We start from the raw sequence: 57,671 nt of genomic DNA on the forward strand, positions 1-57,671 counted from the left end.
AAACAATCCTTGATGGAGGTTATCATTCCCAAATGCCTTTCGTTTTTCTTCGCGTTGTTTTATGATAAGACAATTGAGAACTTAATTTCCTTGAATTGGAGTGACGTAAGGGTGTCAAAAGGTATTCATGAATTCAATGATATGATTCGTAAGCTGCGCAAGGAACTCTTCGGTAAAGGGCCAGACCGCATACACACGGTTTTCGTCGATAATATGGCCGTTACTACACTATATGGGAATTTGACTCCTACGGAAATGTTCATATCAAGATCAGAGGAAGGAAGGGACATGGTCCATTCAGCACGAACCAAAATGATACAGGATGTGTATTCAGAGAGTCCTCCTGATGGAATGGAAGAACTGGTTGGAGCTAAACTGGTCCATTTGTTTTCAGACATCAAAATCAAAGAGAACATAGCGATTTCCGTATTTGTATTTGATAAGAATATTGCTGACAAACTCAACGGGCATTGACCATGTTCCTTACATATTGGTCAATTGGCTCCTGGATATTAAAAGGAGTGGGAACATGAAAGCGATTGAAATGAAGAGGGACATCATCCGGATAACCAAAGGTAACATGGAGCGAATGGAAGATACGGTCGTAACGGAGTTTCCCGTTACTGTGAAAATAAATGGCCAGGAATTTGTCACGATGGTTTGTACACCTGAATACATCGAAGATATGGTGATTGGTTATTTGGCTTCGGAAGGCATCATCAAAAAATATGAAGAGATAACAGAAATCTGGGTCCAGGAAAAAGAAGGCTTTGTCCATGTGAAGACTGATAAAGTGAACCCTTACTACCAGGACTTTCAAAATAAGCGGTATATCACATCTTGCTGCGGGATGAGCAGACAGGGATTCGTCTTTGTGAATGATGCATTGACTGCCAAGAAAATGGATCATGTTTCGGTAAAATTGACTCCTGATGACTGCTTCCGCTTGATGAAGGATTTACAAAATTCTGCTGTCACCTTCCAGAATACAGGCGGAGTTCACAATGCCGCATTATGTGATGTCGATGGCCTCGTATTAAGCAGGATGGACATTGGAAGGCATAACGCCTTGGACAAAATATACGGCCATTGCTTGAAAAATGGTATTTCGATAGAAGGGAAAGCCATCGTGTTCAGCGGCCGGATTTCATCGGAAATTCTCTTGAAAGTGGCGAAGATCGGCTGTGAACTGATACTCTCGAAATCCGCTCCAACCGAATTGGCTTTGGAGTTGGCTGAAGGATTGGGGATCACCACGGTCGGGTTCATTCGTAATGATTCACTGAATATCTATACCTGCCCTGAAAGAATTCAATTGAATGACTGATTATCCTCCGCTGAAAGATGCTGCTCCTAAGGCGGGTTGGAGAATGCGCTTTACTTGCCGGCATGGCTTGGGCTTTTTTGTCTTTGTAAAAGGATATATCCATCAGGCCTTTTGTGATACAGTTTGGATAAAGCATTCAAGGAAAAGCGTATCGGGGGAAGGGTTATGAACGAAAGGGATTGGCATATTTTAAAGGTGTTGCATGAACACAAGAATATTACTAAAACGGCGCAAAGTTTATATATCTCGCAACCCTCTCTAACGAAACGAATTCAACAAATAGAGAAGGAATTCAATTTAAAGATTGTAGAGCGGGGAACAAGAGGAGTGCAGTTCACCCCTCAAGGGGAGTATCTGGCCATCTGTGCAGATGAGATGCTGATCCGGCTCCGTCAGATAAAAGAGACAGCGTTCAATATGGGTCAGGAGATCAGTGGAACATTACGGCTGGGTGTTTCCAACTATATTACGCTGCATAAATTGCCTGGCCTGTTAAAAATATTCCGTGAGCGATATCCTAAAGTGGATTTCCAGGTGACTACCGGATGGAGTAAAGAAGTACTGAACCTCATTTATAAGGAAGAAGTGCATGTCGGGATCGTTCGGGGGGACTATCAATGGTCCGGGTCAAGGCACCATCTTTTTGAGGAAACGATTTGTATTGCTTCTAAGGAAAAAATAGAGGTCCGGGACCTGCCTTCATTGCCGAGGATCGATTATGGGACCGACGCCCTTTTAAAAACAATGATCGATAATTGGTGGAGAGACAATTTTGCAGGACCTCCATTGGTGGGGATGGAAGTGGACAAAGGGGATACATGCAAAGAAATGGTAAGGAATGGGTTGGGGTATGGGATTCTTCCTAGCGTTTTATTGGAGAAAGACCAAAATCTCCGTCAATGGGACCTTTTGGATAAGCAAGGTAATCCCCTTATTAGGAATACGTGGATGTTATATCATGAAAAGTCGCTGGAATTAAAACTGGTCAAAGAGTTTGTCCAATTTGTCAAAGGTGTCGATTTCATGAGGGATATTTAAATGAAGCGCAGAAACTTCTGTGCTTTTTCATCATTCCATTTTTGAATGGTTAACGATAATTTATTAGTATTTTAATTATGGTTTTCCCGGCATTATGATAGATGGGAGATATAAATCATCAGGACCTTGCCTATGGAATGGAGAGGAAGTCAAATGAGTGTCCTATTTCTAATCGTATTGAATGTCATTGTGCCGGTCTTTTTCCTTATAGGGGCGGGGGCCATCCTTCATCGTAAATTCAAACTGGATATGAATACGCTGTCTAAATTGAATCACTTCCTGCTCATGCCGGCCATTAGCTTTGTCAATATCTATCAAAGCAACATGGGCGGGGGGATGATTGTCCAGATATTCAGCTTCCTTGCTCTTCAAGCATTAAGCCTCATCATCGTGAGTACAGTGATTGCTAAACTTGCCCGATTTGATCAAAGTCTTTCTGCCACGTTTAAAAATAGTGTGGTCCTGAATAACTCAGCCAATTTCGGGTTACCCGTCAGCCAGATGGTTTTTCATGGCAATCCTCTTGGCCTGTCGATCCAAGTCATCGTGATCATTTTTCAAAACCTGTTGACCTATACCTATGGATTGATGAATTCCGTTTCCGTCCATACAAAAAGTGCAAAGGGTGCCATTCGTGAGTTTTTGAAGAATCCAGTCATTTATGCTCTATTACTCGGTTTTCTTTTACAGGCTGCTTCTTTCGATATTCCTCTGTTCTTATGGACCCCGATCGATAATATCGCGAGTGCTTTCATAGCGATTGCCCTGATTACATTGGGTGCTCAGAGTGCCTACTTGAAAATTACGCATTTCCCGCTTCCGCTTATCCTTAGCTTGATTGGACGCTTAATACTCTCACCATCCATCGCATTCCTTATCATTCTCATGCTGGGATTGGAAGGGACTGTCGCTCAGGGATTATTCATCGCAAGCTCATTTCCAACATCAAGAAACAGCGCATTATTCGCTTTGGAATATGATAACCATCCGGAATATGCGGCACAGGCGGTCTTGATGTCGACTTTATTCAGCAGTATAACGGTAACGATGGTCGTATATCTATCAAAAATACTATTTTAGCAGGGCTGCTCTCATGGGCAGTCTTTTCCCAATGTCTCCCCATAAAACTTTATGAACAATATAGAGATTATGGAATTTATGTATTTTAGGTGGATAATTAAAGATGTGGAAGATATTTCTGTAGAATTAAGAAAACGCTTTCAAAAGGGGGATTCATATGTTTTCTCGTAAAAAGATTTCTGCAGTCATATTGGCAGGTTCGTTAGCTTTAAGTTTAGGTGCATGCAGCAGTTCGGATACATCGGGAGAAAAGAAAGAAAGTACAGGTTATCCGAAAAAGGCCATAACGATCGTTGCTCCGTCGGGTGCAGGTGGGGGATGGGATTTAACCGCCCGTTCATTTACTAAGGTCTTGGCTGAGACAAAACTGGTGGACCAGCCATTAACCGTCGAAAACAAACCCGGTGGCGGGGGTGCTGTCTTCATGGCGGATTATGCAACACAGCAAGCGGATAATAATGACATGCTGTTCGTGAATTCACCGCCTGTCATCATCAATAACCTTAAAAAAGAGGGCAACAGTCCTTATGGATATAAAAATACGACTCCTTTGGCGCAGCTGACAAAGGATTATGGAGCGATAGTGGTAAAGGCGGATTCTGAATTCAAGGATTTGAAATCAGTGCTGGAAGTGGTGAAGAAAGATCCGCGTAAGTTAACTTTTGCAGGAGGATCGGCTCCGGGATCCATGGATCATTTGATTTCCATTCTTCCAGCCTATGAATATGGTTTGAATCCAACAGAACTTAAGTACGTCTCGTACGACGGTGGCGGGGAAGCGATTACGGCATTGCTTGGTGGAAATGCGGATGTAATCGGAACGGATGCATCCAGTGTCAGGGAATTTTTAAAGGCAGGAAAGATTAGAGTGTTGGCCGTAACCTCGACTGAACGTTTGGGTGGAGATCTAAAAGACATACCGACTGCAAAGGAACAGGGTGTTGATGCGGAATTCACGATTTGGAGAGGCGTTTTTGGACCTCAGAATATGTCTGAGGAAGCGAAAACCTTTTGGGACGGATCCATTGCAAAGTTAGTGGAAACTTCTGAATGGAAAAAGGAAGTGGAAGTTCAAGGATGGGAACAAGAATATAAAAATAGTGAAGAATTCAGCAAGTTTTTAGAAGAACAGGAGAAACAGGTACAGCAATTATTGGAAGCTTTAGGCATGGAAAAATAATGGAGAAGAAGGAGGTGCTTTCACCTTCTTCTTATTTTCTGAAATGGAGGGATAAGGATGGACGTGAAATTTGATCGCTTTGCATCTGTAGCCTTTCTGGCTGTCGGAGTGCTGTTTATGATTGGAAGCAGGAAACTGGCCAGTTCTTCTTATGGAAGTTCGGTAGGACCGGACATTTTCCCTTTTGTACTGGGGCTCGTCCTTGCTGCTTTAAGCATTCGCTTGTTCTATGAGTCATATCGGGGCAAGAGGCAGGAATCGAGTAAGGAAAAGTTTGAATATAAGCCCTTTATCATCATTGTACTCTCCACATTGATTTATATTTTGACATTGGAAACGATAGGATATGTCATTACGACCTTCCTCTTTTTGTTTGTTTGCTTTCAAACGATGGAACGGAATAAGTGGGTGACATCGCTCATCATATCCGCAGGGTTTTCCGGAATCATCTATTTTTTATTCGTGAATGTTTTAAAGGGAACACTGCCGGGTTGGCCAATCTGGTTTTCATAAAAGGAAGGGGGATGGCAAGTGGGCACTTTTGATTATTTAATTCAAGGATTTGAAACGGCACTTACATGGTATAACATACTTTTTGCATTTGTCGGAGTATTGATTGGAACGGCAGTTGGCGTTTTGCCGGGAATCGGGCCGATGAGCGGTGTGGCTCTTTTAATTCCGGTAACTGCTTCCATTACAGGCGGACTTCCACCAGAGCAAGCAGCGACAAGCGCCATCATTTTACTTGCTGGTGTTTATTATGGAGCGATGTATGGAGGGTCGACAACTTCCATCTTATTGAATACACCGGGCGAATCTTCTTCTGTCGTCACCACATTGGATGGCTACCAAATGGCGAAGAAGGGCAGAGCGGGGAGTGCTTTATCCATATCGGCCATCGGTTCTTTCGTTGGAGGGATCGTCACCCTTATCGCCATGATTGCCTTAGCTCAGCCATTATCGACGATTGCCATCAAATTCGGTCCGGCTGAGTATTTTTCGCTCATGCTTCTAGGGCTGGCGGCTGTCAGTGGTCTCGCCGGAAAATCCGTAACCAAGGCACTGATCATGACGGTTTGCGGTTTGTTGATCGCGACGATAGGCATTGATAATGTATCAGGCATCGCCCGTTTTACATTCGATATACCATGGCTATATCAAGGGGTCGAATTCCTGACGATTGCAGTGGGACTATTCGCCCTTGGAGAAGTATTCAAGACAATCTTGGAAAAAGAAGAGGAAGATGGGGAAATCGCGAAAATCAATAATTTGATTCCTTCCAAAGAAGAATTCAAGGAGTCTGCGGGTCCCATTGCCCGGGGATCGCTCTTGGGTTTCTTTGTAGGAATCCTGCCTGGTGCAGGGGCCACTCTTGCTTCTTTCTTCTCATACCTTATGGAAAAACGGATTTCAAAAAAACCTGGGAAATTTGGTACGGGGACGATTGCTGGAGTGGCTGGACCTGAAACGGCCAATAACGCGGCATCCGGGGGGGCGATGATTCCATTATTGACGCTGGGAATTCCAGGTTCCGGTACAACGGCCATTTTAATGGGGGCGCTCATGATGTACAATGTTCAGCCTGGTCCATTATTATTCGAGGATCATCCTCAGGTGGCCTGGGGTCTCATCGCCAGTATGTTCATTGGGAATTTGATGCTCCTCATCCTTAATCTCCCGCTCGTTAAGGTTTTTGCGAAAATCATTGAAACGCCAAAGAAATATTTGATTCCGATCATTATCGCGATTTCCATTTTTGGCGTTTATGCGGTACAAGTATCGACTTATGATTTATTGCTATTATTAGGATGCGGGGTCTTGGGATATTTCTTAAGTAAAAATGATTATCCAATCGCCCCATTGGTATTAGGGCTGGTTTTAGGACCGATGATAGAAAATAATATGCGCAGGGCATTGACGATATCCGATGGGGATTACAGTTTGTTTTTCACTCGGCCGCTTTCCCTGACCTTCCTGATTGTAACGGCATTATGGCTGCTCATTCCGGTTTTACTTAAGAAGAGAGGGAAGGATGTTGTCATCAATATTGAAGGTTAATGCATATTTTCTGAATGTTATGAAAAAACCCCTTTTTTAAAGGGGTTTTTTTTTATATGATGTAGAAGAGGTGATTGAATGCGTTTACACACCAAGTTGATGCTGGGCATCTGTACGTTAATCATCTTAATGGGTGGAATCTTTGAAGTTATTTTTATAAATATCTTAGAAAATAACCTGAAACAGGAAACAGGGGAAAAAGCATTGTCGGTTGCCCAGACCATTTCTTTGCTGCCTGAAATTAAACAAGCTTTTCGAAATGATAATCCTTCTGTAATCATTCAGCCCATTGCGGAAAAGATTCGCAGGCAGATCGATGCGGAATTTATAGTAATAGGAGATGAGAATGAAAAACGGCTGTCCCATCCAGATCCTAACTTGATCGGGAAGAAAATGGTAGGGGGAGATAATGGCGAGGTTTGGAATGGGAAATCCATCATCACGGAGTCAACTGGGACATTGGGTCCTTCCATAAGGGGGAAATCCCCGATAATGGCAAATGGAAAAGTCATTGGTGTAGTCTCTGTTGGCTACCTTCAGGATGATATTGAAAAAGAAGTGTCCAGAATACAAAGAAAGATAGTATGGACCATCTCTTTTATCTTAATCGGTGGTCTTTTGATAGCCTTTTTCATTTCATTCAATATAAAAAAGGCGATATTGGGACTGGAGCCAAAAGAGATTGCCTGGATGTTCCAAGAGAAGCATGCCATTTTGGAATCGATTCATGAAGGTATCATTGCCATTGATGTTCATGGGAGAATCACCGTCGTCAATGAAACGGCGCATAAAATCCTACATATCCCTAAAGACATCATGCTTCGCGGGCAAAAAATTGAAGAAGTCATAACGCATACACATTTGCTTGATGTAGTCAGCACGGCACAGGCCGAGTATGATCAGGAATTCATGATTGACGGTGAAATTTTTTTGGCTAGCCGGATTCCCATTTTGAATGGACAGGGTGAAGTCATCGGTGCGGTTGCAAGTTTGAGGAATAAATCTGAACTATCCAATCTCCTTCAAGAACTATCACATGTTAAGGCTTATGCAGAAGGGCTGAGGGCCCAGACACATGAATATTCCAATCGGCTTTATACTTTACTAGGTTTGATTCAACTGGGATCCCATAAAGAAGCGATGGAGTTCATATCGAAGGAAGTCGATGTTACCCAAGGCTTCATTCACTTTCTCATGAAGGAAGTTCCTGATCCGATTATTGCTGGGTTCATCCTAGGGAAGGTAAGTTTAGCCAGCGAGCTGAAAATTGATTTTACAATTGATAGAGAGAGCAGTTTTAAGGATATTCCGTCCGAAATAGATCGGGATTTATTAGTTACGATCATCGGCAACCTTATCAATAATGCCTTCGAAGCTGTACGGGAAAACGAAAGGGAGGAAAAAAGGGTTTCGTTATTCGTCACGGACTTGGGTAAAGAGCTGATCATCGAAGTTGAAGATAATGGAAGAGGAATGAATTCGGATGTTACCGAACGGATTTTCCAGAACGGTTTTACGACGAAAAATCATCAAACAAATTCAGGTATAGGGTTGAGCCTAGTTCAGGAAGCGATTGATGGATTAGGAGGATCTATCACTTTTTCGACGAAAGAAGGGGAATATACGATCTTTACCGTAGCCATACCAAAAAACAGAGGGGTGATTAAATGAAGGCCAATCGCGATATAGAAGTTTTGATCGTAGAAGATGACTTACGGATTGCCGAGATACAAAAGCTATTCATCGAAAAAATCGAGGGGTTTCAAACGGTCGGGATCGCGTCAAGTTATGTCGAGGCTAAAAGCTTCATTGAAATCATGCAGCCGGATCTATTACTGCTCGATATGTACTTTCCGGATATGAATGGGCTCGATATCTTGAAAGAAATCAAGCAGCAAAGCAAACAAATGGATGTCATTATGATAACGGCAGCTAAAGAAATCGAAAAAGTCCAGGAAGCCATCAAAATCGGCATATTTGATTATATTATCAAGCCTGTCGCATTTGAGCGTTTCAAGCAGTCCTTGTGCCGATATCAAGAGTATTATATAAAATTGTCTGAAATGGAAAAGGGCAATTTCCCCGTAACGCAGCAACAGGTTGATAAGCTTTTACGGAAGGAAATGAATGAAAAGGAAAGGGAAATGACTTCACTGCCAAAAGGGATCGATCGGATGACCTTGGAGAAGGTGATGGTTGTGTTGGGGAAAGCCTCCCCTGGGTTAACTGCCGAGATAGTGGCAAAGGAAATCGGAGTGAGCAGGACAACGGCAAGACGTTATCTTGAACACTTGATATCCGAGGAAAAAATTGATGCCGATTTAACCTATGGCACGGTAGGCCGGCCAGAACGGGTTTACGCCATCAAGTTTTGAATGGGTTCGCCAGGTGGCGGATCTTTTTTTTGTGTTTAATCGAATAAATATTTGGCTGTATTTGAATCGGCATTCGGATATTGGAATTTGAATAAATGTGGTTTGGTTGAAGGGATTTTGTTTTTTGAGGGGTAAAAATGATGGAAAAGGAAAAAATACGTGTGAAAAGTCATGAAGTAGACAAGTATATGACATTTGTCATGCCAGTAAATTGACGTTTATGACTATAGAAGATCGGTTATTAATCCTATACTTAAGGAACAAATGCTGCCAAGGCATAACTAAGGTTTGCGAAATATGCAAGCTATTAAAACACTCCAAGTTCTATATAAAATATATGAGGAGGAAATCATGAGTAATCATAAACAATTGAGAAAAGATATTGCCCCTTTTGAAAAATCCAATACTAAATCAAGTGTGAAACAGCTTATAAATACATTTCCGCCATTTTTCCTGTTATGGTTTTTAGCTTATCAAAGCTTAACCATTTCATACTGGCTGACCCTTGCATTGGCCGTCCTGGCTTCAGGATTCGTAGTCAGGATTTTCATCATTTTCCATGATTGCTGTCATCAATCGTTTTTCAAAAGCAGGAAAGCGAATAGCATCCTGGGTACAATCAGTGGAATCGTTACATTATTTCCGTATGAGCAATGGAAGCATAGCCATTCCATACATCATGCCACAAGCAGTAATTTAAACAAACGCGGTACAGGAGATATTTGGATCATGACCGTTGATGAATATATAGCCGCTTCATTCTGGGGGCGTCTGGCTTACCGATTATATAGAAATCCGATCGTCATGTTTGGATTAGGTCCATTTTATCTATTTCTTGTATCGAATCGTCTGAATAAAAAAGGCGCTAAAAAGAAGGAACGGATGAATACGTATTTGACAAATGCCGCAATCGTGGCAATTTATGGTCTTTTATGCTTGGCTATCGGATGGCAGGCATTCCTGATGATCCAGGTACCGATGCTTTTTGTAACGGGATCACTGGGCATCTGGCTGTTTTATGTACAGCATCAGTTCGAAGATTCTTATTTCGAAGAGGAATCGGAATGGGATTACGTGAAGGCTGCCATTGATGGAAGTTCTTATTATAAGCTTCCAAAGGTTTTGCAATGGGTAACCGGTAATATCGGTTTCCACCACGTGCATCATCTTAGTCCAAGGGTGCCGAACTATAATCTGGAAAAAGTCCATGATTCCACCCTGCCTTTGCAGCAGGCAACGACAATCACCCTTAGTTCAAGTTTAAAATCGCTTCGCTTCCGCCTTTATGATGGAGAAAACAAGACGTTTGTAAGTTTTAAAGAGATTAAGGAACGTCTAAATGAAACAAAATCAAAGGTGGAAATCAATAATAAACGTCCAAGTCTTCAAGAAAAATAAATAGTTCATCAAAAAACCATTCAATTTCCATTGGGTGGTTTTTTGATGAAACTCCTTAGTATATACTAGGGTAAAAAGAAATAGAGGCGGCGCCATGCAAAGTTGGTATCATATCTTTCCCAAGAACACAGGGCTGAGCCCTTATGTCTGGATCATTTTTTGTATCCTACCTTTTTATTTCATTTTCAAATCTTCTTCGATGTTGGAGATTGTCTTTGGAATCGTCATGATCATTTTGTTTTTCATATCATATGGTCTCTCATTCGTTTCGAAGGGATGGCCCGTATATGTATGGACGGCGATACAAATAGTCATATCCATATCCATGACCATATTTTTCAGCTACATTTACTTTTCTCTTTTCTTAGCATTCTTTATTGGGAATGTTCAAAATAAGGTCGGATTTTTCGTATTGTATTCGATTCAGCTATTAGCTACCATCGTGTCTGTCAATATTGGATTCATCATGAAGGACCCTACCTTCTTTTCGCAATTTCCCTTTATGCTCATTTGTGTAGTGGGCGTGATCCTTCTCCCATTCAACACATATAATCGGAATAAACGGGATAGGCTTGAAGAACAATTGGAAGATGCTAATAAAAGAATATCCGAGCTTGGCAAAATGGAAGAACGTCAACGGATTGCCCGTGACTTACATGATACACTTGGACAAAAACTTTCTTTGATTGGCTTGAAAAGTGACCTTGCAGGGAAATTGATTGATTTAAATCCGGATTCGGCTAAGAAGGAGATCAAGGATATCCGTCAAACGGCGAGGACGGCACTCAAGGAAGTACGGGAAATGGTGTCGGAAATGCGTGGGGCCAAATTAAGTGATGAAATCATCCGGGTCAAGCAAATATTGAAAGCGGCCGAGATAGATTTCAATTTGGAAGGCACTGCGGAATTGCAAGATACCCCATTGCTTGTTGAAACGGTTTTAAGCATGTGCTTGAAAGAAGCTGTGACCAATATCGTCAAACATAGCCGGGCCGACTCCTGTAATATCGTCATCGAGGAATTACAGACTGGAGTGACGATCAAAGTCCAGGATAATGGAGTGGGGCTTTCACATAAATCAGAGTTTTATAAAGGCAATGGACTTCAAGGTATGAAAGAAAGGCTTGAATTCGTTAATGGCAGCCTGGATATTCAATCAACTGAGGGAACTACACTTTATATAAGGGTTCCGAATGCTATAAAAAATAATGGATAGGTGGGATTAACATTGATTCGAATCGTAATTGCTGAAGATCAGCGGATGCTGCTTGGTGCGCTAGGTTCCATCCTTGATTTGGAAGAGGATATGGAAGTTGTCGGAAAAGCGAGCAATGGGGAAGAAGCAATGAATCTTGTCAATCGTTTAAAGCCGGATATCTGCATTACGGATATTGAAATGCCAGTCAAAACCGGGCTCGATGTAGCGGAAGAGATCAAGGATCAGGGCCACCAATGCAAAGTCATCATTTTAACCACTTTTGCACGCCCTGGGTATTTTGAAAGAGCCAGAAAGGCCGAGGTAGGTGGATATCTGCTGAAGGATAGTCCAAGTGAGGAACTCGCAAACTCGATCCGTGTCATCATGGATGGTCGGCGAATTTATGCTCCTGAGCTGGTGGATATGGCTTTTGAAGAAGAAAACCCTTTGACTGAACGAGAGAGCCAAGTGCTTGAATTGATTGCAGATGGCAAGACAACAAAAGAAATCGCCAGCCAGCTTTATCTGACCAATGGAACGGTTCGTAATTATATTTCGGTCATTCTTGATAAATTGGAGGTAAGCAATCGCGTTGAAGCTATTGTAAGATTCAAGGAAAAGGGCTGGTCGAAAGATTGATCCAAGGGTAATCCCGTTTGGCGCGAATGGCGTATGGACTTCGCAAATCAAAAAAACACAGTGTTGGGATCAGGATATGGTATATTAATTTTTATTATATATAGGAAGGAGATGACCATTATGCAAAAAGCTACATTTGCTGGAGGCTGTTTTTGGTGCATGGTGACACCATTTGAAGAACAACCAGGGATTGGGGGAATCGTATCCGGTTATACAGGAGGACAGGTCGAAAACCCGACTTACGAGGAAGTGAAGACGGGAACTACGGGACATTATGAAGTCGTTGAAATCACTTTCAACCCTCTGTTATTTCCTTATGAAAGACTGCTGGAACTATATTGGCAGCAAATCGATCCAACCGACGATGGTGGTCAATTCCATGACAGGGGAAGCCAGTATCGAACAGCCATCTTCTATCATGATGAAGCTCAAGAGAAACTGGCTCTTGAGGCGAAAGAAAAGGTAGCAGCCAGCGGGAAGTTCCAGAAACCCATCGTAACGGAAATCCTTCCGGCCCAAACTTTTTATCCTGCCGAAGAATACCATCAAGGCTACCATAAAAAAAACAAAGAAGATTATAAAGCGGACCGTGCGAAATCAGGACGTGATGAATTCATTGATCAACATTGGATTGCTGAATAATCATTATTAAACGATCCAGTTGTTTTCAGAAATCCGCTCCCTTTCCGCCGATTTTCTGCCAAGCCACATCAAAGCAAGCGTCTGTGGGGTCTAGGCTAGCCAGTTATTCAGCAGGAGTGTCGCAAATTTCTTCAAACTAGTGAGAGGTTCATCCCATATAAAGCAAAACATTGACTATGGAAAGATTCCATAGTCTTTTTATTTTGGTTAACCATTGATATATAGGCTTTTATTATTTAAGTATAGGGAAACTCTTACGATTGTGAGGAATCTATCGGAATTTTCTTTTCACATCCGCTTCTTTTTGGTCTTTTATAGGCCTTGATTCCCTTAGTCCGGATATTTTAAATAAAGTCGTTTTTTCATGGGATTTTTTTGTGGACGGCTCAATTTCTCATGATATTTTCATTTTTCTTCAGTACACTAAGGGGTAGGTGGTGGTAAACATGAATAAAAGGATTTTAATAATAGAAGATGAAGAAAAAATCGCGAGGGTCCTCCAGCTGGAACTTAATCATGAGGGTTATCTAACCGAATCGGCTTTTACCGGAAAGACAGGTCTGGAAAGGGCAGAAGCCGAAGAGTGGGATTTAATCTTATTGGATGTGATGCTGCCCGAGTTGAATGGCATAGAAGTACTTAGGCGTTACCGGAAAAAGAATGGTTCAACCCCAGTCATCCTTCTAACTGCAAGGGATGCTGTGCCAGACAAGGTGAATGGGCTGGACCATGGTGCGAATGATTATGTAACGAAACCGTTTGAAATCGAAGAGCTGCTGGCACGGATCCGTGCTTGTTTTCGTACCAATGTACGGGTGAGCCAATCAGAAGGGGAATCGGATGAACTTAAGGTCCATGATCTTCAATTGAACCTTGGTACAAGGGACATTCACAGGCAAGGCAAAATGATTGAGCTGACTTCCCGCGAGTTCGATTTGCTGGTTTATCTTTTGCAAAATAAGAATCAAGTGCTTTCAAGGGATCAAATCCTGACACATGTTTGGGGATATGACTTTGCAGGGGATACGAATGTGGTTGATGTGTATATCCGTTATTTACGTAAAAAAATAGATTACCCCTTTGATTTGCAGCTCATACATACTTACCGCGGGGTAGGTTACAGCTTGAAGGAGCCTGTATGAAGATTCGGACGAAAATCCAATCGTATTCCAGCCTTTTTTTAAGCGTCATGCTTATATTGTTGAGTATCATCGTTTTACTCGCCTTTCTTTGGATATCGGTTGAAAGGGAACGGGACCTGCTTGAAGATCAAGCTTCATTAATTGCAGAAAATATCCTGTCGAAAGATTTGATTTCAGGTGATTCCGATTTAATGGAGCCGTATACCCCAGACGATGGAATGGTACGGATATTTGGCACTGATGGGAGATTGGTAAAATCGTTTACTGATGAAGAGGACCTTCAGGGGCTGGCGGTTAAAGCCATTACCGAGAAAGGATTCGATTTCACCAAAGCTGACGGGGATTATGTATTGACCTACCGTTACCCTTATCCTGAAGAAGGGAAGAAGCTAGGGATGATCGAGGTCACACAGCCGCAGGATACCCTCCTTGATAATTTATCGACTCTTGCCCTCGTTTTAGGCGGGGCGTCCCTTTTTGTCATTCTTTTATCCATTCTTGCCGGTAAGTGGCTGGCCAATCTAATACTCAAACCCATATCGATCATGAGCGGAACAATGAAGGATATTGAGACAAGTGGAGAATTCAAACGGATACCGCTATCAGACCAATCAAAGGACGAGCTTCAGGTGATGGGGGTGTCATTCAACAGGATGATAGATAGGCTGGAGCGGAATTATAACCAACAGCAGCAATTCCTTTCAGATGCTTCACATGAATTGAAAACACCGATTACGGTCATTGAAAGCTACTCCTCTCTATTGAAACGCTGGGGAATGAAGGACGAGGCGATTCAGGAAGAGGCGGTGGAGGCAATCCATCATGAAGCCATCCGGATGAAACAGCTGACGGAACATCTGCTCCAGTCGGCTTCCCAAACGGAACCTTCAGTGGATATGGAAGGAAAAATCGAACTTATTTCGTTTTGTGAACAGATTGCCCAAACATTTAGAAGGACAGGTAATCGAGAAATAAAGATACAATCCGAGTTTAAGGAAATATATGCAACAACCATTTCCAGCAAGCTTGAACAGGTGCTTGTCATCCTATTGGACAATGCCATGAAATACAGTGAATCGGGAATACAGATCATCATAACACGGGAGGCTAATGAAATTTTCATTGGTGTGAAAGATCAAGGCGCAGGGATATCACCAGAACATATCCCGCATGTATTTGAACGTTTTTATCGCGTGGATTCATCGAGGGCACGGAAAACGGGAGGCAATGGACTCGGGCTTTCCATCGCCCGGACACTTGTTGAGTCATTAGACGGTAAATTGGAAATCCAAAGCGAAGTGGGAGAGGGGACTTTGGTTACTATCACTCTTTCTCATCAAATTCTAATCTAGCGTTCATGTTCCTTTCATGAAGGATGGTTATTCTTAAGGTAACAAATTAAAGGAGGAATTCATTCATGAAAAAGCAGTGGAGTACGATAAAAGAAGGTATCATTCAAAGGAAAAAGGTAATCATGACGGTTTCCGTAGCCTCAGTATTGCTTTTTGGCGGTGCTGCTGGAACGGCGGTATATGCGGTCAATAAGGGTGCACTATCCGAGGACGAGGCTGTAAAAATGATTTCAGAAAAACTAGGCGGGGAAGTTACTCAATTTGAAAAGGATTGGGACCAGCCGATGACCTATGAGATGACCGTTAAAACGAAAGAAGGTTATCAAGACGTAGACATTGATGCTGAAAAAGGAGAGATTCTTTCTCAGGAGATGGAAAACGATGACGATGAGGATATGAGCACACAACAAGCGGTGGAAACTGCAAAAATCAGCATGGATCAAGCTGAAAAGATTGCCTTGAAAGAGGTGGATGGTCAAGTGACTGATGCAGAGCTGGATTCGGAGAATGGCATCCTGGTGTACGAGTTGGAGATAAGCCAAGGACAAAAGGAATATGATGTAGTGGTAGATGCCACCACGGGAAAAGTATTGAAAAACCAGTTGGATGATTAATCAATATCTTGACCTGAAAGGTATGAAAGGATTTGCCAAGTGGCAGATCCTTTTTTTATTAACAATCTAACTTGCCATTATTAATGACATTTGTTGATGCTGTATATGGATGGGATGAAGCTCACCGTCACATGTTATTTGTGAATGAATCGAACCCCGCCCTTTAAGTAGGAGGCGAGGATTGTTCTTCCATTTTTTCGATACTCTGAAAGTACCTGCGGTTATAGAGGATGGAAGGGTGATCAGGCAAGTATTCAGCCGCTAACTCATTATGTCTTTTTGATTCTTCCAGCTTGCCGATGCAGGTGGGCTGCTTTCTTTACATATTAAATTCAATAATTATCATTCTAAAGCGGATTTAAGAAGGAATTAGATGGACGTTCACGAATAGGGGCAATTAGGAATCTTTTTCAATGGAGGAATGGCAATGGATAGTTTAGAAATGGCACTGTCATTAAGAAGCAAGAAAGAATTTGAAAAATCCAATCAATTATTGATGGATCTGGCAAGGCAAAATCCCGGGGATGCAGTTATACAGTATCAGTGTGCCTGGAGTTTGGATATTCTTGGACTAGAGGTAAAGGCGGTATCCCATTATGAAGCTGCCCTCAAATTAGGTTTGCCGGAGGAGGACGCAAAAGGGGCCTACCTGGGGCTGGGAAGCACTTACCGCACCATTGGGGAATATGAAAAATCAAGACGGACATTTGAATCCGGACTGGCTAAGTTTCCGGAGGATAAGGCTTTACTGGTATTCAGGGCCATGGCATTTTATAATTTGGGCCAACATGATCAGGCAATGGAGTCCTTATTGAAAATAATTGCGGAAACCTCCAACGATCGAGAAATACAATCTTATGCGAAAGCCATAGAATTCTATAGTGATAAACTGGATACAGTATTTACGTAATAGTGATCATTCATCCCCAAACTATCCACAAAGGGTGCATAAAAAAGTCATTTTTACATATCCGAAATGAATTAATCAACAAAATTCGATAAAAATAAGGACAATTTTTATCGATGACTCGCTTTTAGTCATTTTATCGGATAAATGAATGTGGATAACCTTGAATTGTGGATAACTTTTCGTTGTTATTCACCTCTTTTCCACAGGTAATCCACATATTCACCTTTATATGATAAAAAAACATTAAAATGGCGATTAAGCATTCAGGAATTTTTTATTGTAATGACTTAAGGCCAAAAGGGGATAAATATAGCGATAGCTATGATAATGGATATACAAAAAATCTGCCATTCCCTGGCCGGCAGGATAATCATTTGTCCAGCTTTCTTGTTGACCTGCGCGGATGAGGAAGGCAATGCCCTTTTCAATTTCGGCTGTCGGCTTTTCGGTTGCCGATATCAACGCATCCACAGCCCAAGCTGTATGTGTCAAGGTACTTGCACCAAGGGGGATATATTGCTGCTTGATATCACTGTAACAAGATTCACCCCAGCCACCATCTTTATTTTGAATTTTCTTCAACCAGGTTAGGGCTTTCTTGATGGGTGGATGTTCAGTGGATTGTCCTGCGGCCTTCATGCCAGTCAGTGCAGACCATGTGCCATATAGATAGCAGATGCCCCAGCGCCCATACCAGGATCCATCACGTTTCTGGTCCTCCAATAGCCAATCCACCGCTCTTTTACTGACTTCTTCCTGCTTCTTCATATTTGTATAGTTCCCTAGGAATTCCAGCGTTCTCCCTGTTAAATCCGCGGTAGAAGGGTCGGTCAGGAGATATTTGGAACCCTCTATAGGAAGAAGGTGCAGCCATTTATGGTCGTTATTCCGTTCGAAGGCAGGAAATCCACCATCATCATTTTGCATGGATATCGTGAAGGAGACACCGCGCTGCCAGCTGTCCCGATTATCGGGTTTTGCTTGAAGTTGCTTAGCCAGCGCCCGCAGTGAGGCAGTCGTATCATCCACATCAGGATTCATGGTATTCAAATCCGAGAACCCCCAGCCGCCTGGAATCGCGTTAGGATTATGGATCAGCCAATCTCCATACATATAATGCTGGCGGGACAGTAAGTACTGATTAGCTGCCTTGACAGTTAGGTCTTTGGAAGATATGCCCGCTTCTTGAAGGGCGTAACTTATTAAGGAGGTATTCCAAACATGGGGCGTTGTGAACTGGATATGTGTGTGGCCTTCAACGGAGCAAGCCATCCCCTTCAGACCGGCAACGGCCTTTTGAATCACCGGATCCTTTTTCGAATAACCAATTGAAAGGAGCGCAAAGATCATAAAAAAGGTAGAACCGAAATAATTGTACAGTGTCCCGTCCGGCTCCAGCCTGTCTAGCATAAACCTTTTCGTTGAATCCAAGGCTAAGGAATGCAAATAATCCGGATACCCAATTAACGTTTTGACACCTGTTTGAAGTTTGGAGAAGAAGGAACGATATTCTTCGGTACGATACTCCTCCCACACATGTTCTTCGGAACGGTCCTCCCTTGTGTGATATAAATCTTTTAGACTGGGAGTGTCCGGGGTCTTGATCTGAAATCTTTTATGGCCAAGTAAAAGCAATGGAATCATGTTGACCCGCCCATATACCGAAAGATCATATATGCTGACGAAAAAGGTCGGAGGCAGTAAGACGACTTCGAGAGGAATGGGGAATAGGCGTGGCCATTGATATTGTCCTGTGACTGTAAGCATCATTTTCGTTAACATTTTGGCCTGTTTGATTCCACCCTTGGAAAGAATGAATTGTTTGGCTTTCCTCATATGGGGATCGCGCTTATTTCGGAGTCCGCTAAAAAGAAGACCATAGTAAGCCTCGATCGTAACCGTAACATTGCCGTCCTTCTCGTCATGGAAAAGTTTCCATGACCCGTTTTCCGTTTGCTTGCTTTCGATTCTATTTACTAAAGCCTCTATAAGAGGAGCATCTTCCATATCTAAAATTTTCAATAATATAATCATATAGGCATCTGCCGTTATCCCAGTGTCAAAGGGATAATTCCACGAACCATCAGCGGATTGGTCTTGTTTCAAGCGATGAACAAGGCGATTGATTTCCAATTGTACATGTTGGTTCAATGACGTTCCTCCTCTAAAAACACATTTTCCGTTTATATGTATATTCAAAACTTGTGGTTGCATTCAAGAAATCATGTCAGGTGATCGTCCCAGCATGAATAAAGGAGGATGGAAACTAAAAACGCTTTGGCGATGAAAGCTGCCAAAGCGTCATTTAGATAAGATGCATTATTTAATGGGTAAGCGTGTTGGTTGCATATAACGGTAAATCGGGAGTTCTTTCCCTTTGTCGGCAGGAATGAAATTGAATGTCACATAGCTGTCCATGCCTTCAGGTTCGAGGGCAAGGGAGATGAAGTTGGCATCTGGCTGGGCCATGTCGAATACATAGCTTCCTTTTGGGAAATCCTGTTTTTTGCTAGTTACAGTTGTCGTGACTTCCCTTGTGGAATGTCCGCTTTCCAGTTCATCTGAAACTTTTAAATCCTTGACCCGATAGCTTTCGACAGCTACTTTCATAGGTTTTTTTAATTTTTTCACTTCTACTCCCAATACCTGAAGTTTCTTGGCGATATCTTTATATTCTGGTGGAAGGATGTAAGCTGTCGGACGATCTCTAACCAGGGTAGGGTAGGCGTCAGTAGAATCCAGCCAATCGATGGAGGCATCGACCATTTTAGCTTTCGCTAAATCGACTACTGTCAAATTTTGATTCTTAACCAATTTATTTTCGCTGGTGATGACAATTTTGTCTTTATCATTTACTTTTCGCCCTTTTTGCACGACTTCAATTTCTGCCTGCTTAACGGCCTTTTTAACTTTACTGGCCTGTTCGGCTGCCGTTTTAATGAATGCTGCCTGTGCTGTAGCTTGTGCAAAAACACGTCGTTTAAAATCCGTACGGCCGATATTGATTCCCCTTGTTTCAATTAAATAGGTCATTGTATTTTTTAAACCGAGGGCGTTTCTGCCAATCCGGGCTTCTGTGCTTCCTTCTGTGGCGGTAAGGACTCCATCATCAGATGTAGCCAGTGTATAGTAATCGTGATAGGAAAGCTTTTCTTTTTCCAATGTTTTAAAAACGTTAGGTAAAAGCAGTTCATCGGAAGCTTTTCGAAGCTGTTCGGGAATATTTAAATTCTTGGCCGAGGAGATGAGTAAATCATAGGAAGCGATCGATCCATTAGTTCCCACCTTTTTAAGGGGGGCGGGATTCACTGTATATTCATGTACATCAAGAATGACCTCAGGTTCATACTCATCGATCGTCTGATGAATCGTCTGGACTTCAGGATACTCCACTTTTAAATAGTCCCTATTCGCATCCATGTCATTGGAGGTATATCGTTTGAAATAATAAGAACCATCAGGATTCACGCGTGGAACGATGGCAACATTCACTTTATCGAGGACATCACCAAGCTTGCCCTCGGCCAGCCATTGTGCAAGGACTAATGCTGATTCACCTGAAGCGGGTTCATTGCCATGGATCTGACCTTGAATCCAAATCAATGGTTTATGGGAATCCTTATTTGGTTTTTTTGAATCCTTGCTGAAAAGAAGCATCGGGATGTCGCGTCCTTCTGTGGACTTACCTATCGTCTTGACTTGGATGTTCTTGTTTCTATGGGAGAGGGACTTGATATAACCAATCATTTCTTCTTGGCTCGTAAAGGCGATCTTGTCATTTTTAAAGGCTGGTGTGTTGAAAGAAACATTAGGTTCAGGGAAAAGGTGGGAGAGGTTATCAGGTTGAATATAGCTTGGACCATTTCCATAATAAGGGGTGAATTCTTCTGCCTCGGCGATGTGGCTCTGGCCAGGGAATCCAGTGACAAGACCTAGTGTGACGACTGATACGATGGCAGGAATGATTTTTTTCACGGACGTCCTCCTATCTATCTTTTTCCATAAATTATCATATATTAACCTATTTTTACAGTATAATGGTAGGAAATAGTGAAAAACAGGAAGTATCTACTAGATTATTGAAAAAATCACATGGCTTCTGCCCAGTAATTCACACTCAGAATTAACATGATTATAGTGTTGAAATCGCTAAAAAAACCCCTCTCTGCAAAAAAGAGCGGGGATATATAGTAGAACGCTTATGTATCCAATTTCAAGAAACTTTATCCAGGCTTATTTATTAAAGGGAAGGATGAAGTTTGTGATTCCTTTTAATAGATGTTCATCACCTGTATTCTGTATAATTACAGGTGGAGAGGTGAAATGATACGGATCAAACAAATTTGCCTGGCCCGTATCATTTCAATTCATCATTCAACTGATTTAAAAGTTCCTGTGAATCCTTGCCACTCATGATCTGGCCGTTCACTTTCGCATAGGGGGTTTTCTGACAAAGTTTACATTCACTTAAACATTCATATTCCTTATATTGAACCCTTGGATTCGCTAAGAACTTACCATAATCAGCAACTGTTTGTTCATTAAGGAAGCGGTCAAGATTATTTTGGCAAAATTCAATCTGGATTTTCGCTTTTTTTGAGAACACTTTGGATAGCAAGTTTTTCATCATATCGCTACTTTCATTAGAAGAGTAAATATTTGTTATTTTGATTTTATCATTTCCTGGAGCGAAATGCATGATTGGTTCATCCAAATTCATTACAATATGACTATCCGGAGTTTATTTAAGTAATTCCCTTGTATATATTGACACATGTCAAAGAAATGGTAGAATAAGAAAGACTGATAATGATAATGAATCTCATTATCACGAATGGAAGAAGCTTGTAACTATTGTATCTCCATGAATCCCATTTCAATAGGAGATATACAATAGTCTTTATTCATATATTTTTAATTAAAAATATTATCGCTGTATTTAATGAGATAGGAAGAGTAGGAAATGTAGATGAAGATAAGATATTTAGTCATGGCGTTAATTGTATTATCATTTACGTCATTATTCATTGGTGTAAAAGATATTACCCCCCTGGATTTATTGGATTTAAGTGATGATAAAGTGCAAATCATGCTGCAAAGCCGTTTCCCCAGAATGATGGCCATAGTCATTGCCGGTGTTGTGATGAGTATAAGCGGTCTGATCATGCAGCAATTGAGCCGAAACAAATTTGTATCCCCGACGACTGCCGGTACCATGGATTCTGCAAGGCTTGGACTTCTTCTTGCCATCATCATTTTTCCTTCGGCAGCACTTATAGAGAAAATGGCATTCGCTTTCATATTCGCTTTGGCAGGTACGTTCTTGTTCATGAAAATTCTTGATCAAGTGAAATATAAGGATACGATATTCATTCCGCTGGTCGGTTTGATGTTTGGTAATATCGTCGGATCCATCTCAACTTTCTTTGCTTATAAATATGATTTAATTCAAAGCCTTAACACATGGATGAATGGAGATTTCTCGATGATCATGTCGGGAAGGTACGAACTTATATATGTAAGTATCCCTCTAGTCATTCTCGCATACTTCTTTGCCAATAAATTCACTGTGGCAGGGATGGGTGAGGAGTTTGCTATCAATCTAGGACTCAATTATAAACTTATAGTCAATTTTGGGTTGATCATCGTGGCATTATCCTCCACTGTCGTCCTGTTAACGGTGGGAACGATTCCTTTCATAGGATTGATCGTACCAAATATTGTATCCCTTTACCTTGGTGATAATTTGAAAAAGAGTCTTTCTCATACAGCATTGCTAGGGGCAGTATTCCTATTGATCTGCGATATTCTGGGCAGGATCATCATATATCCATTTGAAATCCCGATCGGACTCGTGGTTGGTGTGATAGGAAGCGCCGTATTCATCTATCTGATTATGAGGAGAAAGGCATATGAATAATAAAAGTAGGATCATAATATTAGCTGTTCTAGCAGCAGCTTTAACGGCAGGTTACATATTTTGGGACCTTGGCCCGAATTGGGATTATGCACTGCCGAGAAGGGTTATAAAAATCATCGCCATCATCGTGGTGGGTTGTGCGATAGCCTTTTCAACAGTGATTTTCCAGACGGTTACGAATAATAAAATCCTGACACCAAGCATTTTGGGGTTGGACTCCATGTATATGCTGATTCAAACGGGAGTTATTTTCCTCTTCGGTTCAACGCATATCATGATTATGAATAAAAATCTCAATTTCCTGGTTACCCTTACGGCCATGCTTATTTTTTCCAGCCTGCTGTTCAAGTTCATGTTCAAGAAAAACCGAAATATTTACTTCCTATTGCTGATTGGGATCATCTTCGGGACCTTATTCGGCAGCATGTCTTCATTCATGCAGGTATTGATTGACCCGAATGAATTTCAAATCATTCAAAATAAAATGTTTGCCAGCTTCAATAATGTCAACACGGACCTGTTAACGTTAGCGATTATCCTCATGATAGCGGCAATGATATATTTCATGAGATTTTTGAAGTATTTGGATGTCATGTCCCTAGGGAGGGACCAAGCCATTAACTTGGGTGTGGATTATGATTTTGTCACAAAACGGGTTTTAATCGTCGTCACGATTTTAATCTCCATTTCAACTGCCCTGATTGGTCCAATCACGTTCCTTGGATTACTTGTTGCAAATGTGGCTTATCAATTCATTAAGTCCTATCAGCATAAACATATCATCCCTGGTGCAATGCTGATCAGTGTGATTGCCTTGGTCGGCGGCCAATTCATTGTAGAGAGGATCTTTACGTTCTCAACCACTTTGAGTGTCATTATCAACTTTGTTGGCGGGGTCTATTTCATCTATCTTCTATTAAAGGAGAATAAATCATGGTAGAAGTGAAAAATTTATTCAAAAAATATAATAGCAAAACGGTTGTCGAGGATGTTTCCATTGAAATAACGAAAGGGAAAATCACATCCTTCATCGGTCCTAATGGTGCGGGGAAAAGTACAGTCCTTTCGATGATCAGCCGGCTTATTACCCGGGATTCGGGAGAAGTCCTGATCGAGGGTAAGGATATGGGGAAATTCAATAGCAATGAACTAGCGAAAAAGATTGCCATCTTAAAGCAGGCCAACCACATCAATATCCGTTTAACGATTCGTGAACTCGTTGCCTTTGGCCGTTTTCCTTATTCACAAGGTAAACTGACTAAAGAGGATTGGCAATATGTCGATGAAGCGATTGAATATATGGAACTTGGCGAAATGCAGGATAAATTTCTTGACCAGCTTAGCGGCGGGCAACAACAGCGGGCATTCATTGCCATGGTTATTGCTCAGAACACGGAGTATGTACTTCTTGATGAGCCCCTGAACAATCTTGATATGAAGCATTCCGTCCAAATCATGAAGGTATTGAGGAGATTGGCCGATGAATTAGGTAAAACGGTCATCATCGTCATTCATGACATTAATTTTGCTTCCTGTTATTCCGACTATATTGTCGCATTGAAGGATGGCAAGGTCGTTCATAATGGACCTACCGAACAAGTCATCAATTCCAATGTATTAAAGGAAATCTATGATATGGATATTGAAATCCAAAATATCAATGACAATAAGATCTGTGTGTACTTCACTTAAGACAATGCGCTTTGGTTTTAAATTACTTCAGTATTCGTAGCTGATCCAGAATCACTTCGTACGCTCATTAGGCTGTTAAAAGTTGGCGGGCGCCCAATACTTTAGCCGCCTCCTGTTTATATGGCAGGGAAAAGTGATGAGGTGAATTCTGTGCAGGTGAGGATTCAATATGTAATTTTAAATAAAAAAATACTTTTCGAGGTGACCATAATGATAAAGAAATTATCTTTACTGCTATTAGTAGCAATGCTGGCTGTAGTGGCTGCAGCTTGTGGAGCAGATAAGGAAAAAGAAGAATCCAGTGCGAAAAAAGAAAGTGCAAAAAGCGAAGAATTTACGGTTAAGCACCAGCTAGGCGAAACGAAAGTAAAAACAAACCCTGAAAAAGTCGTTGTATTCGATATGGGTGCTCTTGATACTCTTGATAAATTAGTTGTGGAAGTAGCAGCTGTTCCTCATGATGGCCTTCCAAAATACCTTTCTAAATATGAAGGTACAACTGAAAATGCTGGCGGATTAAAAGAACCTGACTTCGAAAAAATCAATGAGATGGCTCCTGACTTGATCCTTATTTCTGGCCGTCAATCTGAAGCATATAAAGAATTAAGCAAAATTGCCCCTACTGTCTTTGTAGGTGTAGATACTGCAAAGTATATGGAATCATTTAAAGAAAACGTAACACTTTTGGGTAAAATCTTCGATAAAAAAGACGAAGCTGCTAAGGAATTGGCAAGTGTTGAAGAAAACATCAATGCTTTGAAAGAAAAAGCTCCAACGGATAAAACTGGTTTAATCGTTCTTGCTAGCGGTGGAAAAGTAAGTGCTTACGGACCGGATTCAAGATTTGGAATTATCCATGATGTATTCGGAGTACCTGCTGTAGATGATAAATTGGAAGTATCGACACATGGTCAAAGTATTTCTTTCGAATACATTGCTGAAAAGAATCCTGACTACCTATTCGTTGTAGACAGAGATGCGGTTGCCGGTGATGGAGCTAGAGCAAAAGAAACTGTTGAAAATGACATTGTGAAAAATACAAAGGCTTTTAAAGAAGGCAACATCATTTATCTTGACCCTAACTACTGGTACTTATCAGGCGGCGGTTTAGAATCTGTTGATGCAATGGTTAAAGAAGTTTCTAATGGCCTTAAGTAATATAAAGGAAATCCTGCCCTCGATTGGGGGCAGGAATTTTTTATTTTCTAATAATAAAGATGACTGAAAAATATATACTAACAAGGGGGGAAACGGAAAATCTCGTAACAACTGCTTATAAGGTCCTCACAACCAAATAAGGTGAATAAATAGGACAAGGGCCCTTACACGCCAGTTCCAGTGTCAGGGGGATTTATATGGGCAGTTATAGAAAGAAAATAACTTTTCAGTCAATCAAATAACAACAAGAAAATTCAGTTTCTTCCTATTATAATGTCATTTGTCTGGATACTTGATGCACTTTCAGGTTCCGGTGTGGTTTTTAAATTGTAATTTAAGTGAAATTTGGTAAATTGGACCTTTCATGGGTTGGAAAAACAATCTAATAATTAACATTCATTTAAACCTGGAAATGATCGAATTCATCATACAATACTTCAGGGATTTTGGCGTCATTTACTATCAGGAAAAATAATTTAATAAAAGTTGATCAAACGAAGTCAAGAAGGGAATGATGTCGATTTACGCGAAATGCGTTTATTAAACAGTCTTCAAAATCATTTGTTATTTTATGGAATTTCGGAATGGTATGACGCAGGAGATAGACCGGTGAAACTTATGCTGGCTTTGGTTCTGAAAGGGATACGAAAAGTGCGGTGGAGCCATGCATCAATGTAATCGTCAATCAATTTTCAACTGTCGAATTATCGGGAAAGATATCCTGGAAATATCAATAGCTTTCAATGTTTGAAGATTTATATCTTTACATATTTTGTAATGTGCTGGTGTTTTTATTAAGAGTCGTTTATAATGGTAAAAGCCTGAAGGACGTGAAATTTATATAGTGACTGTCATCCGCAGTCACCCCAAAAAGTTACGGTGATATTTATTGGATTAAGACACGGAGTTCCTATATATTTGTTATAGGTGTACTGAACATTCGAGAAGGGCAAAACTCTGTAATTTTTTAAAAGGCTTGTTCATAAGCTAAGGAAGTGTTCTGGATATAAGGATTATGGATGTGACAAAAGGTGGTTTTCACAATCTTGACTATCTGAGTGAAAGAATGCTATTATAAGGTTTCCGTTTTTCCGTCTTTTGTAAGTTTGTAAGAATTTATATAAATAAACCACTAGATTAATAGAGGTGAAAGCATGAATAATTTTCTCAAAAAAAGCCGGCATTTATTTGCAAATAACATACTAGGCTTTTTCTTTATTGCAGTAGTTATGTTTCAGATTAAAACTTATATTGGATATCGAGTTGAATTTAACTTAGGTATTGAAAATGGCCTGCAACAGTTCTTACTGTTCATAAACCCGATTAGTTCAGCCATTTTATTCTTTGGCCTTGCACTATTGGCTAGAGGCAAAAAATCGTTCAAATGGATCATCAGGTTGAACCTATTGATGTCCTTATGGTTATTCTTCAATATTGTATACTACCGTTCATTTACTGATTTCATTACATTACCAACCTTGACGCAAGTGCAAAATGCCGGGGATTTAGGACCGAGTATTTTAGAATTATTTAAAACCCATGATGTATTTTATTTCCTTGATACGGTTCTTTTGATCGTATTGTACAGATTCAAAGACTTTAAAGTGGAAGACTTCAAAGTCAAACGCCGTACAGTTGGAATGGTTTACCTAGCGGGTCTTGCAATTTTCGCTATCAATTTAGGACTTGCTGAAAAGGATCGCCCGCAATTATTATCAAGAACATTTGACCGGAACTATATCGTCAAATATTTGGGCATGTTCAACTATACGGTATATGATGCCGTTCAGAATACTAAAACATACGCTCAGCGTGCGACTGCAAATAGCACGGATATCGCAGAAGTGGTCAACTATACGAAGGCAACAAGCGCTGAACCGAACCCTAAGTATTTTGGGGCAGCTAAAGGTAAGAATGTCATATACTTGCATTTGGAATCCATGCAGAATTTCCTGATCGATTATGAGTTGAATGGAGAAGAAGTTACTCCATTTTTAAACTCACTTGCAGCAGACAAGTCAGATTTCATGCACTTTGATAATTTCTTCCATCAAGTAGGCCAAGGTAAAACGGCGGATGCTGAATTCATGCTCGAAAATTCCCTGTTCGGTTTACCACAGGGTGCAGCATTCACAAACCGATCCCAAAATACGTATCAAGCAGCACCAGCGATTTTAGGACAACAAGGATACACATCTGCTGTGTTCCATGGTAACTACAAATCTTTCTGGAACCGGGATAATATGTATAAGTCTCTTGGTTTTAATCAGTTCTTCGATGCAAACCATTATAATATGGAAAATAAAGAGGAAGTTCTAAGTTATGGATTAATGGATAAGCCTTTCTTTAAAGAATCGATTCCTATGTTAGAAACGCTTAAACAGCCTTTCTATACAAAATTCATAACGGTATCTCATCATTTCCCATATGCCATGGACCAGGAAAAAGCAACAATCGGTAAGCATACGACAGGCGATGCTTCCGTTGATAGTTACTTCCAAACTGCACGCTATGCCGATGAGGCGCTTAAAGAGTTTTTCGATTATCTGAAGGAATCCGGTCTTTATGATAACTCGGTAATCGTTATGTATGGTGATCACTATGGTATTTCCGAAAACCATAAAGAAGCCATGTCAAAAGTGCTTGGCAAGGATGTTGACGCATTTGAGAATGCCCAATTGCAACGTGTACCATTATTGATTCATGTTCCAGGTGTCGAAGGCGGGGAAATGCACCAATACGGAGGACAAATTGACCTTCTCCCGACTTTATTGCATCTGTTAGGAATTGAATCTAAAGATTATGTACAATTCGGTTCGGATTTATTATCAAAAGATCATAATGAAGTGGTACCTTTCAGGAATGGTGATTTTGTAACACCGGATGTCACTTCCATTAAAGGGAAATACTACGATACGGATACAGGGGAAATGGTCGAGGAAAATGATGACATCCTCAATTACAAGACGAGAGTTGAAACGATGCTCAATTTATCCGACCAAGTAGTGAACGGTGACTTACTCCGTTTCTATACTCCAAATGGCTTTAAACCGATTGACCCTGCTGATTATGATTACACATATGAAGAAGAAGGTTCAAAGGAAGACGGGACCGATAAAGATAAATAAGCTTAATGAAAAGAACAGGCAGGAAGCCATTGCTTCCTGCCTGTTTTTTATATGCAAAAGGATATTTATGCTTTGTTGGTCATCATGGCGATATACTTTCTTATTTCATCAGGCTTTCCTGCATATTTTTCTGCACGCCGTTCATCCTTTAAGATTTTATCTTTTGCTTTGTTCAGGATTTCTTCACCCATGGCTTGTGGCACGACCACGACTCCATCTATGTCCCCTATGATAATGTCCCCTGGAAATACAGTGACACCTCCACAGGAAATGGGGATATTGGTTTGTCCTACACCAGCCTTGCCGCTTGAGGCAACCGTCGTCCCTTTACTGAATACAGGGAAATTCAGATCTTTAACCGCTTTAAGATCACGAATGACACCATCAACTACGAGGGCGCCAATTTCCATTGCCTGCATCATGCCGACAACAAAGTCTCCTGCAATAGCCCGGTATGTATCGCCTTTGCTGTCAACGACTATTATATCCCCGGGACTTGCTTCGCCGATTGCTTTTAACACCGCTGAATTATCACCGACGGGCATCTGTACGGTTAAAGCACGTCCGGCAAAATGATATTCTTCTTTTAAGGGCTTAATCGCTGATTCCAGATTGTTCAATCCTTCCATTGCATCTGAAATGGCCGTTGTAGGCAAATTCATGAACTGTTGAATGAGAGTATCCATGATATGATTCCTCCTTGAGGGATATGATTATATCCTAATTATACACAAAATTTGTAATTTTCCATTTACTTTTCATCAGCAAAATGGTAATTGTGGTGAACATGGAGGGGGAGGGAAGTTCTGCTGACACAAAGGGTTTCAAGGCAGATGCCTGTTTAATCAATCGTTTGATTAAACTTTATAGGCAGGAATGTATAAGGAAATCCCCTTCGGCAGCAAGTGTAATATCCATGGATAGACGTGGTCACTTAACCTGTTTTATTAAAGGGGATTAAACTTCCTATATTAGAAATGTGCCTATGGGTTTCAATCGTGGTGAAGGTTTTGAATAAGGAGATCATATCGAAATATCGTATTTTCATATTTTTGCGTTTTGCCTTCTTGTCCCGTATGTACTTTTTAATGTTTACTTCATTCGCCAATTGTCACCAAGAGGGAAATGTCAGTATATCCCCTCAGTTTTCTTGTTTCGAATGCAGGGGTATTGAAGCGGTCCTTAGTGGAACCAGTATGCGGGAGGTCGCTAAAGAGGTTTTCAACAATCTTCAAAGCAGGAGCAAAATCAAGACGGACGTAGCCAATGTAATCCAAATGGGGCTAAAAACTTCTGGATGAATGATTAAAAAAATGATTCCTGCGATTGTGGCAGCCTGCTGAATGGTCATATGTCTAATGAAGTGTATTCCAGCTTTAAAACAGGCTTTAAGCAGAGGCATTTGATTCATTTTCATTCCTCCCTTTTCTTTCAATAATATGACCAGGCATAAAAGAAAATACATGGGGATTCGTTTTCCGCTCAATTATTACGGGTATAGTAAAGGTAAAATAAAAGGAGGAATCATAGGTGGTCATTGTATATATTAGTCTTGCCCTCTTTATCGGATCGATTATCTATTTAGCGTTTTTTGCTTTTAAAACATTTAAGGATTCCAAACCGACTATTGATAATGTGACGGAAACCGTTACACGCATTCAGGCAAAAACGGAGCAGATTAAATCTAATACGGACCAACTCGCCATGACACAGCAAGGAATCACTGAAGATGTTCAATATAAAAAAGAGGCCGTACAATATACGGTTGATGCTGCTAAACAAACACCGGAGCCCTTCAAAAATATTTGGTTTTCAATAAAAGGTGACAAGTGGAAGCTTAGAAACAGAGCATAAGCGTATCGAATTGGAGTATATGATATAGTCTTGAAATAATAAGTTTCTAGGATTCCTCGGTTTTACCGGTAGGGTCCAAGAGAAAGCGGAGGAATCTGCGTAAACGGAGGGAAAAAAGCCCGGGAGGTTATGATACATGACCTTTCGGGCTTTTTCTGTAATTGGAGGGAAAAAGATGGCTTTGGTTCAAATCGTGATTGAATGATTATTTGAAGTGTCATGGCCACGAATTAAAAAATGACGAGGGTTTTACGAAATTAGCGATGCGTTTGGTATTCGTCGGTTTATTTTGGTTGGAATTATCGGCTTGAAGGTCACTTCTTCTGAATAATTTATCGTCTCCTCGCAAATATTAATATTAAATTATTTTAGAGGAGTGAAGAAAATGAATTATAAAGCGATGGTATCAAGTGCGATGATGGCTTTAGTGATTACAGGTTGTTCACCTAATGATAAAGAAGATGCCAGTGAAAATCTTGGCCTGAATCGTACCAATCAGGATAATTTAGATAATCCGATGAATGTAAGCGACACAAGGCAAAATGTTAATGATGATAATAATGATAATGGTGTAAACGATATGAGGGTTTCCGAAGATATCGCAAATCGTGTCGAAGCTTTGAAGGAAGTAAGTAACGCCAATGTCATCGTGACTGAAAATAATGCATATGTAGGGGCAGTATTAAAAGACGGCGGGGATAAGGATATCCCAAATGACCTTAAAGAAAGGGTTGCTGATGCAGTAAGGGGAGCCGATCCATCGGTGGACCAAGTTTATGTTTCGGCAAACCCGGACTTTGTTCAAAGAATGAAAGGGTATGCAAATGATATCGAGAATGGAAAACCCGTTGCAGGATTTGCTGAAGAGTTCCGTGAACTTGTAACACGGATTTTTCCAAGCCCAAGATAATTGGTAACGTTAATGAATTAAGATGAAAAGACTTATCCGGTGAATTCCGGATAGGTCTTTTCCTATTTAAAGGATTTAGGTGAATCATGACTAACTTTATAGAGGGTGGTTACACTAAAAAAACTAAGTACAGGTAATGGGAGGGGTGGAATAGTGAGGTTTTTTAAGGACAGGAAGGATAAGGATGCAGCAACCTTTCAGGATTCTTCCAAGGATTTTCAGGAACTTCTTAAAAAGTTTGAAGCATCTAATGATTTTCTTACCTTCCAATACCCGAATGAAGACGACTATACCATCTCCTATTTCAATTCACTGGTTAGTGAACAACAGCTCCATGAACATGTACTGACTGCCATTTCGAATCAACCAAAGAAGGATCTTAAGCAATTAAAAGGCGAAATTCCGATGGAAGATATGAAATTGACGGCTGATTTAAATGACATTCAAAGGTTGGTTTTGGCCGGGTCGGTCATGATTCAATACAGGAAAGATGAAGAAATGTGCTTGTTGATTCCATGTGTTCATAGTGTGAAAAGGCAAATTTCCACACCCGAGTCGGAGTATACGGTCGTTGGGTCCAAGGAGGCCTTTGTTGAATCGCTTGATTCGAATTTGAATCTGATCCGTAACCGTTTGCCCACTCCTGAATTGCAGTCCAAGGAATTTCGGGTCGGGAGCATCTCGCAAACAAGGTTAGCCGTTCTTTACATAGATGGGATAGTAAATCAACAGATCATTAATACAGTCATGCAGAGAATAGAAGATATAGAATATGATACGATCGTCGATATTTCGTTTGTAAGTCAGATGATCACGGATAATCGGAATTCGATGTTTCCGCAACTGATTGATACGGAGCGGCCCGATCATCTGGCCAGTGTATTATCGGAAGGGAAAATAGGGATCATGCTGGATGGATCTCCTCATGTATTAGTTGGTCCCAATACCATCATTTCGTTCTTTTCGTCATTTGAAGATTATTTTCAAATTTGGAATCTCGGTACTTCATTCCGTTTGATTCGGCTTTTCGCAGTGCTGTTTTCCGTTTTGTCATCACCTCTGTATGTTGCCGTTTTAACGTATCATTATCAGGTGATTCCAACTGATTTGCTGCCCATCTTAATATCATCCAGGGGCGTGATCCCTTTTCCGCCGATTTTGGAAGCGATCGTGCTGGAAGGGACGATCGAATTGCTCAGGGAAGCAGCGGTCAGGCTGCCAGCTAAGGTTGGCTCCACCATCGGTATTGTTGGCGGTATAGTCATCGGTACAGCCGCTGTGGAAGCGGGATTTGTCAGTAATGTCTTGTTGATGCTTGTCGCTTTGGCTGCCTTGGCTTCATTTACGGTGCCGATTTACCAAATCAGTAATACGATTCGCCTTATCCGCTTTCCTTTTCTAATTGCAGCCCAGTTATACGGACTGTTTGGAATAGCTTTATGCAGTGCATTCATTTTAAGTCACTTATTGAAATTGACTTCGCTTGGCAGTCCATATTTAGATCCTCTATACCCGTTAAGGGTTCATGACTTTAAAGATAGTCTGATTCGCCTCCCTTTTTCAAAACAGAAAAAACGCCCGCAATTTCTGCGGACGGAAAATCCACTAAGGATGAGGAAGAAGGCGGATACTCAAAAATCCCAAAGTGATATTGATGAATAAGTTGTAGAAAGCGGTGAGAAGGTATGGAAGTCAAACCAAATGAAACTAAACAAATATCCCCATTTTTTATTTTTTTCCTTATGCCCGGCATGCAGATTGGCGTAGGGGTATTGGGGTTTGAACGGGTCATAGCGAAAGAGGCTGGCCAAGACGCATGGATATCAATCATAATTTCAGGGTTAATCATAAATGTTCTGCTTTGGATGTGTTTCAAGCTTTTAGGCAGGGGACCCCAAACACTTGATTTGATTGCCATCCATAAAGATTTGTTTGGTAAATGGGTAGGAAATGCTTTCAATATTTTATTCATCCTCTACTTCATAATGATTTCCATCATACTTATCAGGACTTATTTAGAGGTCATTCAGGTTTGGATGTTCCCTGGTGTCAATGTCCTGATGCTATTAACCTTCATTCTTATTCTCCTGTATAGTTTTGTGACGGGAGGGTTCAGGGTCATAACTGGTTTTTGTATAATCGGGCTTATTATTGGATCACCATTATTCCTTTTGAATTATTTTCCATTGAAGTACGCCCACTTTGAAAATTTGGGTCCTTTTCTTGATCATTCTTTTTTGGAAATCATGAAGGCCTGTAAGAAAATGACCCTGAATTACCTTGGTTTTGAATTACTCCTGATTTATTATCCATTCATTAAAAAGCGTGAACACTCTCAAAAGTGGGCCCACTTAGGGGTGTTGTTTACTATGTCGATATATTTAATGTTCATTATTGTTTCATTAGCCTACTATCATCAAGATCAGCTGAAAGATGTAATATGGGCAACTTTGACGTTATGGAAAATTGTCGACCTTCCATTCATTGAAAGGTTCGAATACATAGGGATTTCCGTTTGGCTGTTCATGGTGCTGCCGAATGTTTGTTTAGGGGTTTGGGCAGCAAGCAGAACAGCGAAAAGAGCATTTGGATTCAGACAGAAAAAGATGTTGGTTTTCATCCTGCTTATCATTTTAGCTTCCTGCCTTTTTTTGGATAACCGCTATAGAATCGATAGGTTTAACACGATCAGTTCGCAAATAGGCTTTTATATCATTTATTTTTATCTTCCTCTCTTATTCATATGGCAGTCGATCGTTTATAAAGTTAGGGGGGATAAATCATGAAAATCAAACTCCTTATGATTACATTAGCTTGTTTCTTGATGACGGCGTGCGGTGTGGAAAAGCAAATATTAGAAGATATTTTAATTGCTGAAGTCGTAGGTTATGATGATGCCGGAGACAAAAAAATCAAAGGTACGGTCGTTGTCAGCGTTCCTCAGCCCGGTGAGGAAGCAGATCTAGGTAATGAAGTATATGAATCGATCTCCCATGATATAAAGGCGGCCCGCCAGCAAGAAAATGCAAAGACACCATTCCCGATTGTCGGCGGGAGGCTGTCAGTCATTCTCTATGGTGAAGAATTGGCGGGTGATGGGTTGAATGATTACGTCGATACATATCGGCGTGATCCGATGGTGGGACGGGATTTGTATTTAGCGATCGTTCATGGTAAAGCTGAGGATGTAGTTAAAATGGAGCCGAAGTTGATTAAAACTCCAGGGGTTCAAGTAAAAGAACTGATTGAACAGAATATCCGGACTAATTTGCCTGATGTAGATTTGCACAGGTATTTATATGCGTGTCATGGTAATGGGATCGATCCGGTCCTGCCCTTATTGGAAACAGCAGAAGACCAAATACGGGTAAAAGGGATCGCCCTGTTTAAAAGGGATAGGTATATTGGTAAATATATCCCTTATGAGGATGGGTTTTTATTCAAAGTCCTCAGTGAAAACTTTAAGCTGGGGAATTATGAAATTAAATGGAAGGAAAATGACTATACAGATATCAATAACGTGGAGTCACGTGTCCATTATGATTTCTCGAATGTAAATCAAGACCCGAAAGTCAGGATTAAAGTGAAACTAAAAGCGGGTTTGCTAGAGGTCCAAGGTTATGACTTGGGCAAAGGGGTCGCCCTGAATAAAATAGAGGCCAGGGCTGAACATGTCATTGGTAATAAATTAAATGAGATGGTAACCATGTTTCAGGAAAACAATATAGATCCGATTGCACTCGGTAATCACGCTAAAAGTAAAACAAGAAATTTCGATCAAAAACATTGGGAGGAGGCATATCCCCATATTCCCATCGAGGTGGATTTGGACATTGAAATGATTCAAACCGGAATTGCGGAATAAAATAAGAATATTCTGAAGTTTCTCCCTTTATAATAGGGTATTGGTGTAATGATTATGTCAATGCGTTTAAAGAGGGGAGGAAAGGCATGGACAAAGCATGGTGGAAAGAGGCAGTTGTATACCAAGTGTATCCAAGGAGTTTTATGGATAGTGATGGAGATGGGATAGGGGATTTAAACGGGATCTTGATGAAACTCGATTATTTACAAGAGCTGGGTGTGAACGTGATATGGCTATCCCCCATTTATCAATCTCCCAATGATGACAATGGGTACGATATCAGTGATTATCGATCAATCATGACTGAATTCGGGACAATGGCTGATTTTGATAGGTTGCTGAAGGCGGTGCATGAACGTGGGATGAAGATCATGATGGATCTGGTGGTCAACCATTCTTCAGATGAACATACGTGGTTCAAGGAATCCCGATCCTCAAAAGATAATCCAAAGCGTGATTATTATATTTGGAAACATGGAAGGAATGGGAAAGAGCCAAATAATTGGGAGTCCATTTTTAAAGGTTCGGCATGGGAATATGATGAAGGAACGGATGAATATTATTTACATTTATTCAGCAAGAAACAACCTGATTTAAACTGGGAGAACCCTAAGCTCCGTGAAGAAATCTACAGCATGATGACTTGGTGGCTGGATAAGGGTGTCGATGGATTTCGGATGGATGTCATCAACTTCCTTTCAAAAGATCAGAGCTATTCAGATGGATCCGTTCATCATGAGAAGCAGTATGGTGATGGAAGCCCCTTTTTCCTGAATGGACCGCGCATACATGATTTTTTACAGGAAATCAATCAACGGGCACTTTCTCGATATGACGTGATTACCGTTGGGGAGATGCCAGGCGTCACACCGGAGGAAGCACAATTGTTCACAGGTAAAGATCGTGGTGAGCTACATATGGTCTTTCAATTCGAACATATGGATTTGGGGTGCGGACCAGAAGGGAAATGGAGTAACGATAAGTGGAAGCTAAGCGATTTAAAGCGAATTCTTTCCAAGTGGCAGACTGGTTTGGAGGGGGATGGCTGGAACAGTTTATACTGGAACAATCATGATCAGCCCCGGGTTGTCTCAAGGTTTGGAAATGATGGAAAGTATCGTATTGAAAGCGCAAAGATGCTTGCCGCTTGTCTTCATATGCTTCAGGGGACTCCTTATATATATCAAGGGGAAGAGTTGGGCATGACCAATGTTGCATTTGAAAGCATCGATGAATACCGGGATATTGAAACGTTGAATTCATATGACGAACTCGTCAATTCGCGTGGCTGGTCAAAAGAGCGGATGATGTCAGCCGTTCACGCCCGCAGCAGGGATAATGCGAGGACACCGATTCAGTGGAATGACTCCCGGAACGCAGGATTCACAAATGGGAGTCCTTGGATTAAGGTTAATCCCAATTTTCCCGAGATCAATGCGGAAAAAGCCTACAATGATCCGAATTCCATTTTTCATTTTTATAAAAGGCTTATCCAAATACGCAAGGATCATGAAATCGTCGTTTATGGCCGTTTTGAACTGCTCTGTCCAGATGATGAACGAATATTTGCCTATACGAGAACGTTGGAAGAAGAAAAGCTGCTAGTGCTATGCAACTTTAAAGAGGAGCCGGCCTCCTATTCTTTGCCTGAAGAGCTGCATGCATATTCTGCTACAAGGCTGATCGGTAATTATGATCAGGAAGAAGAAGGAATCTCCACCAAACCTCTGCGTCCATATGAATGTCGTGTTTATCATTTGAAATGAAAAAAGGACCTGTTCTTCCCCGTTTAGAGAAGAGCAGGTCCTTTTACGTATTATTTGGATTTAAGGTCACATTCCTCAAGGGGAATGATTTTCGTTTTATGCTTAATTTTATAGCTGAACCATAGGACGAAAAATAGAATCAAGCCAATGTAGGAAACGAACATTGAATTCCAATCGATCCCATTGCTGCTGAAGGCTTGATAGCCTTGTCCAATGATAATGATGATACAAAGGACAAGTGCGAATATAGGTCCGAATGGGAAGCCTTTGGCCCGGTATGGTAAAGCATTCATATCAAGGCCTTGAGCTACGTAGGCTTTGCGGAACCGATAATGGGCAATCGCAATCCCGACCCAGGTGACGAATCCGGCCATGCCTGAAGCATTCAATAACCAGATATAAACAACACCATCTCCGAAAAATGAAGCTAAGAATGCAACGCAGCCAACTAAGGAAGTCACGATAAGTGCATTCACTGGTACTCCTCTTTTATCTAACTTGCCAAGGAATTTCGGTGCTTTCCCATCACGTGCCAAGTCCCATAGCATACGGGTTGAAGCGTACATGCCAGAGTTACCGGCAGAGAGTACGGATGATAAAATGATCGCGTTCATGATGGATGCGGCAAATGCAAGGCCCGCACGTTCAAATACAAGCGTGAATGGACTTACGGCAACATCTTCACTCAATAAACGTGAATCCGTAAACGGTATGATCATTCCAATTACAAAAATTGCAAGGATATAGAATAAGATGATGCGCCAGAAAACGGATCTGATCGCTTTAGGGATATTTTTTTCCGGATCCTCACTTTCACCAGCCGTCACTCCAAGCAATTCCGTTCCTTGGAAAGAAAAGCCAGCTGCCATGAATACGCCTAGAATCGTGAAGAACCCCCCGTTAAAGGGACCTTCGCCCATTGTGAAATTGGAAAAACCAATTGGGTCTTTCCCACCCATGATTCCGAGGATGATCAAAACACCAGTGATCAAGAATATGACGACCGTCACGACTTTGATCATGGCAAACCAGAATTCCGTTTCCCCAAAACCTTTAACGGACATGTAATTGATAAGAAACATTGTGATTAACGCAATGGCACTCCAGATAAAGGAAGGACTATCCGGGAACCAGAACTTCATAATTAAGACAACGGCTGCTAATTCAGCGGCAATGGTGATTGCCCAGTTATACCAGTAGTTCCATCCAATCGCAAAACCGAAAGACGGATCGACGAATTTGGATGCATAGACACGGAACGAACCGGCCACTGGCATGAACGCTGCCATTTCTGCAAGACTTGTCATTAAGTAATAAACCATGATGCCGATGATCGCGTATGCCACCAAGGCACCGCCGGGTCCGGCTGAATGAATGGCACCGCCACTTGCTAAAAATAAACCTGTTCCAATCGTTCCACCTAATGAAATCATCATCAAGTGCCGCGCTTTCAGGCTCCTTTTCAATTCAGTAGGGCTTGATGCTTGTTGTGAATTTGCCAATTGATGTTACACTCCTTTTTATTGGAAGGGAACGAAAAATAAAAAAACAGCAGTCGAAAAAGATCGACGGCTGTTTATAATAAACCCGTTTATCCTTCCGAAGATAGCTCCCCACGCTTTTAGAAAAAACGTGACAGTGATGTTCCTGTTCGAAAACACCGCCAGCCAAGGTATACATGGAATATACCCAAACTTCGGCAACTTATCCTTTCAAACGGAGTCTTTAATTTTCCAGAATCTCGTCCGTTTTACTTTTATAAGCTGCAGCCTCTAACTCATCGGTAAATGAGGAAGTATTCAATTTTCTTAAATCGTTGCGCCATCTTGTAATTGACGACGGACGATTATACTCATGAAATTCATGCAATAGCTAATAGATTGCTAGTAATTGAGTAAACTTTACTATATCAAAATTATAAAATAATCTCATGGATATCGCAATGATTATTTTATGTGGTTATTTTTTCCTAGTTCAAGAAAGTCTGGAAGATTTGATGATACAAAAGTAAAGCTATTCTTAGCGTTATTAAACGCTCCTTCTTTTTATAAGGGCGTATTCCAGTTTTACATGTTTGACCACTTCGGGATTCTCGAATAGATCAACTGCCATTTTCCCAATCCATTCCAGCGGTAAGGAAATGGTCGTGATTTCGAGCATTTCACTCAGGCTATCATTATTGAAGCCGATAATGGCCACATCTTCAGGTACCCTCAAGCCAGATTTCTTAGCTGTTAGAATGAAGCCTGCCGCCGTGTCATCATTAGTGATGATGATGGCCTCAGGTTTATTCACCATCGAATTCCAATCCTGAAACAATTGTTCACCGTCTTTGATGTGATAACTGCCTTCAAACAGCCAATCTTTATTGTTTATAAGTTGATGATTACTCATGATATCGTTAAAAGCCTTTGTACGGAGAGAACTGTTTCTGCTCTTTTTACGGCCAAGACTGTATCCAATTTTCTGATAACCTTTAGCAATCACGTATTCAAGCGCACAAGAGAAAGCTGCATAATGATCAACGCTGATGGATGAAAATTCAGCCTGGGCTGTATCTTCACATAAGATAATCGGTCCATATTTTTGATACTCCAAGAGGATTTTCATTTCCGAAATTCTTGAACAAACGATAATGCCATCGAGTTGCTTCATTTGCAGCATATTCAAAGCCTGGATTTCTTTCTCTCTTTCGTAATGGGTCTGAAAGATGACTAGATGACAGCCGATTGCATTCGCCTGTTTAGAAATTCCGTTAACGATTGCCCCGTAATATGGGTGATTGGTGAAGGGGATGATGATGCCGATAAGATTTGTTTTGCCTTTAGAAAGATGGATGGCGTTGATGTTTCTCGAATAATTCAAACGGTCAATGGCTTGTAAAACGCTCGCTCTTTTTTCAGGGCTTACATAAGGATGATCATTCAATACACGGGACACTGTTGAGACAGATACACCAGCACTTTGAGCAATTTCTTTAATATTTGTCATGGAATCACCGTATTTTCTTTTTTTATATTGTACAGTATGAAACCCATTTCATAGCAAGAGAACACAGTGGGGCTGCTGAAGATTTCTTCAAATAAGGTCTTGTTCTGGTATGGGTTTCATCCTTTAAGATTGGTTTAAGTCTTAGAGGAGGAGGAGATCATGATGGTCCAAACTTTAATTACCCTGTTTATACTTTGCGGAATCGAATTGGGATTGGCGTACCTGGCAATTTCATTGAAGTCGGAAAAATGAGTGGCAGCGCACATGGAATGCCGGATGCCAGTCGGGAATTACGCGATTTACTCTGAATTCCACGGCATTAGGCGTGAAATTCGCCATTTTCCTAGTGAATAATAAGGAATTACTCGTGAATACTGCATTTACTCGTGAATTTTGACACTTTACTCGTGAAATACGCGCATTTACTCGTGAATTTTGACACTTTACTCGTGAAATCCATGCATTTACTCGTGAATTTTGACACTTTACTCGTGAAATCCATGCATTTACTCGTGAATTTCACGTTTTCCCGCCATAAACAATCGAAATAGACCCTCTAGTTTATTTTCACCATTAAAACTCCACAATATAAATATAACTTCATCGTTTACGTTTCATGTTACGGAAGGAAGAACTTTTCTTCATATAAATGACTGACTGTCCGGAAGGTCCACGTGATATTCCGGACAGTTTTTTGCTGTTTGTAAAGTCATTCGCTGAACTCAGATCCCGAAGTTATTTTTGGGTATTTATAATAAAATGATTTATCTGCTTTATGAAAAATAGTTGCACTTTTTCCGTATACTTGTGTATAGTATAAAATAAGTTGTGTAGAGGAAACTTTTTAGCATTTGCGACAATGTAAAAAAATTTATGCTTAATTTTGCACATGGCAAACATTTTTAGAAAGATGAAAAAGGGAGGGAATATGGATGGGTTTTCTAAAATCTATTGGGGGCGTGCTTGCTGCATTGCTGATTTTAACGGGGTGCGGCAATGACGCGGCCGAAAGTGATAAAGGTAATAGCAAGTTGAATGTCGTTGCAACAACGGGAATGATTGGGGACTTGGTTGAGAATATCGGCGGTAAACATGTAGAGGTCACAAGTTTAATGGGACCGGGAGTCGACCCCCATCTATATAAAGCAACACAGGGTGATGTGAAGACACTGGATTCGGCTGATATGATTTTTTATAACGGTGTGCATCTTGAGGGGAAAATGACGGATATATTTGAAATGATGAGCAAGGATAAACCGACGATTGCCGTAACGGAGGATTTCAAGGAGGACCAACTTCGAAAAGTTAGTGCGACGGAACATGATCCCCACGTATGGTTTGATGTAAAGCTTTGGATAGTAGCGGCGGAAGCAGTTAAGAAAGAGTTGATTGCCACCGATCCGGACCATGAATCAAGTTATCGTAAAAATTATGAAGAGTACGTACTGCAGTTGGAGGAACTTGATAAATATGTTCAAGATGAAATAAATGAAATACCAGAAGATCAACGGGTGCTCGTTACAGCACATGATGCTTTTGGATACTTCGGCCAGTCATATGGTCTGGACGTAAGAGGGCTTCAAGGGATCAATACATTATCGGAATATGGATCAAAAGATGTGACCGATATGCGGAATTATCTTGTAGAGAACAAAATAAAAGCGATTTTCATTGAGTCTAGCGTGCCAAGGAAGGCTATCGAGGCTGTGATTCAAGGTGCCGAGAAGCAGGGCCACAAAGTGGAAATTGGCGGTGAATTATTCTCGGATGCAATGGGTGAAAGAGGGACGGAAGAAGGAACGTATATCGGAATGGTCCGTCATAATACCGACACCATCGTCCGTGCTTTGAAATAAGGGGGAGAAAAAATGTATCAATCAGCTTTAAAGGTCGAGAATTTAACGATTGCTTATCATAAGAAACCGGTTGTTGAAGATGTCTCATTTGAGGTGCCTGAAGGGAATTTAATTGGTATCATTGGCCCCAATGGAGCAGGGAAATCCACCTTGATAAAGGGAATACTCGAATTGATTCCAAAAATATCGGGGGAAATCACAATAAAGGGATCTACTTATAAATCGATGAGGAAGAGTATCGGCTATGTACCGCAGCGGGAGTCAGTGGATTGGGATTTTCCGACCAACGCACTCGATGTCGTGATGATGGGCAGGTATGGTCATCTCGGATGGCTGAAGCGACCAGGGAAGGCCGAAAAGCAGAAGGGGATGGAGTGCCTTGATAAGGTGGGGATGGCTGAATACGCTAACCGCCAAATCAGCCAGCTATCAGGCGGGCAGCAGCAAAGGATATTCCTGGCCCGTGCATTGGCACAGGAAGCGGATATTTATTTTATGGATGAACCGTTCGTAGGGGTGGATGCCGCAACAGAGAAAGCAATCATACAATTGCTGATGGAATTGAAGGAAAAAGGCAAAACCGTTCTGGTTGTGCACCATGATCTTTCCACCGTGAAGGAATATTTCGACTGGACGATGTTATTGAATAAAAAGGTGATGAAAATAGGTCCGACAGAAGAAGTTTTCATTCCCGAATACTTACAGGCAACATATGGAGGCCGCCTAGCGATACTATCAGACACAAGGTCCGGCCTGTTATTAAAATGAGGTGTACACGATGAATATACTGGATATTATTACTGATCCAAATACAAGGTGGATTTTGCTGGGCACGATGTTCCTTGGATTAAGCAGTGGGGTCATCGGCAGTTTTGCCTACCTCAGAAAGCAGTCTTTGCTTGGCGACACACTCGCACATGCAGCGTTACCAGGTATCTGTGTCGCCTTTATTTTAACTGGAGTGAAATCCACTTCCTATTTTCTTATAGGAGCTGCCCTGTCTGGCTTAGTGGCTGTTTTCTTAATCAGTGTGCTAACGCGATACAGTAAGATCAAGCAGGATGCGGCCTTGGGAATCGTCTTATCTTCCTTCTTTGGCTTCGGAATTGTCATGCTTACACAGATTCAGCAGAGCGAGTATGGAAACCAGAGTGGATTAGATACCTTTTTATTCGGGCAGACGGCTTCAATGGTCATGTCCGATGTATATATGATGATGACGGTTTCCTTTATACTCATTTTCACTTGTACCGTGTTTTTTAAAGAATTCAAATTACTATCCTTTGACCCTGGGTTTGCCAAGGGGATGGGATTGCCGGTTGTTTTTCTGGATTATTTCATCATGATGCTGATCGTGGCAGCTGTAGTGATCGGTATCCAGGCTGTAGGCGTCGTATTGATGGCATCTTTACTAATCACGCCAGCCGTTTCTGCGAGGTATTGGACGGAGCGGCTGCATATCATGGTCATCCTGTCCGGTGTATTCGGAATGTTGAGCGGTGTGTCTGGAACGTTGATCAGTACCTCAGTGAATGATTTGCCAACAGGACCTTTAATTGTCTTATCCGCGACGGTATGGTTTTTCTTTTCCATGCTTTTTGCACCTAAACGCGGAGTGCTTTCATCTGTATGGAGAAGGGTATCGACAAAAAGGAAATATTCTCTCGAACAGGATAGAAGGAAAAGGAGACACTCATCATGAATGATTTTTGGATTATTTTAGTCGGAGCATTGGTGGCGAGTTCTTGCAGTGTATTAGGATGCTTTTTGATAGTCAGGAAAATGACGTTGATAGGGGATGCCATCAGTCATTCCGTTTTGCCGGGAATCGTATTGGCATTTTTAATAACCGGGACTCGTGACTCGGTTCCAATGCTGATCGGGGCAGCTGCTCTAGGTTTACTAACAGTATTTTTAATCCAGCTGTTCCAATCGTCGGGCGTTCAATCTGACGCAGCGATCGGGATTGTATTCACTTCCCTTTTTGCAATGGGGATCGTACTCGTGAGCTTGTATACGCAACAAATAGATTTTGACCTGGAACATGTCCTTTATGGCGAAATAGCCTATACTCCCTGGAACACGATGACCATCGCGGGAATCGAGGCTGGACCAAAAGCTGTTTGGATCGTCGGCGGTTGCTTCATCCTGAACCTCATCCTGATTTTCCTTTTCTTCAAACAGTTTAAACTCGTATCCTTTGATCCATCACTTGCGGCTGCAATGGGAATTCCTGTACTGTTCTTTCATTACTTATTGATGAGCCTCATTTCAATGACAACTGTAGCTTCTTTTGATAGTGTAGGTTCCATTTTAGTAGTTGGAATGCTCATCATACCTGCGGCAACGGCTTATCTGCTGTCAGACCGTTTAAGCCGCATGATATTGGTCAGTATCGGGGTCGGGGTGCTAAGTTCCATCATCGGTTATTATTCAGCTACCATTATGGATGCTTCGATATCCGGTTGCATGGTGGGATCGGCCGCCATATTATTCGGATTGGCCTTTCTCTTTTCCCCAAGCCATGGATTGGTCAGCAGATTGCTGAAACGGAGAAAATCAAAGGAATCACATGCATAACTCCCCCTGCCTACAGGCTTCATGGAAATAACTCCGTGAAGCCTGTAAACTATTCTTCTATATAGTTGTGATTTTATTTGTTTAAAGTATAATGAATAAGTGTATTTATAGATGTATAGCAGGAGCCTTTTTAAGGGAGAGTTAAGTATGGAAGAACAAAATAAATTTTCATCACGAATAGATTTTTCTTTGGTCACAATATTGCTGTTATTATGCGTTGGAAGTTGCTTAGCAATCTATAGTGCCCAAACGACTGGACAGTACGCTGAAAACTTCTTAATTAAACAAATTTTTTGGTATATAGTGGGAATTGGAATCGTATTAGGGTTCATCACCCTGGATTCGGATCAGCTGAAAAAAATCTCTTGGTATGCCTATGGCTTCGGATTGTTTTTGCTTTTTTTGCTGATCATTATGCCAGATACCATCGTTCCTGTCCGGAATGGTGCGAAAAGTTGGTTCATCATTCCGGGAATCGGTTCGATTCAGCCATCGGAATTCATGAAGGTTTTCCTGATCCTGGCTTTAGCGAATGTCATCTCAAACCATCATCTCAAAAACACGCTGAAAACAATTCAATCGGATATGTGGCTACTTATTAAAATCGGTCTTGTGACTGGTGCCCCCTTATTGTTAATCATGCAACAGCCGGATTTGGGTACCTCGCTTGTCATCATGTCAATCATGCTCGGAATGATTTTCATATCAGGGGTATCATGGAAGATCCTGCTGCCAATCGTTTCGGGAGGAATTGTCGTCGCTTCAGCGGTCCTATACTTCGTCCTTTGGAAGCCGGAAATCCTGGAAAAATACTTAGGGGTAAAATCTTATCAATTCGGCCGTATCTATTCTTGGCTGGATCCATATAATTATGCCAGCTCCGAAGGATATCACTTAACCAAATCATTACTGGCTATCGGCTCCGGCCAGACCACAGGCAAGGGAATCGGTTCGAGGGAAGTGTATTTGCCTGAGAGTCATTCGGATTTCATCTTCAGTATCATCGGTGAAGAATTCGGCTTCATCGGATCTAGCATCATTATTTCCTTGTTTTTCCTATTGATTTACCATATTACAAAAACGGGAATGGACACGAAAAATAACTTCTATACATATATCTGTGTCGGCGTTATAAGCATGTTGACGTTTCATGTTTTTCAGAATATCGGCATGACTGTAGGCCTTTTACCGATTACGGGGATTCCGCTTCCATTTGTCAGTTATGGAGGAAGCTCGCTAATGGGGAACATGATGGCCATGGGCTTAATATTCAGCATTCGGTATCACTATAAGAAGTATATGTTTTCAACGGATATCTAAATGGAAAGCCGGCCCACCATGGGCCGGCTTTATTTGTTGCAAAAAAACAAAAGGAGCAGAATCTGCCCCCTGAATGTTTACTTATTGAATGTTCGATCCAGAAGGAAATTGATTTTTATATCCGGAAAATTGTTGGTACGATTGGCCTAAGCTGGTAGCTTGCGCCTTTTCTAAACTATACCAGCCTTTTTCGAACATAAGGTTATAGAGCTCACGCTGCATCTCCTGATTTTCTTTTGATACGGAGAAAATGTCTTGGAATAATGCTTGGTTACTCATTTCATGCAAGGCAACGGAAAAGGAGTTACAAAAGTACTTTTCAGTTGTAAGCATATCATTTATAAAATCCCTGTCATTCATTTGCGGTGTCTTTGCTACAGGAGATTCTGGATTTTGGACTTTGTTTTCATTGGGCATCAAGAACCCTCCTTTACTGGTATTGTTGTTGACCCTGAATTTGGTTCGGGTTCAAATGTTTCAAAATGGTATCGTAATGGCGTTGATGCATGAGACCGCACCGATTTAATGCATCAATGATTTGCGGGTCCTTGCATTGTGTGGCAAAAAAATGTGCTTTTTTAATCGCATTCAGATTCCATGCAAGCATATCGGTTAAGTATAAGCTATCTTTCACCGAAACCATTTCCGGCGGCTGCTTCATAAAGCCGGTGGACTGCTGTTGGCTGTTAAACGAATTTTGCTGTTCCATCATTCTACCTCCTTAAGTGTTCTTTAAACGAACTTAATTTTCCCTTAATGAAATTTATTTATTCTTGATTCTAAATATCTGAAAAATGAATTAAATGGTAAAATAATCTTGTGCATCTATTTTCCAAAATGATTTGGAGGGGAATGCAGATGGAAGGAATATTGAAAAATCTATTTCTTTTTTTATCAAAGAACAAAAGCATGACAAAGGCAGCGAAAAAATACGGGCTGCGGTTTGGTGCATCTCGTTTCGTGGCAGGAGAATCATTGAATATGGCATCTGGTGTGATTTCAGATCTAAACCGGAAAGGGCTTGCTGTTACCCTTGATTATTTAGGTGAATTCATTGAAGATGAACATGAAGCAGGGAAGATGGCAGATGAGTGTATCGAAGCGATTCGCATGATTGGCAGAAATCAACTGGATTCACAGTTATCCCTGAAGTTGACCTCGATGGGCTTGGATGTGTCCGAACGAGTCGTAATGAATAACATGCGGAGGATTTTGGATGAAGCTAAAGCCCATCAGGTTTTCGTGACGCTTGATATGGAGGATTTTCCGCGCTGTCAGCCAACTTTGGTTGTATTCAAAAACCTAAAGTCTGAATATAATGAATTGGGGACCGTAATCCAAGCTTATTTGTATCGGACTGAGAAGGATATTGAGGAGCTGGATGCATACCATCCGAATCTAAGACTTGTTAAAGGAGCTTATAAAGAACCAAGGGAAGTGGCTTTTCCAGAGAAAAAAGATGTGGATGAGAATTTCAAGAAAATTATCAAGCAGCATTTGCTGAATGGCAATTATACAGCCGTTGCCACACATGATGATAAAATCATTGATTATACGAGGGACTTGGTCAAAGATCAGGGGATTCCCCATGACCAATTTGAATTTCAAATGTTATATGGCATACGCAATGAAAAGCAGCTTGAGCTTGCTGAAGAAGGATATAAGGTAAGGGTATATGTTCCTTATGGTACGGATTGGTATGGATATTTCATGCGCCGCCTTGCGGAGAGACCGGCCAATATTGCTTTCGTTTTAAAAGGCCTATTCAAGAAATAGGAAGCGAGAGCCGCCCCGGATAAGGGACGGCTGCTCAAATTAAGAAGGTTTTATTTTTTAAACTGATTGTTCTGGCTGTTCACTTTATTGATTCCATGTTGACGTTCAGCGCCAGGGCCGGCATTGCCTTTAACGCTTGCTGCACTTACGGCTGCTTTAGAAGGATTATCTTTACGCTTCATTTTATAAGTCACCTCCTGCACGGTTATTTTTTACTGAACGGCGGAGAAATAACCAAAGGAATTTGGAGAAAAAAATATTTTTTTTACTGTTTAATCATTGCGGAATTTCCAAATATATTCTATATTAGTAATAAGAAAAAATATTCAAAAAATTTTTGGATTAAAAATGAATGAGCATTCATTCAATACATTGCGTAAGGGGGATATGAACTTGGTTCGACAAATACGAAAGGCTGCTGTTCTAGGGTCAGGAGTTATGGGATCAGGGATTGCTGCACACCTTGCTAACATCGGCATTCCGACTTTATTATTGGATATTGTACCTCGTGAGCTCACTGAGGATGAAAAGAAAAAGGGTCTTACATTAGATAATAAACAAGTGCGTAACCGCATTAGCCAAACTGCGATTACTAAACTTTTAAAACAGAAACCAGCTCCGCTTTCGGCTAAGGGAAATATTGCGTTGATCGAGGCGGGAAACCTGGAAGATGATATAAGCCGTTTAAAGGATGTCGATTGGGTCATCGAAGTGGTCGTTGAGAAACTTGAGGTTAAGCAAAGTGTATTTGCCCAGGTCGATCAGCATCGTAAACCAGGAAGCATCATTTCATCGAATACATCCGGAATTTCAATAGAAGCGATGGCAGAAGGCCGTTCGGAGGATTTTCAAAAGCACTTCCTGGGAACCCACTTCTTCAATCCACCGCGTTATCTTAAATTGTTGGAAATCATCCCTACTGAAGCAACTTCACCAGAAGTGCTCGAATACATGAAACGATTCGGCGAAGATGTACTGGGGAAAGGTGTCGTCGAAGCCAAGGACACGCCAAACTTCATCGCAAACCGCATTGGCACTTATGGTTTATTGGTCACTCTCCGGGAAATGCAAAAAGGCGGATACAGTGTCGGTGAAGTCGATTCGGTTACAGGACCGTTGATTGGAAGGGCAACCAGCGCGACTTTCCGGACACTTGATGTAGTTGGTCTGGATACCTTTGCACATGTTGCCAAAAACGTATATGACCAGGTGGATGGAGAAGAAAAAGAAGTTTTCAAAATCCCTGATTTCATGAATGAAATGCTTAAGAATGGGTGGCTCGGAAGCAAGTCAGGACAAGGGTTTTTCTTGAAAAAAGGCAAAGAAATCCTTGAACTGAATCCCGAAACGCTTGAATATGATGCACGAAAAAAATTAAAAGCGCCGTCCATTGAAATGGCTAAACAGGCCAAGGGCTTGCCAAATAAAATGAAAGCGCTTGTTTATAGCGAAGACCGTGCTGGCCAATTGCTTTGGAATGTGCTGAATCCGGGGCTTGTGTATTCTGCCCAACTGCTTGGGGACATTGCAGATGACATCGTGGCAATCGACCAAGCGATGAAATGGGGATTCGGATGGTCCACTGGTCCATTTGAAACCTGGGATGCGATAGGTGTAGAGAAATCGGTAGCCCGTCTGGAAGCGGAAGGCATCACCGTTCCGCAATGGGTAAAGGATATGCTCGCCAAGGGAATCACTTCTTTCTATAAAGAAGAAAATGGCATAGTCCACTATTATGATAATGGTGAATATAAAGAAATTGTCGAAAATCCTAAGGTGATCAATCTTAAAGCAATCAAGAAGCAAAAAGGCGTAATCAAGAAAAACAGTGGTGCAAGCTTGATAGATATCGGCGATGGAGTGGCCCTTCTTGAATTCACTTCACCGAATAATGCAATCGGTCTGGATATCATGCAAATGATCAATGCGGCGGTCGACGAAGCGGAAGCGAATTATAAAGGCCTTGTCATCGGAAACCAAGGCAAGAATTTCTGTGTAGGCGCCAATATTGCAATGATGTTGATGGAAGCGCAAGATGACAATATTTTTGAACTCGATATGGTCATCAGCCAATTCCAAAAGGCGATGCTGAAAATTAAGTACAGTGCAGTTCCTGTAGTGGTTGCCCCGTTTAATATGACACTTGGCGGGGGTGCTGAAGTATCCCTTCCGGCTGCGCGCATCCAGGCAACGACTGAAACGTATATGGGACTGGTGGAAGCTGGTGTAGGTTTGATCCCAGGCGGCGGCGGGACTAAAGAACTTTATGTGAAGACATTGAGGAATATGCCGAAGGGTGTCGACTTTGATTTACAGAAAGTGGTTAACCAAGTATTTGAAACGGTTGCCATGGCAAAGGTTTCAACCTCTGCTGAGGAAGCACGCGGGAATAATTTCCTTAATTCATATGATGGAATAAGTGTGAATGCGGATCATCAACTATATGATGCGAAGCAGGCTGTCATTTCCATGTATGAACAAGGTTATACCGCTCCTGCCCGCACAAAGATTCCTGTCGTTGGTGAAACGGGATATGCCGCACTTCTCTTAGGGGCGGAATCCATGCGCCTTTCTGGATTCTTATCCGATCATGACCTTGTCATAGCCAAAGAGCTTGCATACGTCCTGGCAGGGGGGAAACTCCCGTTTGGCACGGAAGTAGATGAACAGTATATCTTGAACCTGGAAAAACAAGCGTTCCTAAAACTGATTTCGATGCCGAAATCTCAAGCAAGGATGCAGCACATGCTCGTTAAAGGGAAACCACTCCGTAATTGATGATTAGATGAAGATATGGCCAAACCGATAAGGAAGATTAATAGATCGATAGCTTAAAAATGAGTAAGGGGGATCCTCATGAAAGAAGCGGTAATAGTAGCCGGAGCAAGGACTCCGGTAGGAAGAGCGAAAAAAGGTTCTCTAGCTAATGTACGCCCTGATGATTTAGGGGCACTTGTTGTAAAGGAAACGTTAAAGCGTGCAGGGAATTATGAAGGAACCATCGATGACCTGATTATCGGTTGTGCAATGCCTGAGGCGGAGCAAGGATTGAACATGGCGCGTAACATTGGAGCGTTGGCAGGGTTGCCTTATACAGTACCAGCCATAACCATTAATCGTTATTGTTCAAGCGGGTTGCAAAGTATCGCTTATGGAGCGGAAAGAATCATGCTCGGCCAAAGTGATACAGTCATTGCAGGCGGAGCGGAATCCATGAGCCTTTTACCAATGATGGGTCATGTAACGCGTCCGAACGCGAAACTTGCGGAAACAGCCCCGGAATATTATATGGGTATGGGTCACACTGCTGAAGCCGTTGCAAAAAAATACGGGATTTCCCGTGACGATCAAGATGCATTTTCTGTACGAAGTCATCAAAAGGCGGCTAAGGCCATTGCAGAAGGAAAGTTTTCGGATGAAATCGTACCGGTTGACGTAACCCTTCGCTCAGTGGGTCCAGATCTTAAATTAAAGGAACAATCATTCACATTCTCACAGGATGAGGGCGTTCGTCCAGGTACGACTGTTGAAGTGCTGAAAAAACTAAGACCTGCATTCGCTGTTACAGGATCCGTAACAGCAGGGAATTCATCACAAACGAGTGATGGAGCAGCCGCGGTCATGGTCATGGATGGGGAAAAGGCATCTTCATTGGGAATGAAACCGATTGGTAAGTTCCGCTCCTTTGCTGTAGCGGGGGTACCGCCTGAAATTATGGGGATCGGACCGATTGCAGCCATTCCTAAAGCTTTGAAACTAGCAGGCCTTGAGTTATCCGATATTGGTTTATTTGAATTGAATGAAGCCTTCGCTTCCCAATCCATTCAAATCATTCGTGAGCTGGGGCTGAATGAAGAGATTGTCAATGTAAATGGCGGAGCCATTGCCTTAGGCCATCCACTGGGATGTTCAGGAGCAAAATTGACATTAAGCCTGCTTCATGAAATGAAGCGCAGAAACCAACAATTCGGAGTTGTGACAATGTGTATCGGAGGCGGAATGGGCGCTGCTGGAGTATTTGAATTATTAGCGTAATTCAATCCCTTCCGGAAGCTGTCAACATGCTTCCGGCGGGTTAACTTTCATAAATCACTTAGGAGGAAAAAACATGTCCAATCAAACAACAGATAACCTCATTAAAGGCGGAGCCTTTTTAGTAGAAGATATTACGTATGATCAAGTGTTTACACCGGAAGATTATTCCGAAGAGCATAAAATGATTGCCAAAACTTCAGAGGATTTCGTGGTGAATGAAATTCTGCCGCAGGTTGAACATTTAGAAAACCATGAATTCGACCGTTCTGTAAAATTACTGAAGCATGCAGGTGAAATCGGTTTACTTGGTGCTGACGTTCCTGAGGAATACAGCGGATTGGGTCTTGATAAAGTCAGTTCGGCATTAATTACAGAAAAAATGGCACTTTCAGGCGGCTTCGGAATTACGCATGGTGCACACGTAGGTATCGGATCTTTGCCAATCGTATTATTCGGGAATGAAGAACAAAAGAAAAAATATCTCCCTTTACTGGCAACGGGTGAGAAAATTGCTGCTTATGCCTTAACGGAACCCAGCTCAGGTTCAGATGCCTTGGGGGCAAAAACGACTGCGAAATTGAATGCTGAAGGAACACACTATATTTTAAATGGTGAAAAACAATGGATTACAAATGCAGGTTTTGCAGATGTCTTCTGTGTATACGCCAAAATCGACGGCGAACAATTCTCTGCTTTCATTGTAGAGCGTGATTATGAAGGTGTATCGACTGGTGCTGAAGAGAAGAAAATGGGCATCAAAAGCTCATCTACACGTACATTAATCCTCGAAGATGTTCATGTACCCGTTGAAAACCTTTTGGGTGTAGCCGGAAAAGGGCATGTCATTGCTTTCAATATCCTGAATATTGGCCGTTATAAATTAGGCGTGGGTGCTGTCGGCGGATCTAAACGTGCCCTTGAGATTACAGCTGCTTATACGAATCAACGCCAACAGTTCAAAACGAAAATTTCCGATTTTAACTTGACGAAAGAAAAACTTGCAACAATGGCGTCTAAAATTTATGCAGCAGAAAGCTCTGTATACCGTACTGTTGGCCTTTATGATCAAAGGCAAAGCAAATTGACGGATGAGCAAGTGAAAGATGGAAAATCAATGGCAGCTGCAATCGCTGAATATGCAATTGAGTGTTCATTGAATAAATTCTTCGCTTCCGAAGTATTGGATTATGTTACGGACGAAGGCGTACAGCTTCATGGCGGTTATGGATTCATGCAGGAGTATGAAATTGAAAAAGCATATCGTGATTCCCGTATTAACCGGATTTTTGAAGGTACAAATGAAATCAACCGATTGCTTGTACCGGGAACTTTCCTGAAGAAAGCACTTAAAGGGGAATTGCCGCTTCTTCAAAAGGCTCAAGGTCTACAAGAGGAATTAATGATGATGATGCCGGAAGAACCTGGCGATGAGCCATTGGCACAAGAAAAAATGCTTGTTAGAAACGCTAAGAAAATTGGTATTTTGGCAGCTGGCCTTGCTGCACAGAAATACGGCAATAAGCTTGATCAAGAACAAGAAATCCTCTCCAACATTGCTGATATAGCATCCCTTGCATATGCAGCTGAATCCGTGGTATTACGTACGGAAAAAGCAATTGCGGCTACAGGGCTGGAGAAGAACAAACAAAAAGTGCTTTACACGGAAATTTTCGTTCAGGAAGCTTTCAATGAAATAGAACAGCATGCAAAGGAAACGTTAATTGCGGTGGAAACAGGCGATACCCTTCGCATCATGCTTTCTTCGCTTCGCAAGCTGACAAGACACAATCCAATCAATGTCATTGCGAAAAAACGTGAAGCTTCCGTTAAGGTAATCGAAACGGAAAAATATGCACTTTAAGCAATGAATCAGAATCTGTAAAGGGAATGCCCGTAAAGGCATTCCCTTTATTTCCTTTGATGAAATTGCATTGGAAATTCACAAGACATTTCGTTGTATTGCGTGGTGAAAACGGGTATTCTATTGATAGGTGGTGAAATGATGGGCTTAACATTATATTGGTACCCAAAATGCGGCACATGCCGTAATGCGAAGAAGTGGCTGGATAATCATGAACTGCAATATGAAGCGATTCATATAGCGGAAAATCCGCCTTCGCGAACTGAAATTGAACAACTATATAAAATCAGTAATTTGGAGTTGAAGAAGTTTTTCAATACTAGCGGTCAAAAATATCGGGAGCTGGGCTTAAAGGATAGGCTGAAAGAAGCTTCTGAAGCAGAGATGCTTGATATATTGTCCACAGATGGCATGCTTCTGAAAAGGCCGATTGTTACGGATGGTACCAAAGTGACGGTAGGATTCAAAGAAGAGCAATTCGAACAGGTTTGGAACTGAAATTTTACAAAATATTTGGTTAATTCCTTACTTAAACAATAAATCTACCTTATAATGGAATAGATAAAATAAGATGTACATATGGAGGGTTTATAATGACAACAACACCAAAAGAACTTCGTTACACTAAAGAACATGAATGGGTAAAAACCGAAGATGGAACAGTGCGCATTGGAATTACAGCTTTCGCCCAGTCCGAGCTAGGGGACATCGTCTTCGTTGAGCTTCCAGAAATCGGGGATGAACTTAAAGCGAACGAACCATTTGGAAGTGTTGAATCCGTTAAGACCGTTTCTGAGCTGTATGCTCCTATCAGTGGCAAGGTTGTTGAAGTAAACGAAGACTTAAGTGACAACCCTGAATATGTAAATGAATCTCCTTTTGAAAAAGCATGGATGATTGTGCTTGAACCATCAAATAGCAGTGATATTGAAAACCTGATGAGCGCTGAGGAATATGAGAGTTTGATTAACGGTTAAAAACGAAGGAGAGGGGGGACTGAAAAGGCCTGCTCTCTTTTTCATTTTGTACAATCATAGTTGCGCACATAATTCGTGAGATGGAGTGATGACATGGAATGGGGCGAATTCGATAAAGTGATCATTGTAGAAGGCAGTTCCGATAGAAGAAAAGTTGCCTCCGTTTTAGATGAAGATGTGGAAATTAGATGTACGAATGGGACCATATCATTAACTAAGCTTGATGAATTAGTGGATGAATTGATGGACCGTGATGTTTATCTCCTTTTTGACGCAGATGAATCAGGAGAAAAGCTGCGGAAGCAATTCCGAAGGGAAATGCCGGAAGCGAACCACCTGTATATTAATAAAATGTACAAAGAAGTGGAGAGCTCACCTGAACATCATATCGCAACTGTGCTTCTATCTGCCAATATGAATGTTAAAATGAAATTTTTAAGTCAAAGGGTGAACGACTAATTGATTCAGGAATGGAAAGAAGAAGAGTGTAAGCTTGCCGTTGAACAAGGGGAAACATTTTGCTTATATTTATATACGCCTTTATGCGGCACCTGTCAGGTGGCTTCCAAGATGCTGACGATATCCATGGAACTTTTCCCGGAACTGAAGGCAGGTAAAATGAATATGAATTATGTTCAAGCAATTGCCGAATCATATGAAATAGAAAGTGTCCCGTGTTTATTGCTTTTCAAAGAAGGGCAGCTGCACAAAAAAATATATGCCTTTCAATCCGTTCCTTATTTGTATGGATTGCTTAAGGAGATCAGCTAAGAAACCAATCAGAAATGGATTGGTTTTTTTAGTTGTGGACATGTGGCGGCCAAACCGGAATTAAACAAAGAATATTCTAACAATTCATTGACTGGTTAATTCTAAAATGTTATATTTTGTATTAAGAAAGCATCTGAATTTAATAGTTCTTATCAAGAGTGGCGGAGGGACTGGCCCGACGAAGCCCGGCAACCGGTATAAATTTATATACGGTGCTAATTCCAGCAGAGTGTTAGCTCTGAAAAGATGAGGTGCGTTATTAAAACCTCTTCTTGTGGAAGTGGTTTTTTTGTTTATGAAAGGCCCGGTTTCAATTTAATTCCTACTAAATCCATAGAGAAAGAGGAGAAATAGTATGTCAGAGAAAAAGTTACGTTTCGAAACATTGAGTGTTCATGGCGGTTTGCAAGCTGATGAAACAGGTGCACGTGCAGTCCCGATCTACCAAAGCAATGCATACTTGTTCAAAGACACTGACCATGCAGCGAATTTATTTGGCTTAAAGGAGAATGGCTATATATATACACGACTACATAATCCCACGGTCAGCGTTTTTGAGGAAAGAATGGCCTTATTGGAAGGCGGTATCGGCGGATTGGCAACAGCAAGCGGAATGGCTGCCATCTCACTGTCAATCCTGAATATTGCCGGTGCAGGGGATGAGATCGTTTCAGCCTCCACTTTATATGGCGGTACGTATAATCTTTTTGAAAATACTCTTCCTAAATATGGGATTAAAGTGAAGTTCGTTTCTCCTGATGACCCTGAAAATTTCAAAAGGGCGATTACGCCAAGAACTAAAGCCATATTTGCCGAAACGATCGGAAATCCAAGTTTGAGGGTCCTTGATATTGAAGCGGTAGCCGACATTGCCCATGATGCCGGGATACCTTTAATCATTGATAATACCTTCGCTACACCGTATCTATGCAGACCAATTGATTTTGGAGCGGATATTGTTATCCATTCCGCTACAAAATGGCTTCTGGGAAATGGAACCACCTTAGGCGGTGTCATCGTGGATGGAGGGAAGTTCGATTGGAACTCGCCAAACTACCCTGGCTTTACGGAGCCTGATCCAAGTTACGACGGTCTGGTATACGCCGAGGCAGTTGGACCAGCCGCTTTTATAACGAAAGCCCGAGTGCAGTTACTTCGTGATTTAGGCCCTGCGCTAAGTGCCCAAAGCGCATTCCAGTTTACGCTTGGACTTGAAACGCTGCATGTGAGGATGAAAGAGCATCTTTCGAACACGAAGTCTGTACTTCAATATTTGAAAAAACACCCTGCCGTGACTTGGGTTTCGCATCCTGCTAATGAGGATCATCCCGATAAAGCCCTTGCGGATAAATATTTGCCTAAGGGAGCAGGATCTGTTGTGACTTTTGGAATAAAGGGAGACCGCGAAGCCGGGGCGAAACTTATCAATTCGGTGGAATTATGGTCCCATGTAGCGAATGTAGGGGATGCGAAGAGTTTAATCATTCACCCTGCCAGTACGACCCATCAGCAATTGAATGATGCAGGTCTGGCGAAAGCTGGTGTGCGTGCTGATCAAGTCCGTTTATCCATTGGGATTGAAAATGTAGAGGATTTAATAGAAGATTTGGAGCAGGCAATTGAAAAAGCGACGAATATCGTCTCCTTGACTTCTAAAACGGTTTAAGCAAAAAGTCCTGGGCATTCTTGAACTAGAAATATTATACATTGCGCTCCTTTTTTATCTATGATAAAATTTCAACATACTAAAGAACTTAATGATGTACAAATATTCTATATATTAGCTCTTATCAAGAGAGGTGGAGGGATGTGCCCGATGAAACCCGGCAACCGACAAGGAGATTTCCTTGGAAAGGTGCCAATTCACACAAAGTTTAATCACTTTGGAAGATGAGAGGAAGGCCTGTTTCTTCACCTGCCTTTCTGCTCATGCAGAAAGGTTTTTTCTATTTCAGTAGGGAAAACCTTTGCATGAATTGCAAAATTGGTAGGGGAAACAGATAATAATGTAGAGAAATTAACTAAGTTCATAGGTTTTATTGGATAAAAGAGGTGAGGATTAATGATTACATTGACAAAAGTCAGTAAGCTGTTCCGAACAGGAAAAGGAAGCAGTGAGACGATCAAGGCTGTAAATAATGTGAATGTTGAAATAAATAAAGGCGAGATTTTCGGTATTATTGGTTATAGTGGAGCGGGGAAAAGTACTTTGATCAGGATGCTCAATGGATTGGAAACACCCACAGAAGGATCCGTTG

The 57,671-nt window shown here is 41.4% G+C and carries 54 protein-coding genes and 3 riboswitches (1 of these 57 running past the window's edge); of the genes, 44 read left to right on the forward strand and 10 right to left on the reverse strand.

The genetic code is table 11. The features are described from left to right. Window positions 1-111: 111 nt before the first annotated feature. The 17 genes from QUF94_RS02360 (at window position 112) to QUF94_RS02440 (ending at window position 16,953) form a co-directional block, all read left to right on the forward strand. Window positions 112-474, forward strand: coding sequence for a Na-translocating system protein MpsC family protein (locus QUF94_RS02360; protein ID WP_289318270.1), 363 nt, complete (start codon window positions 112-114; stop codon window positions 472-474). Between the two features lie 55 nt (window positions 475-529). Further along, window positions 530-1,327 (forward strand): formate dehydrogenase accessory sulfurtransferase FdhD, encoded by a 798-nt coding sequence (fdhD, locus tag QUF94_RS02365; protein WP_289314441.1) that lies wholly within the window; start codon window positions 530-532, stop codon window positions 1,325-1,327. Window positions 1,328-1,492: 165 nt separating this feature from the next. After that, a complete protein-coding gene (locus tag QUF94_RS02370) occupies window positions 1,493-2,365 on the forward strand; it encodes a LysR family transcriptional regulator (RefSeq protein WP_289314442.1) in 873 nt (290 codons plus the stop codon). A 153-nt stretch (window positions 2,366-2,518) separates the two neighbouring features. Beyond that, window positions 2,519-3,445: an AEC family transporter gene (locus tag QUF94_RS02375; RefSeq protein WP_289314443.1), complete on the forward strand. Its 927-nt coding sequence runs from the start codon at window positions 2,519-2,521 to the stop codon at window positions 3,443-3,445. Window positions 3,446-3,602: 157 nt separating this feature from the next. Beyond that, the gene (locus tag QUF94_RS02380; RefSeq protein ID WP_289314444.1) at window positions 3,603-4,625 is read left to right on the forward strand and encodes a Bug family tripartite tricarboxylate transporter substrate binding protein; all 1,023 of its coding nucleotides are present in this window, start codon (window positions 3,603-3,605) and stop codon (window positions 4,623-4,625) included. A 57-nt stretch (window positions 4,626-4,682) separates the two neighbouring features. Further along, complete coding sequence (locus tag QUF94_RS02385) at window positions 4,683-5,138, forward strand: tripartite tricarboxylate transporter TctB family protein (protein ID WP_289314445.1); 456 nt, start codon at window positions 4,683-4,685, stop codon at window positions 5,136-5,138. An 18-nt stretch (window positions 5,139-5,156) separates the two neighbouring features. After that, window positions 5,157-6,683 carry a tripartite tricarboxylate transporter permease gene (locus tag QUF94_RS02390; RefSeq protein ID WP_289314446.1) on the forward strand — a complete coding sequence of 509 codons (1,527 nt, stop codon included), beginning with the start codon at window positions 5,157-5,159 and terminating at the stop codon, window positions 6,681-6,683. A 78-nt stretch (window positions 6,684-6,761) separates the two neighbouring features. Continuing rightward, the gene (locus QUF94_RS02395; protein ID WP_289314447.1) at window positions 6,762-8,354 is read left to right on the forward strand and encodes an ATP-binding protein; all 1,593 of its coding nucleotides are present in this window, start codon (window positions 6,762-6,764) and stop codon (window positions 8,352-8,354) included. Further along, the gene (locus QUF94_RS02400; protein ID WP_289314448.1) at window positions 8,351-9,058 is read left to right on the forward strand and encodes a response regulator; all 708 of its coding nucleotides are present in this window, start codon (window positions 8,351-8,353) and stop codon (window positions 9,056-9,058) included. The genes QUF94_RS02395 and QUF94_RS02400 overlap by 4 nt, the downstream gene beginning before the upstream one ends. Window positions 9,059-9,409: 351 nt before the next feature. Then, window positions 9,410-10,456: a Delta(5) desaturase DesA gene (gene desA / locus QUF94_RS02405; protein WP_289314449.1), complete on the forward strand. Its 1,047-nt coding sequence runs from the start codon at window positions 9,410-9,412 to the stop codon at window positions 10,454-10,456. A 94-nt stretch (window positions 10,457-10,550) separates the two neighbouring features. Next, the gene (locus QUF94_RS02410) at window positions 10,551-11,672 is read left to right on the forward strand and encodes a sensor histidine kinase (RefSeq protein WP_289314450.1); all 1,122 of its coding nucleotides are present in this window, start codon (window positions 10,551-10,553) and stop codon (window positions 11,670-11,672) included. Between the two features lie 12 nt (window positions 11,673-11,684). Next, on the forward strand, window positions 11,685-12,293 hold the full coding sequence (locus QUF94_RS02415) for a response regulator transcription factor (protein WP_289314451.1): 609 nt from the start codon (window positions 11,685-11,687) through the stop codon (window positions 12,291-12,293). Window positions 12,294-12,413: 120 nt separating this feature from the next. Next, complete coding sequence (msrA, locus tag QUF94_RS02420) at window positions 12,414-12,935, forward strand: peptide-methionine (S)-S-oxide reductase MsrA (protein WP_289314452.1); 522 nt, start codon at window positions 12,414-12,416, stop codon at window positions 12,933-12,935. 446 nt (window positions 12,936-13,381) lie between these two features. Continuing rightward, the gene (locus tag QUF94_RS02425) at window positions 13,382-14,077 is read left to right on the forward strand and encodes a response regulator transcription factor (RefSeq protein ID WP_289314453.1); all 696 of its coding nucleotides are present in this window, start codon (window positions 13,382-13,384) and stop codon (window positions 14,075-14,077) included. Then, window positions 14,074-15,429 (forward strand): sensor histidine kinase, encoded by a 1,356-nt coding sequence (locus QUF94_RS02430; protein WP_289314454.1) that lies wholly within the window; start codon window positions 14,074-14,076, stop codon window positions 15,427-15,429. The genes QUF94_RS02425 and QUF94_RS02430 overlap by 4 nt, the downstream gene beginning before the upstream one ends. A 65-nt stretch (window positions 15,430-15,494) precedes the next feature. Then, window positions 15,495-16,043, forward strand: a complete 549-nt coding sequence (locus QUF94_RS02435; protein ID WP_289314455.1) for a PepSY domain-containing protein — start codon at window positions 15,495-15,497, stop codon at window positions 16,041-16,043. 427 nt (window positions 16,044-16,470) lie between these two features. Beyond that, entirely contained in the window at window positions 16,471-16,953 is a 483-nt protein-coding gene (locus tag QUF94_RS02440; RefSeq protein ID WP_483313628.1) for a tetratricopeptide repeat protein, read from the forward strand. Window positions 16,954-17,208: 255 nt separating this feature from the next. Here QUF94_RS02440 and shc read toward each other — a convergent pair whose 3' ends face one another. The 3 genes from shc to QUF94_RS02455 form a co-directional block, all read right to left on the reverse strand. Then, window positions 17,209-19,104 (reverse strand): squalene--hopene cyclase, encoded by a 1,896-nt coding sequence (gene shc / locus QUF94_RS02445; RefSeq protein WP_289314457.1) that lies wholly within the window; start codon window positions 19,102-19,104, stop codon window positions 17,209-17,211. A 168-nt stretch (window positions 19,105-19,272) separates the two neighbouring features. After that, complete coding sequence (locus tag QUF94_RS02450) at window positions 19,273-20,928, reverse strand: M14 family metallopeptidase (protein WP_289314458.1); 1,656 nt, start codon at window positions 20,926-20,928, stop codon at window positions 19,273-19,275. Between the two features lie 382 nt (window positions 20,929-21,310). Beyond that, window positions 21,311-21,673 carry a DUF1450 domain-containing protein gene (locus QUF94_RS02455; RefSeq protein ID WP_289314459.1) on the reverse strand — a complete coding sequence of 121 codons (363 nt, stop codon included), beginning with the start codon at window positions 21,671-21,673 and terminating at the stop codon, window positions 21,311-21,313. Window positions 21,674-21,922: 249 nt separating this feature from the next. Here QUF94_RS02455 and QUF94_RS02460 point away from each other — a divergent pair, with 249 nt between their 5' ends. The 5 genes from QUF94_RS02460 (at window position 21,923) to ltaS (ending at window position 28,851) form a co-directional block, all read left to right on the forward strand. Next, entirely contained in the window at window positions 21,923-22,873 is a 951-nt protein-coding gene (locus QUF94_RS02460) for an ABC transporter permease (RefSeq protein ID WP_289314460.1), read from the forward strand. After that, a complete protein-coding gene (locus tag QUF94_RS02465; protein ID WP_289314461.1) occupies window positions 22,866-23,813 on the forward strand; it encodes an iron chelate uptake ABC transporter family permease subunit in 948 nt (315 codons plus the stop codon). The genes QUF94_RS02460 and QUF94_RS02465 overlap by 8 nt, the downstream gene beginning before the upstream one ends. Then, complete coding sequence (locus tag QUF94_RS02470) at window positions 23,807-24,565, forward strand: iron ABC transporter ATP-binding protein (RefSeq protein ID WP_289314462.1); 759 nt, start codon at window positions 23,807-23,809, stop codon at window positions 24,563-24,565. Before QUF94_RS02465 ends, QUF94_RS02470 begins: the two co-directional genes overlap by 7 nt. 213 nt (window positions 24,566-24,778) lie before the next feature. Then, entirely contained in the window at window positions 24,779-25,723 is a 945-nt protein-coding gene (locus QUF94_RS02475) for a siderophore ABC transporter substrate-binding protein (protein WP_289318271.1), read from the forward strand. 1,154 nt (window positions 25,724-26,877) lie between these two features. Beyond that, entirely contained in the window at window positions 26,878-28,851 is a 1,974-nt protein-coding gene (gene ltaS / locus QUF94_RS02480; protein ID WP_289314463.1) for a lipoteichoic acid synthase, read from the forward strand. Between the two features lie 65 nt (window positions 28,852-28,916). On the opposite strand, the gene QUF94_RS02485 is transcribed toward ltaS, so the two are convergent. Together QUF94_RS02485 and QUF94_RS02490 are read right to left on the reverse strand one after the other, a co-directional pair. Continuing rightward, complete coding sequence (locus QUF94_RS02485) at window positions 28,917-29,537, reverse strand: RraA family protein (RefSeq protein WP_289314464.1); 621 nt, start codon at window positions 29,535-29,537, stop codon at window positions 28,917-28,919. Between the two features lie 545 nt (window positions 29,538-30,082). Further along, window positions 30,083-30,262: a hypothetical protein gene (locus QUF94_RS02490; protein WP_289314465.1), complete on the reverse strand. Its 180-nt coding sequence runs from the start codon at window positions 30,260-30,262 to the stop codon at window positions 30,083-30,085. 119 nt (window positions 30,263-30,381) lie between these two features. Here QUF94_RS02490 and QUF94_RS02495 point away from each other — a divergent pair, with 119 nt between their 5' ends. From QUF94_RS02495 to QUF94_RS02520, 6 genes are all read left to right on the forward strand, one after another. Then, window positions 30,382-30,705: a DUF948 domain-containing protein gene (locus QUF94_RS02495; RefSeq protein ID WP_289314466.1), complete on the forward strand. Its 324-nt coding sequence runs from the start codon at window positions 30,382-30,384 to the stop codon at window positions 30,703-30,705. 385 nt (window positions 30,706-31,090) lie between these two features. Further along, on the forward strand, window positions 31,091-31,615 hold the full coding sequence (locus QUF94_RS02500; RefSeq protein WP_289314467.1) for a YhcN/YlaJ family sporulation lipoprotein: 525 nt from the start codon (window positions 31,091-31,093) through the stop codon (window positions 31,613-31,615). A gap of 153 nt (window positions 31,616-31,768) precedes the next feature. Further along, window positions 31,769-33,277 (forward strand): spore germination protein, encoded by a 1,509-nt coding sequence (locus QUF94_RS02505; RefSeq protein ID WP_289314468.1) that lies wholly within the window; start codon window positions 31,769-31,771, stop codon window positions 33,275-33,277. A 23-nt stretch (window positions 33,278-33,300) separates the two neighbouring features. Continuing rightward, on the forward strand, window positions 33,301-34,401 hold the full coding sequence (locus tag QUF94_RS02510) for a GerAB/ArcD/ProY family transporter (protein ID WP_289314469.1): 1,101 nt from the start codon (window positions 33,301-33,303) through the stop codon (window positions 34,399-34,401). Continuing rightward, window positions 34,398-35,480, forward strand: coding sequence for a Ger(x)C family spore germination protein (locus tag QUF94_RS02515; RefSeq protein WP_289314470.1), 1,083 nt, complete (start codon window positions 34,398-34,400; stop codon window positions 35,478-35,480). The genes QUF94_RS02510 and QUF94_RS02515 overlap by 4 nt, the downstream gene beginning before the upstream one ends. A gap of 86 nt (window positions 35,481-35,566) precedes the next feature. Further along, complete coding sequence (locus QUF94_RS02520) at window positions 35,567-37,246, forward strand: glycoside hydrolase family 13 protein (RefSeq protein WP_289314471.1); 1,680 nt, start codon at window positions 35,567-35,569, stop codon at window positions 37,244-37,246. Between the two features lie 50 nt (window positions 37,247-37,296). Here the strand turns inward: QUF94_RS02520 and QUF94_RS02525 are convergent, their stop codons facing one another. Both QUF94_RS02525 and QUF94_RS02530 read right to left on the reverse strand, forming a co-directional pair. Beyond that, window positions 37,297-38,748 (reverse strand): amino acid permease, encoded by a 1,452-nt coding sequence (locus QUF94_RS02525; RefSeq protein ID WP_289314472.1) that lies wholly within the window; start codon window positions 38,746-38,748, stop codon window positions 37,297-37,299. Between the two features lie 96 nt (window positions 38,749-38,844). Continuing rightward, window positions 38,845-39,029, reverse strand: a riboswitch (Lysine riboswitch). Between the two features lie 245 nt (window positions 39,030-39,274). Next, on the reverse strand, window positions 39,275-40,237 hold the full coding sequence (locus QUF94_RS02530; protein WP_289314473.1) for a LacI family DNA-binding transcriptional regulator: 963 nt from the start codon (window positions 40,235-40,237) through the stop codon (window positions 39,275-39,277). 386 nt (window positions 40,238-40,623) lie between these two features. On the opposite strand from QUF94_RS02530, the gene QUF94_RS02535 reads away from it, so the two are divergent. The 6 genes from QUF94_RS02535 to QUF94_RS02560 all read left to right on the forward strand — a co-directional run bounded on the left by QUF94_RS02535 (window position 40,624) and on the right by QUF94_RS02560 (window position 45,993). Beyond that, window positions 40,624-40,788 (forward strand): hypothetical protein, encoded by a 165-nt coding sequence (locus QUF94_RS02535; RefSeq protein WP_289314474.1) that lies wholly within the window; start codon window positions 40,624-40,626, stop codon window positions 40,786-40,788. 381 nt (window positions 40,789-41,169) lie between these two features. Further along, a complete protein-coding gene (locus QUF94_RS02540; RefSeq protein WP_289314475.1) occupies window positions 41,170-42,093 on the forward strand; it encodes a metal ABC transporter solute-binding protein, Zn/Mn family in 924 nt (307 codons plus the stop codon). A gap of 12 nt (window positions 42,094-42,105) precedes the next feature. Next, window positions 42,106-42,861: a metal ABC transporter ATP-binding protein gene (locus QUF94_RS02545; protein ID WP_289314476.1), complete on the forward strand. Its 756-nt coding sequence runs from the start codon at window positions 42,106-42,108 to the stop codon at window positions 42,859-42,861. Window positions 42,862-42,871: 10 nt separating this feature from the next. Further along, window positions 42,872-43,795, forward strand: a complete 924-nt coding sequence (locus QUF94_RS02550; protein ID WP_289314477.1) for a metal ABC transporter permease — start codon at window positions 42,872-42,874, stop codon at window positions 43,793-43,795. Next, entirely contained in the window at window positions 43,792-44,673 is an 882-nt protein-coding gene (locus tag QUF94_RS02555; protein ID WP_289314478.1) for a metal ABC transporter permease, read from the forward strand. The genes QUF94_RS02550 and QUF94_RS02555 overlap by 4 nt, the downstream gene beginning before the upstream one ends. A 147-nt stretch (window positions 44,674-44,820) precedes the next feature. Further along, window positions 44,821-45,993 (forward strand): FtsW/RodA/SpoVE family cell cycle protein, encoded by a 1,173-nt coding sequence (locus QUF94_RS02560; RefSeq protein WP_289314479.1) that lies wholly within the window; start codon window positions 44,821-44,823, stop codon window positions 45,991-45,993. A gap of 81 nt (window positions 45,994-46,074) precedes the next feature. Here QUF94_RS02560 and QUF94_RS02565 read toward each other — a convergent pair whose 3' ends face one another. Both QUF94_RS02565 and QUF94_RS02570 read right to left on the reverse strand, forming a co-directional pair. Beyond that, the gene (locus QUF94_RS02565; protein WP_289314480.1) at window positions 46,075-46,410 is read right to left on the reverse strand and encodes a spore coat protein; all 336 of its coding nucleotides are present in this window, start codon (window positions 46,408-46,410) and stop codon (window positions 46,075-46,077) included. A gap of 13 nt (window positions 46,411-46,423) precedes the next feature. After that, the gene (locus QUF94_RS02570) at window positions 46,424-46,702 is read right to left on the reverse strand and encodes a hypothetical protein (protein WP_289314481.1); all 279 of its coding nucleotides are present in this window, start codon (window positions 46,700-46,702) and stop codon (window positions 46,424-46,426) included. A gap of 149 nt (window positions 46,703-46,851) precedes the next feature. Between QUF94_RS02570 and QUF94_RS02575 the strand changes: the two genes are divergently transcribed. Beyond that, window positions 46,852-47,769: a proline dehydrogenase family protein gene (locus tag QUF94_RS02575; RefSeq protein ID WP_289314482.1), complete on the forward strand. Its 918-nt coding sequence runs from the start codon at window positions 46,852-46,854 to the stop codon at window positions 47,767-47,769. A 50-nt stretch (window positions 47,770-47,819) separates the two neighbouring features. Here the strand turns inward: QUF94_RS02575 and QUF94_RS02580 are convergent, their stop codons facing one another. Then, window positions 47,820-47,951, reverse strand: a complete 132-nt coding sequence (locus QUF94_RS02580; protein ID WP_289314483.1) for a YuzL family protein — start codon at window positions 47,949-47,951, stop codon at window positions 47,820-47,822. A gap of 205 nt (window positions 47,952-48,156) precedes the next feature. Here QUF94_RS02580 and QUF94_RS02585 point away from each other — a divergent pair, with 205 nt between their 5' ends. The 9 genes from QUF94_RS02585 to QUF94_RS02625 all read left to right on the forward strand — a co-directional run. After that, window positions 48,157-50,547: a 3-hydroxyacyl-CoA dehydrogenase/enoyl-CoA hydratase family protein gene (locus QUF94_RS02585; RefSeq protein ID WP_483313629.1), complete on the forward strand. Its 2,391-nt coding sequence runs from the start codon at window positions 48,157-48,159 to the stop codon at window positions 50,545-50,547. A 78-nt stretch (window positions 50,548-50,625) separates the two neighbouring features. Next, window positions 50,626-51,804 (forward strand): acetyl-CoA C-acetyltransferase, encoded by a 1,179-nt coding sequence (locus tag QUF94_RS02590; RefSeq protein WP_289314485.1) that lies wholly within the window; start codon window positions 50,626-50,628, stop codon window positions 51,802-51,804. Window positions 51,805-51,877: 73 nt separating this feature from the next. Beyond that, complete coding sequence (locus QUF94_RS02595) at window positions 51,878-53,665, forward strand: acyl-CoA dehydrogenase family protein (protein WP_289314486.1); 1,788 nt, start codon at window positions 51,878-51,880, stop codon at window positions 53,663-53,665. Between the two features lie 141 nt (window positions 53,666-53,806). Then, window positions 53,807-54,163 carry an arsenate reductase family protein gene (locus QUF94_RS02600; protein WP_289314487.1) on the forward strand — a complete coding sequence of 119 codons (357 nt, stop codon included), beginning with the start codon at window positions 53,807-53,809 and terminating at the stop codon, window positions 54,161-54,163. 95 nt (window positions 54,164-54,258) lie between these two features. After that, window positions 54,259-54,642, forward strand: coding sequence for a glycine cleavage system protein GcvH (gcvH, locus tag QUF94_RS02605; protein ID WP_125162586.1), 384 nt, complete (start codon window positions 54,259-54,261; stop codon window positions 54,640-54,642). 93 nt (window positions 54,643-54,735) lie between these two features. After that, the gene (locus QUF94_RS02610; protein ID WP_289314488.1) at window positions 54,736-55,101 is read left to right on the forward strand and encodes a toprim domain-containing protein; all 366 of its coding nucleotides are present in this window, start codon (window positions 54,736-54,738) and stop codon (window positions 55,099-55,101) included. Continuing rightward, window positions 55,102-55,413, forward strand: coding sequence for a thioredoxin family protein (locus tag QUF94_RS02615; protein ID WP_353957650.1), 312 nt, complete (start codon window positions 55,102-55,104; stop codon window positions 55,411-55,413). Between the two features lie 146 nt (window positions 55,414-55,559). After that, window positions 55,560-55,666: riboswitch (SAM riboswitch) on the forward strand. A gap of 102 nt (window positions 55,667-55,768) precedes the next feature. Beyond that, on the forward strand, window positions 55,769-57,079 hold the full coding sequence (locus QUF94_RS02620; protein ID WP_289314489.1) for an O-acetylhomoserine aminocarboxypropyltransferase/cysteine synthase family protein: 1,311 nt from the start codon (window positions 55,769-55,771) through the stop codon (window positions 57,077-57,079). 118 nt (window positions 57,080-57,197) lie between these two features. Next, window positions 57,198-57,310: riboswitch (SAM riboswitch) on the forward strand. Between the two features lie 165 nt (window positions 57,311-57,475). After that, a protein-coding gene (locus QUF94_RS02625) for a methionine ABC transporter ATP-binding protein (RefSeq protein WP_289314490.1) crosses the window boundary here: on the forward strand, window positions 57,476-57,671 show its 5' portion. Its footprint extends 839 nt past the window's final position; the window shows 196 of its 1,035 coding nt (coding positions 1-196); it begins with the start codon at window positions 57,476-57,478; the stop codon falls past the right edge of the window.

The organism is Peribacillus sp. NJ4 (assembly GCF_030348345.1).
Lineage (GTDB): Bacteria > Bacillota > Bacilli > Bacillales > DSM-1321 > Peribacillus.

What these genes read in the sequence shown, in the direction of transcription:
- fdhD (WP_289314441.1), top strand. Translation starts at nt 530, where the DNA reads ATGAAAGCGATTGAAATGAAGAGGGACATCATCCGGATAACCAAAGGT.
- QUF94_RS02370 (WP_289314442.1), top strand. Translation starts at nt 1,493, where the DNA reads ATGAACGAAAGGGATTGGCATATTTTAAAGGTGTTGCATGAACACAAG.
- QUF94_RS02375 (WP_289314443.1), top strand. Translation starts at nt 2,519, where the DNA reads ATGAGTGTCCTATTTCTAATCGTATTGAATGTCATTGTGCCGGTCTTT.
- QUF94_RS02380 (WP_289314444.1), top strand. Translation starts at nt 3,603, where the DNA reads ATGTTTTCTCGTAAAAAGATTTCTGCAGTCATATTGGCAGGTTCGTTA.
- QUF94_RS02385 (WP_289314445.1), top strand. Translation starts at nt 4,683, where the DNA reads ATGGACGTGAAATTTGATCGCTTTGCATCTGTAGCCTTTCTGGCTGTC.
- QUF94_RS02395 (WP_289314447.1), top strand. Translation starts at nt 6,762, where the DNA reads ATGCGTTTACACACCAAGTTGATGCTGGGCATCTGTACGTTAATCATC.
- QUF94_RS02400 (WP_289314448.1), top strand. Translation starts at nt 8,351, where the DNA reads ATGAAGGCCAATCGCGATATAGAAGTTTTGATCGTAGAAGATGACTTA.
- desA (WP_289314449.1), top strand. Translation starts at nt 9,410, where the DNA reads ATGAGTAATCATAAACAATTGAGAAAAGATATTGCCCCTTTTGAAAAA.
- QUF94_RS02410 (WP_289314450.1), top strand. Translation starts at nt 10,551, where the DNA reads ATGCAAAGTTGGTATCATATCTTTCCCAAGAACACAGGGCTGAGCCCT.
- msrA (WP_289314452.1), top strand. Translation starts at nt 12,414, where the DNA reads ATGCAAAAAGCTACATTTGCTGGAGGCTGTTTTTGGTGCATGGTGACA.
- QUF94_RS02425 (WP_289314453.1), top strand. Translation starts at nt 13,382, where the DNA reads ATGAATAAAAGGATTTTAATAATAGAAGATGAAGAAAAAATCGCGAGG.
- QUF94_RS02430 (WP_289314454.1), top strand. Translation starts at nt 14,074, where the DNA reads ATGAAGATTCGGACGAAAATCCAATCGTATTCCAGCCTTTTTTTAAGC.
- QUF94_RS02435 (WP_289314455.1), top strand. Translation starts at nt 15,495, where the DNA reads ATGAAAAAGCAGTGGAGTACGATAAAAGAAGGTATCATTCAAAGGAAA.
- QUF94_RS02440 (WP_483313628.1), top strand. Translation starts at nt 16,471, where the DNA reads ATGGATAGTTTAGAAATGGCACTGTCATTAAGAAGCAAGAAAGAATTT.
- QUF94_RS02455 (WP_289314459.1), bottom strand. Translation starts at nt 21,673, where the DNA reads ATGAATTTGGATGAACCAATCATGCATTTCGCTCCAGGAAATGATAAA.
- QUF94_RS02460 (WP_289314460.1), top strand. Translation starts at nt 21,923, where the DNA reads ATGAAGATAAGATATTTAGTCATGGCGTTAATTGTATTATCATTTACG.
- QUF94_RS02465 (WP_289314461.1), top strand. Translation starts at nt 22,866, where the DNA reads ATGAATAATAAAAGTAGGATCATAATATTAGCTGTTCTAGCAGCAGCT.
- QUF94_RS02470 (WP_289314462.1), top strand. Translation starts at nt 23,807, where the DNA reads ATGGTAGAAGTGAAAAATTTATTCAAAAAATATAATAGCAAAACGGTT.
- ltaS (WP_289314463.1), top strand. Translation starts at nt 26,878, where the DNA reads ATGAATAATTTTCTCAAAAAAAGCCGGCATTTATTTGCAAATAACATA.
- QUF94_RS02485 (WP_289314464.1), bottom strand. Translation starts at nt 29,537, where the DNA reads ATGGATACTCTCATTCAACAGTTCATGAATTTGCCTACAACGGCCATT.
- QUF94_RS02490 (WP_289314465.1), bottom strand. Translation starts at nt 30,262, where the DNA reads ATGAATCAAATGCCTCTGCTTAAAGCCTGTTTTAAAGCTGGAATACAC.
- QUF94_RS02500 (WP_289314467.1), top strand. Translation starts at nt 31,091, where the DNA reads ATGAATTATAAAGCGATGGTATCAAGTGCGATGATGGCTTTAGTGATT.
- QUF94_RS02510 (WP_289314469.1), top strand. Translation starts at nt 33,301, where the DNA reads ATGGAAGTCAAACCAAATGAAACTAAACAAATATCCCCATTTTTTATT.
- QUF94_RS02515 (WP_289314470.1), top strand. Translation starts at nt 34,398, where the DNA reads ATGAAAATCAAACTCCTTATGATTACATTAGCTTGTTTCTTGATGACG.
- QUF94_RS02520 (WP_289314471.1), top strand. Translation starts at nt 35,567, where the DNA reads ATGGACAAAGCATGGTGGAAAGAGGCAGTTGTATACCAAGTGTATCCA.
- QUF94_RS02530 (WP_289314473.1), bottom strand. Translation starts at nt 40,237, where the DNA reads ATGACAAATATTAAAGAAATTGCTCAAAGTGCTGGTGTATCTGTCTCA.
- QUF94_RS02540 (WP_289314475.1), top strand. Translation starts at nt 41,170, where the DNA reads ATGGGTTTTCTAAAATCTATTGGGGGCGTGCTTGCTGCATTGCTGATT.
- QUF94_RS02545 (WP_289314476.1), top strand. Translation starts at nt 42,106, where the DNA reads ATGTATCAATCAGCTTTAAAGGTCGAGAATTTAACGATTGCTTATCAT.
- QUF94_RS02550 (WP_289314477.1), top strand. Translation starts at nt 42,872, where the DNA reads ATGAATATACTGGATATTATTACTGATCCAAATACAAGGTGGATTTTG.
- QUF94_RS02555 (WP_289314478.1), top strand. Translation starts at nt 43,792, where the DNA reads ATGAATGATTTTTGGATTATTTTAGTCGGAGCATTGGTGGCGAGTTCT.
- QUF94_RS02560 (WP_289314479.1), top strand. Translation starts at nt 44,821, where the DNA reads ATGGAAGAACAAAATAAATTTTCATCACGAATAGATTTTTCTTTGGTC.
- QUF94_RS02565 (WP_289314480.1), bottom strand. Translation starts at nt 46,410, where the DNA reads ATGCCCAATGAAAACAAAGTCCAAAATCCAGAATCTCCTGTAGCAAAG.
- QUF94_RS02570 (WP_289314481.1), bottom strand. Translation starts at nt 46,702, where the DNA reads ATGGAACAGCAAAATTCGTTTAACAGCCAACAGCAGTCCACCGGCTTT.
- QUF94_RS02575 (WP_289314482.1), top strand. Translation starts at nt 46,852, where the DNA reads ATGGAAGGAATATTGAAAAATCTATTTCTTTTTTTATCAAAGAACAAA.
- QUF94_RS02580 (WP_289314483.1), bottom strand. Translation starts at nt 47,951, where the DNA reads ATGAAGCGTAAAGATAATCCTTCTAAAGCAGCCGTAAGTGCAGCAAGC.
- QUF94_RS02585 (WP_483313629.1), top strand. Translation starts at nt 48,157, where the DNA reads ATGAACTTGGTTCGACAAATACGAAAGGCTGCTGTTCTAGGGTCAGGA.
- QUF94_RS02590 (WP_289314485.1), top strand. Translation starts at nt 50,626, where the DNA reads ATGAAAGAAGCGGTAATAGTAGCCGGAGCAAGGACTCCGGTAGGAAGA.
- QUF94_RS02595 (WP_289314486.1), top strand. Translation starts at nt 51,878, where the DNA reads ATGTCCAATCAAACAACAGATAACCTCATTAAAGGCGGAGCCTTTTTA.
- QUF94_RS02600 (WP_289314487.1), top strand. Translation starts at nt 53,807, where the DNA reads ATGGGCTTAACATTATATTGGTACCCAAAATGCGGCACATGCCGTAAT.
- gcvH (WP_125162586.1), top strand. Translation starts at nt 54,259, where the DNA reads ATGACAACAACACCAAAAGAACTTCGTTACACTAAAGAACATGAATGG.
- QUF94_RS02610 (WP_289314488.1), top strand. Translation starts at nt 54,736, where the DNA reads ATGGAATGGGGCGAATTCGATAAAGTGATCATTGTAGAAGGCAGTTCC.
- QUF94_RS02620 (WP_289314489.1), top strand. Translation starts at nt 55,769, where the DNA reads ATGTCAGAGAAAAAGTTACGTTTCGAAACATTGAGTGTTCATGGCGGT.